At 58.8% G+C, this 48,054-nt stretch carries 43 protein-coding genes; 38 read left to right on the top strand and 5 right to left on the bottom strand.

Going from position 1 to position 48,054, the window contains the following annotated elements:
* Nucleotides 1-355 precede the first annotated feature (355 nt).
* From gyrB to dnaA, 4 genes are read right to left on the bottom strand one after another with little or no spacing between them, the layout of a single operon-like run.
* Nucleotides 356-2,773 (bottom strand): DNA topoisomerase (ATP-hydrolyzing) subunit B, encoded by a 2,418-nt coding sequence (gene gyrB / locus ACRESH_RS18655; protein WP_431743357.1) that lies wholly within the window; start codon nucleotides 2,771-2,773, stop codon nucleotides 356-358.
* 4 nt (nucleotides 2,774-2,777) lie between these two features.
* Entirely contained in the window at nucleotides 2,778-3,881 is a 1,104-nt protein-coding gene (gene recF, locus ACRESH_RS18650) for a DNA replication/repair protein RecF (RefSeq protein WP_157190617.1), read from the bottom strand.
* A gap of 19 nt (nucleotides 3,882-3,900) precedes the next feature.
* Nucleotides 3,901-5,004, bottom strand: coding sequence for a DNA polymerase III subunit beta (gene dnaN, locus ACRESH_RS18645; protein WP_431743356.1), 1,104 nt, complete (start codon nucleotides 5,002-5,004; stop codon nucleotides 3,901-3,903).
* 39 nt (nucleotides 5,005-5,043) lie between these two features.
* Complete coding sequence (dnaA, locus tag ACRESH_RS18640) at nucleotides 5,044-6,558, bottom strand: chromosomal replication initiator protein DnaA (protein WP_431743355.1); 1,515 nt, start codon at nucleotides 6,556-6,558, stop codon at nucleotides 5,044-5,046.
* 580 nt (nucleotides 6,559-7,138) lie between these two features.
* Between dnaA and rpmH the strand changes: the two genes are divergently transcribed.
* The 24 genes from rpmH (at nucleotide 7,139) to hcnC (ending at nucleotide 30,498) form a co-directional block, all read left to right on the top strand.
* Nucleotides 7,139-7,273: a 50S ribosomal protein L34 gene (gene rpmH, locus ACRESH_RS18635; protein WP_002551315.1), complete on the top strand. Its 135-nt coding sequence runs from the start codon at nucleotides 7,139-7,141 to the stop codon at nucleotides 7,271-7,273.
* A gap of 13 nt (nucleotides 7,274-7,286) precedes the next feature.
* Nucleotides 7,287-7,691 (top strand): ribonuclease P protein component, encoded by a 405-nt coding sequence (gene rnpA / locus ACRESH_RS18630; protein ID WP_045186563.1) that lies wholly within the window; start codon nucleotides 7,287-7,289, stop codon nucleotides 7,689-7,691.
* Nucleotides 7,684-7,929, top strand: a complete 246-nt coding sequence (yidD, locus tag ACRESH_RS18625; RefSeq protein ID WP_082071379.1) for a membrane protein insertion efficiency factor YidD — start codon at nucleotides 7,684-7,686, stop codon at nucleotides 7,927-7,929. Before rnpA ends, yidD begins: the two co-directional genes overlap by 8 nt.
* 2 nt (nucleotides 7,930-7,931) lie before the next feature.
* Nucleotides 7,932-9,614: a membrane protein insertase YidC gene (yidC, locus tag ACRESH_RS18620; RefSeq protein WP_431743354.1), complete on the top strand. Its 1,683-nt coding sequence runs from the start codon at nucleotides 7,932-7,934 to the stop codon at nucleotides 9,612-9,614.
* An 84-nt stretch (nucleotides 9,615-9,698) separates the two neighbouring features.
* Entirely contained in the window at nucleotides 9,699-11,069 is a 1,371-nt protein-coding gene (gene mnmE, locus ACRESH_RS18615) for a tRNA uridine-5-carboxymethylaminomethyl(34) synthesis GTPase MnmE (RefSeq protein WP_431743353.1), read from the top strand.
* A 516-nt stretch (nucleotides 11,070-11,585) separates the two neighbouring features.
* Nucleotides 11,586-13,478 carry a tRNA uridine-5-carboxymethylaminomethyl(34) synthesis enzyme MnmG gene (mnmG, locus tag ACRESH_RS18610; RefSeq protein WP_431743352.1) on the top strand — a complete coding sequence of 631 codons (1,893 nt, stop codon included), beginning with the start codon at nucleotides 11,586-11,588 and terminating at the stop codon, nucleotides 13,476-13,478.
* Nucleotides 13,475-14,119 carry a 16S rRNA (guanine(527)-N(7))-methyltransferase RsmG gene (gene rsmG, locus ACRESH_RS18605; protein ID WP_431743351.1) on the top strand — a complete coding sequence of 215 codons (645 nt, stop codon included), beginning with the start codon at nucleotides 13,475-13,477 and terminating at the stop codon, nucleotides 14,117-14,119. Before mnmG ends, rsmG begins: the two co-directional genes overlap by 4 nt.
* Nucleotides 14,120-14,137: 18 nt before the next feature.
* Entirely contained in the window at nucleotides 14,138-14,929 is a 792-nt protein-coding gene (locus ACRESH_RS18600; RefSeq protein ID WP_045186348.1) for a ParA family protein, read from the top strand.
* Nucleotides 14,930-14,938: 9 nt separating this feature from the next.
* Entirely contained in the window at nucleotides 14,939-15,811 is an 873-nt protein-coding gene (locus tag ACRESH_RS18595) for a ParB/RepB/Spo0J family partition protein (RefSeq protein WP_431743350.1), read from the top strand.
* Nucleotides 15,812-15,960: 149 nt separating this feature from the next.
* A complete protein-coding gene (locus ACRESH_RS18590) occupies nucleotides 15,961-16,368 on the top strand; it encodes a F0F1 ATP synthase subunit I (RefSeq protein ID WP_431743349.1) in 408 nt (135 codons plus the stop codon).
* A 16-nt stretch (nucleotides 16,369-16,384) separates the two neighbouring features.
* On the top strand, nucleotides 16,385-17,254 hold the full coding sequence (gene atpB, locus ACRESH_RS18585) for a F0F1 ATP synthase subunit A (RefSeq protein ID WP_431743348.1): 870 nt from the start codon (nucleotides 16,385-16,387) through the stop codon (nucleotides 17,252-17,254).
* A gap of 143 nt (nucleotides 17,255-17,397) precedes the next feature.
* Complete coding sequence (atpE, locus tag ACRESH_RS18580) at nucleotides 17,398-17,655, top strand: F0F1 ATP synthase subunit C (RefSeq protein ID WP_003097235.1); 258 nt, start codon at nucleotides 17,398-17,400, stop codon at nucleotides 17,653-17,655.
* 57 nt (nucleotides 17,656-17,712) lie between these two features.
* Nucleotides 17,713-18,183, top strand: a complete 471-nt coding sequence (locus ACRESH_RS18575; RefSeq protein WP_010222733.1) for a F0F1 ATP synthase subunit B — start codon at nucleotides 17,713-17,715, stop codon at nucleotides 18,181-18,183.
* A 12-nt stretch (nucleotides 18,184-18,195) separates the two neighbouring features.
* Complete coding sequence (locus ACRESH_RS18570) at nucleotides 18,196-18,732, top strand: F0F1 ATP synthase subunit delta (RefSeq protein WP_431743347.1); 537 nt, start codon at nucleotides 18,196-18,198, stop codon at nucleotides 18,730-18,732.
* 21 nt (nucleotides 18,733-18,753) lie between these two features.
* Nucleotides 18,754-20,298, top strand: a complete 1,545-nt coding sequence (atpA, locus tag ACRESH_RS18565) for a F0F1 ATP synthase subunit alpha (RefSeq protein WP_431743346.1) — start codon at nucleotides 18,754-18,756, stop codon at nucleotides 20,296-20,298.
* A gap of 50 nt (nucleotides 20,299-20,348) precedes the next feature.
* The gene (gene atpG, locus ACRESH_RS18560) at nucleotides 20,349-21,209 is read left to right on the top strand and encodes a F0F1 ATP synthase subunit gamma (RefSeq protein WP_166570493.1); all 861 of its coding nucleotides are present in this window, start codon (nucleotides 20,349-20,351) and stop codon (nucleotides 21,207-21,209) included.
* 27 nt (nucleotides 21,210-21,236) lie between these two features.
* Nucleotides 21,237-22,613: a F0F1 ATP synthase subunit beta gene (atpD, locus tag ACRESH_RS18555; RefSeq protein ID WP_431743345.1), complete on the top strand. Its 1,377-nt coding sequence runs from the start codon at nucleotides 21,237-21,239 to the stop codon at nucleotides 22,611-22,613.
* 44 nt (nucleotides 22,614-22,657) lie between these two features.
* A complete protein-coding gene (locus ACRESH_RS18550; RefSeq protein ID WP_431743344.1) occupies nucleotides 22,658-23,077 on the top strand; it encodes a F0F1 ATP synthase subunit epsilon in 420 nt (139 codons plus the stop codon).
* A 123-nt stretch (nucleotides 23,078-23,200) separates the two neighbouring features.
* Nucleotides 23,201-24,568: a bifunctional UDP-N-acetylglucosamine diphosphorylase/glucosamine-1-phosphate N-acetyltransferase GlmU gene (gene glmU, locus ACRESH_RS18545; protein ID WP_431743343.1), complete on the top strand. Its 1,368-nt coding sequence runs from the start codon at nucleotides 23,201-23,203 to the stop codon at nucleotides 24,566-24,568.
* Between the two features lie 187 nt (nucleotides 24,569-24,755).
* Entirely contained in the window at nucleotides 24,756-25,535 is a 780-nt protein-coding gene (locus ACRESH_RS18540) for a DeoR/GlpR family DNA-binding transcription regulator (RefSeq protein WP_431743342.1), read from the top strand.
* On the top strand, nucleotides 25,535-27,370 hold the full coding sequence (glmS, locus tag ACRESH_RS18535) for a glutamine--fructose-6-phosphate transaminase (isomerizing) (protein WP_431743341.1): 1,836 nt from the start codon (nucleotides 25,535-25,537) through the stop codon (nucleotides 27,368-27,370). The genes ACRESH_RS18540 and glmS overlap by 1 nt, the downstream gene beginning before the upstream one ends.
* A 162-nt stretch (nucleotides 27,371-27,532) precedes the next feature.
* Nucleotides 27,533-27,847 (top strand): cyanide-forming glycine dehydrogenase subunit HcnA, encoded by a 315-nt coding sequence (gene hcnA, locus ACRESH_RS18530; RefSeq protein WP_431743340.1) that lies wholly within the window; start codon nucleotides 27,533-27,535, stop codon nucleotides 27,845-27,847.
* The gene (hcnB, locus tag ACRESH_RS18525; protein ID WP_431743339.1) at nucleotides 27,844-29,238 is read left to right on the top strand and encodes a cyanide-forming glycine dehydrogenase subunit HcnB; all 1,395 of its coding nucleotides are present in this window, start codon (nucleotides 27,844-27,846) and stop codon (nucleotides 29,236-29,238) included. The genes hcnA and hcnB overlap by 4 nt, the downstream gene beginning before the upstream one ends.
* Nucleotides 29,239-29,241: 3 nt before the next feature.
* Complete coding sequence (gene hcnC, locus ACRESH_RS18520; protein ID WP_431743338.1) at nucleotides 29,242-30,498, top strand: cyanide-forming glycine dehydrogenase subunit HcnC; 1,257 nt, start codon at nucleotides 29,242-29,244, stop codon at nucleotides 30,496-30,498.
* Nucleotides 30,499-30,515: 17 nt separating this feature from the next.
* On the opposite strand, the gene ACRESH_RS18515 is transcribed toward hcnC, so the two are convergent.
* Nucleotides 30,516-31,391, bottom strand: coding sequence for a LysR family transcriptional regulator (locus ACRESH_RS18515; RefSeq protein ID WP_431743337.1), 876 nt, complete (start codon nucleotides 31,389-31,391; stop codon nucleotides 30,516-30,518).
* 129 nt (nucleotides 31,392-31,520) lie between these two features.
* On the opposite strand from ACRESH_RS18515, the gene ACRESH_RS18510 reads away from it, so the two are divergent.
* The 14 genes from ACRESH_RS18510 (at nucleotide 31,521) to catA (ending at nucleotide 47,994) form a co-directional block, all read left to right on the top strand.
* The gene (locus tag ACRESH_RS18510; RefSeq protein ID WP_431743336.1) at nucleotides 31,521-32,477 is read left to right on the top strand and encodes an AraC family transcriptional regulator; all 957 of its coding nucleotides are present in this window, start codon (nucleotides 31,521-31,523) and stop codon (nucleotides 32,475-32,477) included.
* 148 nt (nucleotides 32,478-32,625) lie between these two features.
* Entirely contained in the window at nucleotides 32,626-33,957 is a 1,332-nt protein-coding gene (locus ACRESH_RS18505) for an aromatic acid/H+ symport family MFS transporter (protein WP_431743335.1), read from the top strand.
* 77 nt (nucleotides 33,958-34,034) lie between these two features.
* Nucleotides 34,035-35,288, top strand: coding sequence for an OprD family porin (locus ACRESH_RS18500; protein ID WP_431743334.1), 1,254 nt, complete (start codon nucleotides 34,035-34,037; stop codon nucleotides 35,286-35,288).
* A gap of 138 nt (nucleotides 35,289-35,426) precedes the next feature.
* A complete protein-coding gene (locus ACRESH_RS18495; RefSeq protein WP_431743333.1) occupies nucleotides 35,427-37,352 on the top strand; it encodes an IucA/IucC family protein in 1,926 nt (641 codons plus the stop codon).
* On the top strand, nucleotides 37,342-38,553 hold the full coding sequence (locus tag ACRESH_RS18490; protein WP_431743332.1) for an MFS transporter: 1,212 nt from the start codon (nucleotides 37,342-37,344) through the stop codon (nucleotides 38,551-38,553). Before ACRESH_RS18495 ends, ACRESH_RS18490 begins: the two co-directional genes overlap by 11 nt.
* 14 nt (nucleotides 38,554-38,567) lie before the next feature.
* Nucleotides 38,568-40,676: a TonB-dependent receptor gene (locus ACRESH_RS18485; protein WP_431743331.1), complete on the top strand. Its 2,109-nt coding sequence runs from the start codon at nucleotides 38,568-38,570 to the stop codon at nucleotides 40,674-40,676.
* Between the two features lie 135 nt (nucleotides 40,677-40,811).
* Nucleotides 40,812-41,768 (top strand): AraC family transcriptional regulator, encoded by a 957-nt coding sequence (locus ACRESH_RS18480; protein ID WP_431743330.1) that lies wholly within the window; start codon nucleotides 40,812-40,814, stop codon nucleotides 41,766-41,768.
* A gap of 106 nt (nucleotides 41,769-41,874) precedes the next feature.
* Nucleotides 41,875-43,233, top strand: a complete 1,359-nt coding sequence (gene benA, locus ACRESH_RS18475; RefSeq protein WP_431743329.1) for a benzoate 1,2-dioxygenase large subunit — start codon at nucleotides 41,875-41,877, stop codon at nucleotides 43,231-43,233.
* A complete protein-coding gene (benB, locus tag ACRESH_RS18470) occupies nucleotides 43,230-43,718 on the top strand; it encodes a benzoate 1,2-dioxygenase small subunit (RefSeq protein ID WP_038616069.1) in 489 nt (162 codons plus the stop codon). Before benA ends, benB begins: the two co-directional genes overlap by 4 nt.
* 25 nt (nucleotides 43,719-43,743) lie before the next feature.
* Entirely contained in the window at nucleotides 43,744-44,754 is a 1,011-nt protein-coding gene (benC, locus tag ACRESH_RS18465; RefSeq protein ID WP_431743328.1) for a benzoate 1,2-dioxygenase electron transfer component BenC, read from the top strand.
* A 65-nt stretch (nucleotides 44,755-44,819) separates the two neighbouring features.
* On the top strand, nucleotides 44,820-45,581 hold the full coding sequence (locus ACRESH_RS18460; RefSeq protein ID WP_431743327.1) for a 1,6-dihydroxycyclohexa-2,4-diene-1-carboxylate dehydrogenase: 762 nt from the start codon (nucleotides 44,820-44,822) through the stop codon (nucleotides 45,579-45,581).
* Between the two features lie 18 nt (nucleotides 45,582-45,599).
* On the top strand, nucleotides 45,600-46,721 hold the full coding sequence (locus ACRESH_RS18455) for a muconate cycloisomerase family protein (RefSeq protein WP_431743326.1): 1,122 nt from the start codon (nucleotides 45,600-45,602) through the stop codon (nucleotides 46,719-46,721).
* An 11-nt stretch (nucleotides 46,722-46,732) separates the two neighbouring features.
* Nucleotides 46,733-47,023 (top strand): muconolactone Delta-isomerase, encoded by a 291-nt coding sequence (gene catC / locus ACRESH_RS18450; RefSeq protein WP_431743325.1) that lies wholly within the window; start codon nucleotides 46,733-46,735, stop codon nucleotides 47,021-47,023.
* 38 nt (nucleotides 47,024-47,061) lie between these two features.
* Entirely contained in the window at nucleotides 47,062-47,994 is a 933-nt protein-coding gene (gene catA, locus ACRESH_RS18445) for a catechol 1,2-dioxygenase (protein WP_431743324.1), read from the top strand.
* The last annotated feature ends 60 nt before the right edge of the window (nucleotides 47,995-48,054 follow it).

Raw genomic sequence — 48,054 nt, 5'->3', positions numbered from 1 at the left:
AACGCTCAGCCCTGCCGGTACGTCTGGAGCGCGAAAGGTGAAGACATTTTGCGCAAGATCCAGCGTGCCCGAGAGGTCATGGCGGGTACGCCCGTAGAGAATGTTTTATCTGAGACAGAACACTAGCTTACGCTTCCCTTAACGAAGCAATCCCCCCTCCGGCTGCATCGTCAGACTCTCGCATCAGTGAACAGTCCAACAGCGCATTCTTGTATGGAAGAGTCGGGCAGCTTGAAAATCTGGACAAAAAAAGCCCGCTTGAGCGGGCTTGGTGGTGACCGGCGAGGCTTACATCCTGGCTCGACCAGTCATCTATTTGTGAAAAATTGCAGATTTTCTGTGAACCTACACCTGATCAGAAGTCCAGGTTAGACACCGCCAGGGCATTGCTTTCGATGAACTCACGACGAGGCTCAACCGCATCGCCCATCAGGGTGTTGAAGATCTGATCGGCAGCGATCGCGTCTTCGATAGTCACCTTGAGCATACGGCGCACGGTTGGGTCCATGGTGGTTTCCCACAGCTGGTCTGGGTTCATCTCACCCAGACCTTTATAGCGCTGGATGGTGTGACGCTTGGTGCTTTCGGTCATCAGCCAGTCGAGCGCTTCCTTGAACTCGGTGATCGCCTTCTTGCGCTCGCCACGTTGCACATAGGCACCTTCGCCGAGCAGGGTGCTCAACTGTGCGCCCAGGACGGTGACGGTGCGGTAGTCGTTACTGCCGAAGAAGTCACGGTTGAAGGTGACGTAGCTGGCCAGGCCATGGGAGGTGATTTCCACTTCCGGTAGCCAGACATTACGCTCTTTGTCTTCACGTAGGCTAGCCTTGTACAACAGGCCGGACTTCTCGCTGCTACGCAGACGCTCATCGAACTTGCCCAACCATTCCTGCATGGCAGCATGGTCACCCAGCTGCTCCAGGGATACGGCCGGCAGATAAACGAAGTGCTCGGTCAGTTCCTGAGGGTACAGGCGCGACAGACGCTTGAGAGTCTTCATCACCGTACGGAATTCGTTGACCAGGCGCTCCAGCTCAATGCCGGAAACCGCTGGTGCCGATTCGTCCAGGTGCAGGCTGGCATCTTCCAGAGCCGATTGGGTCATGTACTCTTCCATGGCCTCGTCGTCTTTGATGTACTGCTCCTGCTTGCCTTTCTTGACCTTGTACAGCGGTGGCTGAGCGATGTAGATGTAGCCACGCTCGACCAGCTCCGGCAGCTGACGGAAGAAGAAGGTCAGCAGCAGCGTACGGATGTGCGAACCGTCGACGTCAGCATCGGTCATGATGATGATGTTGTGATAACGCAGTTTGTCGATGTTGTACTCTTCGCGACCGATACCACAGCCCAGTGCGGTAATCAGGGTACCCACTTCCTGAGACGAGATCATCTTGTCGAAACGTGCTTTCTCGACGTTGAGGATCTTACCCTTGAGCGGCAGGATGGCCTGGGTCTTGCGGTTACGGCCTTGCTTGGCCGAACCACCTGCGGAGTCACCCTCCACCAGGTACAGTTCGGAGAGGGCAGGGTCCTTCTCCTGGCAGTCAGCCAGTTTGCCTGGCAGGCCGGCGATATCCAGCGCACCTTTGCGGCGGGTCATTTCCCGCGCCTTGCGCGCTGCTTCACGGGCCCGCGCAGCATCGATCATCTTGCCGACAACTGCTTTAGCTTCGTTCGGGTTCTCCAGCAGGAAGTCGGAGAAGTACTTGCCCATCTCCTGTTCCACGGCAGTTTTCACTTCCGAAGAAACCAGCTTGTCTTTGGTCTGGGAGCTGAACTTAGGATCCGGCACCTTCACCGAGATGATCGCGGTCAGACCTTCACGGGCATCGTCACCAGTGGTCGAGACCTTGTTCTTCTTGGCCAGACCTTCCTGCTCGATGTAGTTGTTCAGGTTACGGGTCAACGCCGAGCGGAAGCCGACCAGGTGGGTACCACCGTCGCGCTGCGGAATATTGTTGGTGAAGCACAACAGGTTCTCGTTGAAGCTGTCGTTCCACTGCAGGGCGATTTCCACACCCACACCGTCTTCACGTTGAACATTGAAGTGGAACACCTGGTTCACCGGGGTCTTGTTGGTGTTCAGGTATTCAACAAAGGCACGCAGACCGCCTTCGTATTTGAAGTGCTCTTCCTTACCCGAACGCTCATCCTTCAGCAGAATGCCCACGCCTGAGTTGAGGAACGACAGTTCACGAATCCGCTTGGCGAGGATGTCCCAGCTGAAGTGGATGTTCTTGAAGGTTTCGGCCGACGGCTTGAAGTGGATATGGGTACCGGTGGTTTCACTCTCGCCAACGATTTTCATCGGTGCCTGCGGTACACCGTGAACATAGGTCTGTTCCCAGATCTTGCCACTGCGGCGAACGGTCAGGATCAGTTGCTCGGAGAGGGCGTTAACCACAGACACACCTACACCGTGCAGACCGCCGGATACTTTGTAGGAGTTGTCGTCGAACTTACCGCCAGCGTGCAGGACGGTCATGATGACCTCGGCGGCGGATACACCTTCCTCTTTGTGCACGTCGACTGGAATGCCGCGACCGTTGTCGCGAACACTGATGGATTCGTCCGGGTGAATAATTACGGTGATGTCATCACAGTGGCCGGCGAGTGCTTCGTCGATCGAGTTATCGACCACCTCGAACACCATGTGGTGCAGGCCACTACCATCATCGGTGTCGCCAATGTACATACCGGGACGCTTGCGCACGGCATCTAGCCCTTTCAGCACCTTGATGCTGGAGGAGTCGTACGTTTGATTTTCGCTCATGCCTTCACTCCCGATGGTCGTGGGTCTGGGTGATACGGCCCTGTTCCACGTGGAACAAAGCAACTGGCGTTTCCGTCTGCCAGCCTTCCCTCAATAATTCGTGATCTACACAGGTGATAAACACCTGGCAGCGTAAGTCTTCCAACAAGCGACAAAGTGCGCGGCGGTGCTGCTCGTCCAATTCTGACGGCAAGTCATCCACTAGATAAATACATTGGCCGCGTCGAGCCTGGCTGACCAAATGTCCCTGGGCGATGCGCAATGCACAGACCACAAGTTTCTGCTGGCCCCGAGACAAAATATCGGCGGCGTTATGAGCGCCGAGTCTCAGGCGCAAATCAGCGCGTTGTGGTCCAGCCTGGGTATGGCCCATGTGCTGATCACGTTGCAAGGAAGAAGCAAGTACTTCACTGAGTTCTCGGTCCTTATCCCAGCCACGGTAATAACTCAGGGTCAGCCCTTCGAGTTCGACCAAATCGCTCAGGGTTCGCTCAAAGACGGGCTTCAAGGCCTTGATGTAATTTCGGCGGTATTCATCTATTTCAGCACTGGCCAGGCACAGCTCCCGGTCCCAGGCCGCTTGCGAAACAGCGTCAAGTGTACCATGCCGCAACCATGAGTTCCGCTGCCGCAAAGCCTTCTGCAGGCGTTGCCATGTGGCCATGAAGCGTGGTTCCACGTGGAACACCCCCCAATCAAGGAACTGCCGGCGAATTTTCGGCGCGCCTTCAAGCAAGCGAAAGCTGTCCGGATTGATCAATTGCAGCGGCAGAATCTCTGCCAGCTGCGCTGCGCTGCGGGCGTTCTGCCCGTCGATGCGGATAGTGAACTCGCCTTGCCGATCCCGCGAAATACCCAGGTTGCTCGAACCACCTTCGCTCAATTCAACCTGGCCAAAAACCGTACAGGCCAATTGCTCATACTGGATGACAGGCGTCAGACGAGTGCTGCGAAAGGAACGGGCCAGGCCGAGCAGATGAACAGCTTCCAACACGCTGGTTTTGCCGCTACCGTTGGCGCCGTACAGGATATTGATGCGGGGGGAGGGAGAGAAGGTCACCGGGTGCAGGTTACGCACCGCGGTGACAGAAACGCGACTGAGGGACATCTAGAGTCTGCTGAACAAATTACAGGCGCATCGGCATGACAACGTAAGCGGAGTCGTCATTGTCAGCTTCCTGCAGCAGGGCACTGCTGTTGGAGTCCGACAGGATCAGGCGAACTTGCTCAGTGGTCATGACGCCCAGTACGTCCAGCAAATAGCTGACGTTGAAACCGATTTCCAGCGAACTACCGTTGTAGTCGACGCTGATTTCTTCTTCCGCCTCTTCCTGCTCAGGGTTGTTCGCCTGGATCTTCAACTGACCGCTAGCCAACTGCAGACGAATACCACGGTACTTCTCGTTGGAAAGAATTGCGGTACGGCTAAACGCCTCACGCAGCGCCTGACGATCACCGATTACCAGCTTGTCGCCGCCTTTAGGCAGAACACGCTCGTAGTCAGGGAACTTGCCGTCGACCAGCTTGGAGGTGAAGGTGAACTCACCGGTAGTGGCACGAATGTGGTGTTGGCCCAGCACGATGCTGACCATGCCATCAGGCTCAGTGAGCAGGCGCGCCAGCTCAAGGATACCTTTCCGTGGCACGATAACCTGGTGACGGTCGGCCTGGCCGATGTCGGCACGCATGGAGCACATGGCCAGACGGTGACCATCGGTGGCTACCGCGCGCAGGGTGTCGGCGGACACTTCAAGCAGCATGCCATTGAGGTAATAACGCACGTCCTGCTGAGCCATGGCGAAGCTGGTGCGTTCGATCAAGCGACGCAGACGGCTTTGCTCAAGGCTGCAGGTCAGCGAACCCGGGCCTTCCTCGACAGTCGGGAAGTCATTGGCTGGCAAGGTCGACAGGGTGAAACGGCTACGCCCGGCCTTGACCACGATCTTCTGCTCGTCGAGCTTGATGTCGATCAGCGCGTCGTTTGGCAAGCTCTTGCAGATATCCATCAGCTTGCGCGCAGGTACGGTGATCTCGCCTGGCTCGGCAGGCTCTTCCAGTTGAACACGGCCAACCAGTTCCACTTCCAGATCAGTACCGGTAAGTGAAAGTTGCTGACCCTGAACAACCAGCAGTACGTTGGACAGTACCGGCAAGGTCTGGCGGCGCTCGACGACGCCTGCGACCAGTTGCAGGGGTTTCAACAGGGCTTCGCGTTGAATGGTGAAATGCATGGTCTAGTCCCTTGCCTTAATAAGCTGCGCTGACGTCAATCACGTCGTCAGAGTCCGCAGCAGGTTCTTGTAGTCCTCGCGAATATCCGCGTCGGATTCCTTGAGTTCGTTGATCTTGCGGCACGCATGCAACACGGTTGTGTGATCGCGGCCGCCGAAGACGTCACCGATTTCCGGCAGGCTGTGGTTGGTCAGCTCCTTGGACAGGGCCATGGCCACCTGACGCGGCCGGGCAACCGAACGGGAGCGACGTTTGGACAGCAGATCGGAGATCTTGATCTTGTAGTACTCAGCCACGGTGCGCTGGATGTTATCCACACTCACCAATTTGTCCTGCAGTGCCAGAAGATCCTTGAGCGATTCACGAATCAGCTCGATGGTGATGTCGCGTCCCATGAAGTGCGAGTGGGCGATGACTCGCTTCAGCGCACCTTCAAGTTCACGGACGTTGGAGCGAATGCGCTGGGCGATAAAGAAGGCAGCATCATGGGGCAAGTCTACTTTAGCCTGGTCGGCCTTCTTCATCAGGATCGCGACGCGGGTTTCCAGTTCCGGCGGTTCGACCGCTACGGTCAGGCCCCAGCCGAAACGCGACTTCAGACGCTCTTCCAGTCCTTCGATCTCTTTCGGGTAACGGTCACTGGTCAGGATTACCTGCTGACCGCCTTCGAGCAAGGCGTTGAAGGTGTGGAAAAACTCTTCCTGGGATCGCTCTTTGCGGGCGAAGAACTGGATGTCATCGATGAGCAGTGCATCCACCGAGCGGTAGAAGCGCTTGAATTCGTTGATGGCATTGAGCTGCAGTGCCTTGACCATGTCCGCCACGAAACGCTCGGAATGCAGGTAGACCACCTTGGCATTCGGGTTCTTCTTGAGCAGGTGGTTACCCACAGCGTGCATCAAGTGCGTTTTACCAAGACCTACACCGCCATAGAGGAACAGCGGGTTGTAGCCATGCTTGGGATTGTCGGCGACCTGCCAGGCAGCCGCGCGGGCCAACTGGTTGGACTTACCCTCGACGAAGTTCTCGAAGGTAAAGGTGCGGTTCAGGTAGCTGGTGTGCTTGAGCGCACCTTCAACCTGCACGGTGCGTTGTTCAGTACGGCCACTTGGTGCCTGGGCAGCACTGGACTCGCCCATGGCGTCGAAGCTGTCACGCGAGGGCGCTTGCTCGACTACGGCCACAGCCGGTGCGGCAACAGGTGCGCTAACGGGTTCGTTGACCACGGCGGTTTGTGCTGCTTGCGCCTGGGACGCGGCTACAGCGGCGGCCAGCGGTGCATTGGGCGCGGCACGGGGAGCCGAACTGCGTCTGCTGCCTATTAATAAGGAAAGGGCAGGTGCAATACCGTTGCCATGCTCACCCAGCAGCTCGAGCAGACGGCTCAGGTATTTCTCATTAACCCAATCGAGAACGAAACGGTTGGGCGCGTAGACGCGCAACTCGTCGCCTTCGGCTTCGACCTGTAGCGGACGGATCCAGGTGTTGAATTGCTGGGCAGGCAGTTCATCGCGCAGAAGCTCCACGCACTGCTGCCAAAGTTCCACTGACACGGATATCCCCTGAGTTGAAAGCCGGTGAGGCAAAAACAAGCCCCCATTGTACCGAGCACCAGCGCAGTTATCCACATGCAGCTGGGTTGAGGATGGCGATAAATCAGCAGCTTAGTGGCCAATATGACCTTTCAGTGCTGTGAATAAGCTCTGTGGATAACCGTACCTGAGGTCTTTGCACAACTGGGGGTTGAAATCGGTGGATAACCGCCCTGTGGATAACAGACGATTTGATCCACAGCTTTTCCGAGGCTTCGACACAGTCAGAGCACCTCTTCTCGACAAGGTTTCAATACTCTGTACATGACGTAGATCAAGGCCTGTAGCGTTCTATCCACAGATATAGACCGCATAAGCTTTATAGGATTTACAGAAAAGCTTTAAATAATTCCTCTCTCTTTTTTTATGTTTAAGCGTGTGATGGTTCTCCTCCCTGAACCCCTGACCTGAAACGGGTGATTTCCCGTCCATAAGGAAAAGCTGGTTGGAAATTGACCTATGGCTGCGCTTTCTCTAGAATCGCCGGTCTCTTAAAACGGGGGCCATTCCGGCCCGTAGTCGACGAACCAGGTAACACGCCATGAAACGTACTTTCCAACCAAGCACCATCAAGCGCGCTCGCACTCACGGTTTCCGTGCCCGTATGGCCACCAAGAACGGTCGTGCCGTTCTGTCGCGTCGCCGTGCCAAAGGCCGTAAGCGCCTGGCAGTTTGATTTTTCGGCACAGGTGGTGAGTCAGGACTTCAGTCGGGAAAAGCGTCTGCTTATCCCCCGACACTTCAAAGCGGTCTTCGACTCCCCAACCGGCAAGGTTCCAGGGAAAAACCTGCTGCTCCTTGCCCGCGAGAACGGCCTGGATCACCCTCGCCTGGGGCTTGTGATCGGGAAAAAGAGCGTCAAGCTCTCCGTTCAACGCAATCGCCTGAAACGCCTGATGCGCGATTCGTTTCGCCTGAACCAGCACTTGCTTGCAGGTTGGGATATCGTGATCGTCGCGCGCAAAGGGTTGGGCGAGATTGAAAACCCAGAATTGCACCAACATTTTGGCAAGCTCTGGAAGCGCCTCGCACGCAGTCGGCCCGCTCCAGTGGTTAACACCGACTCTGTGGGGGTAGACAGTCAAGATGCGTAAACTGGCACTCGTTCCGATCCAGTTTTACCGTTATGCCATTAGTCCACTGATGGCCAGTCACTGTCGTTTCTACCCCAGTTGCTCCTGTTACGCGTTAGAAGCCATCGAAAACCATGGCCTTTTACGCGGCGGGTGGCTAACCGTTCGTCGCCTGGGGCGTTGTCATCCGTGGAATGCCGGCGGTTTTGACCCGGTTCCGCCAGCTCCCTCTTCCCGTTCTTCTTCGATAGCCGAGTAATCATGGATATTAAACGCACGATCCTGATCGTCGCCCTGGCAATCGTGTCCTACGTCATGGTCCTTAACTGGAACCAGGACTACGGCCAGGCTGCCCTGCCGACTCAGAATACTGCTGCCAGCAACGTTGCTCCGGCGTTGCCGGACACCGCGCAGGCCGGCAACACTGGCGCCAGCGCCGATGTGCCGAGCGCCAACGCTGAATCCAACCCTGCCGAACTGGCTCCGGTTGCCGTCAGCAAAGACCTGATTAGGGTCAAAACTGATGTCCTCGACCTGGCTATCGATCCAAACGGTGGTGACATCGCCCAGCTGATGCTACCCAAGTATCCGCGCCGTCAGGATCATCCGGACATTCCGTTCCAGTTGTTCGACAACGGTAGCGAGCGCACTTATCTGGCGCAAAGCGGTCTTACCGGCACCAATGGTCCGGATGCCCGTCCGAGCGGTCGTCCGCTGTATGCCGCTGATCAGAAAAGTTATCAACTGGCCGATGGCCAGGAGCAACTGGTCGTCGAGCTGAAGTTCAGCGATAACGGGGTCAACTACATCAAGCGCTTCAGCTTCAAGCGCGGTGAGTACGACCTGACCGTTACCTACCTGATCGACAACCAGAGCGCACAGCCCTGGACTGGTAACCTGTTTGCGCAACTGAAGCGCGACGCAAGCTCGGATCCGTCCTCGAGCACTGCGACCGGTACCGCGACCTATCTGGGTGCTGCCCTGTGGACAAGTTCGGAACCCTACAAAAAAGTGTCGATGAAAGACATCGACAAGGGAAATCTGAAAGAAAATGTTACCGGGGGCTGGGTAGCCTGGCTGCAGCACTACTTCGTTACCGCCTGGATTCCAAACGCGTCTGACAACAACATTGTCCAGACCCGCAAGGACAGCCAAGGCAACTACATCATCGGTTTCACTGGCCCGGCGCTGAATGTAGCCGCTGGCGCCAAAGGCGAAACCAGCACCATGTTGTACGCCGGTCCGAAGATCCAGGAGAAACTCAAAGAGTTGTCCCCAGGTCTGGAACTGACTGTCGACTACGGCATTCTGTGGTTCATCGCTCAGCCGATCTTCTGGCTGTTGCAACATATCCACAGCCTGCTCGGCAATTGGGGCTGGTCGATCATCGTCCTGACCATGCTGATCAAGCTGCTGTTCGTTCCGTTGTCCGCCGCCAGCTACAAATCGATGGCGCGCATGCGTGCTGTGGCACCAAAATTGGCAGCCCTGAAAGAACAGCATGGCGATGACCGGCAGAAAATGTCGCAAGCCATGATGGAGCTGTACAAGAAAGAGAAGATCAACCCACTGGGCGGCTGTCTGCCGATTCTGGTGCAAATGCCGGTCTTCCTCTCGCTGTACTGGGTACTTCTGGAAAGCGTCGAGATGCGTCAGGCGCCGTGGATGTTCTGGATCACCGACCTGTCGATCAAGGATCCGTTCTTCATCCTGCCGATCATCATGGGTGCGACCATGTTCATCCAGCAGCAGTTGAACCCGACTCCGCCGGATCCGATGCAGGCCAAGGTGATGAAGCTGATGCCAATCATCTTCACCTTCTTCTTCCTGTGGTTCCCTGCAGGTCTGGTGCTGTACTGGGTTGTGAACAACTGCCTGTCGATCGCACAGCAGTGGTACATCACCCGCAGCATCGAAAATGCTACCAAGAAAGCCGCTGCTTGACGGGTTAGCCAGCTAACCTGTGGATAAACGCCCCCTCGTGGGGCGTTTTGCTATCTGTCGTTTTTTGTCGTGAGGCCTTCGAGCATGAACACTGTGCGTGAAACCATTGCCGCCATCGCTACTGCCCAGGGACGTGGGGGCGTGGGGATCGTACGGCTTTCCGGGCCCCTGGCGCAGCAAGCCGGGCTGGCTATCTGTGGGAAGTCACTGACGCCGCGGCATGCCCATTACGGACCGTTTCGTGCTGACGATGGCCTGGTCATCGATGAAGGCATCGCCCTGTTTTTTCCTGGGCCGAACTCTTTCACCGGTGAAGACGTGCTGGAGCTCCAGGGCCATGGTGGCCCGGTAGTTTTGGATATGCTCCTGCAGCGCTGTGTACAACTGGGTTGCCGACTGGCCCGCCCAGGTGAATTCAGCGAACGCGCATTCCTCAATGACAAACTCGACCTGGCCCAGGCCGAAGCGATCGCTGACCTGATCGAAGCCAGTTCTGCACAAGCGGCGCGCAACGCGTTGCGCTCGCTGCAGGGTGAATTTTCCCGTCGTGTGGATAACCTCACCGAGAAATTGATCAGCCTGCGGATCTATGTCGAAGCGGCTATCGACTTTCCTGAGGAGGAAATCGACTTCCTCGCCGATGGCCATGTACTGGGCATGCTCGATGACGTGCGCGCGAATTTATCCACAGTGCAGCGTGAGGCCGGGCAGGGCGCTTTGTTGCGCGATGGCATGACCGTAGTGATCGCCGGTCGGCCGAATGCCGGTAAATCGAGCCTGCTCAACGTTCTGGCCGGGCGCGAGGCGGCGATTGTCACCGACATCGCCGGCACCACTCGGGACATTCTGCGCGAACATATCCACATCGATGGTATGCCGCTGCACGTTGTGGACACTGCCGGACTGCGCGATACCGATGACCATGTGGAAAAGATCGGCGTCGAGCGTGCACTCAAGGCCATCAACGAAGCCGATCGGGTGCTGTTGGTCGTCGATTCTACGGCGCCGGAGGCCAGTGATCCCTTTGCCTTGTGGCCGGAATTCCTCGATCTGCGTCCGGATCTTGCCAAAGTCACGCTGATTCGTAACAAGGCCGACCTCAGTGGCGAGGCCATCACCATGGAGGAGAGTGAAGATGGCCATGTCACCATCACTCTCAGCGCCAAGGATTCCGACATGGGACTCGAGCTGCTGCGTGAGCACCTGAAGGCCTGCATGGGTTATGAACAGACGGCTGAAAGCAGCTTTAGCGCCCGTAGGCGCCATCTGGAGGCGCTGCGCCAGGCCAGCGCACACCTGGAGCACGGTCGCGCCCAGCTGACCCTTGCAGGTGCCGGTGAACTGTTGGCTGAGGATCTGCGCCAGGCTCAGCAAGCTCTGGGCGAAATCACCGGTGCTTTCAGCTCCGACGATCTGTTGGGTCGAATCTTCTCCAGCTTCTGCATCGGCAAGTAAGCATCCTTTTCCACAGCCGGGTCTGCAACAGGCCTGGCTGCTGTCTCCCTTCCTTCTATTTTCCCTTCCTGTCAGGACCGCCAATGCGCGGGTCCTGCCTTCTCGCCTGCGCGCCTATCCACAATTCTGTGAAATAAGCCCTGTGGAAAACCCACCTTCAGCTCCGTTGATAACTGGCCTTCAAGGTTGGAGATAACTGCGTCTGTGGGTAAGTAGCCATTTAATCCACAGGCTTAAAGCGCTTATCCAGAACGCTCATGGCCGGTAGACCACAGGGTTTTGAACCTCTGTACATAAGATAAATAAAGGCCTGTAGAACCTTATCCACAGAAAAGGTGGTGCATAAGAATAAACATAAAAACAAAGCTTTAATAAATTTCTCTCTCTTTATTTCTATTGCTCGCCATTCATCCACAGCCTGGTTAAATTTTGTGCAAAAGGTTCCTTTAGAGGGGGGGAAGTCCCTATACTTGTGCGTTATCCCTATCTATTCCCGAAACAGGCACGAGGTGCGTGGTGGATTTCCCTTCCCGTTTTGAAGTGATCGTCATCGGCGGCGGCCATGCCGGTACCGAGGCTGCGCTTGCGTCTGCACGCATGGGCGTAAAAACCCTGCTGCTGACCCATAACGTGGAAACCCTCGGTCATATGAGTTGCAACCCGGCTATCGGTGGCATCGGCAAGAGCCACCTGGTCAAGGAAATCGATGCGCTCGGCGGCGTCATGGCGCTGGCCACTGACAAGAGCGGTATCCAGTTCCGCGTTTTGAACAACCGCAAAGGCCCGGCCGTGCGCGCTACTCGCGCCCAGGCCGACCGCGCCATCTACAAGGCGGTAGTGCGTGAGATTCTTGAGAACCAGCCCAACCTGTGGATATTCCAGCAGTCCTGCGATGACCTGATCGTCGAGCAAGACCAGGTACGCGGCGTGGTGACACAAATGGGTCTGCGTTTCTTCGCCGACTCCGTGGTGCTGACTACCGGTACCTTCCTCGGTGGACTTATCCACATTGGTCTGCAGAATTACTCCGGCGGTCGCGCCGGTGATCCGCCGGCAATCGCCCTGGCCCATCGCATGCGTGAATTGCCGCTGCGTGTCGGCCGGCTGAAAACCGGCACTCCGCCACGTATCGACGGACGCTCTGTGGATTTCTCGGTAATGACCGAGCAACCGGGCGACACGCCGATCCCGGTCATGTCGTTCATGGGCGACAAGGCCATGCATCCGCGTCAGGTCAGCTGCTGGATTACCCACACCAACGCCCGTACTCACGAGATCATCGCCTCGAACCTCGATCGTTCGCCGATGTACTCAGGTGTCATCGAAGGCATTGGCCCACGCTACTGCCCGTCGATCGAAGACAAGATCCATCGCTTTGCCGACAAGGAAAGCCACCAGGTGTTCATCGAGCCGGAAGGCCTGAACACCCATGAGCTGTACCCGAACGGGATATCCACATCCTTGCCGTTCGATGTGCAATTGCAGATCGTCCGTTCGATCCGCGGCATGGAGAACGCCCACATCGTGCGCCCAGGCTACGCCATCGAGTACGACTACTTCGATCCGCGTGACCTCAAGTACAGCCTGGAAACCAAAGTCATCGGCGGTCTGTTCTTCGCCGGACAGATCAACGGCACCACCGGCTACGAAGAAGCCGGTGCCCAAGGCCTGCTCGCCGGTACCAACGCCGCACTGCGTGCCCAGGGCCGCGAAAGCTGGTGCCCGCGTCGGGACGAAGCGTACATCGGCGTGCTGGTCGACGACCTGATTACCCTGGGTACCCAGGAGCCGTACCGCATGTTCACCTCGCGCGCCGAATACCGGTTGATCCTGCGTGAAGACAACGCCGATCTGCGCCTGACCGAAAAAGGCCGCGAGCTGGGTCTGGTCGATGACCAACGCTGGGCCGCTTTCTGCGCCAAGCGCGAAGCTATCGCCGTGGAAGAGCAGCGTCTGAAATCCACCTGGGTTCGTCCGGACACCGCGCAAGGTCAGGCCATTGCCGAGAAATTTGGCACGCCGTTGAGTCATGAATACAACCTGCTCAACCTGCTGACCCGCCCGGAAATCGACTACGCTGGCCTGATGGAAGTGACCGGCGGCAGTGAGATTGATCCGCAAGTGGCTGAACAGGTTGAGATCAAGACCAAATACGCCGGTTACATCGACCGGCAACAGGAAGAAATCGCCCGGCTGCGTGCCAGCGAAGATACCCGCCTGCCCGACGATATCGATTACAGCGGTATTTCCGGTCTGTCCAAGGAAATTCAGGGCAAGCTCGGCCAGACCCGCCCTGAAACCCTGGGCCAGGCGTCGCGTATTCCCGGCGTGACCCCGGCGGCGATTTCCCTGTTGCTGATTCATCTGAAAAAACGCGGCGCAGGCCGCGAGTTGGAGCAAAGCGCTTGAGTTCTCAGGTCACCCCTCAACACGCCGAAGAGTTGTCCACAGGTGCCCGCCAGCTCGGTGTCGAGCTGAGCGAGGCGCAGCATGCGCAATTGCTGGCCTACCTGGCCTTGCTGATCAAGTGGAACAAGGCCTACAACCTGACCGCCGTGCGTAATCCGGACGAAATGGTTTCCCGCCACCTGCTCGACAGTCTGAGCGTCATGCCGTTTATCCACAGCGAGCGCTGGCTTGATGTCGGCAGCGGTGGCGGCATGCCCGGTATTCCCCTGGCTATCCTGCACCCGGAGAAGCAAGTTACGGTGCTCGACAGCAATGGCAAGAAAACCCGCTTCCTGACCCAGGTGAAGCTCGAACTGAAACTGGAGAACCTCACAGTTATCCACAAGCGGGTCGAGGAGTTCCAACCGCAACAGCCTTTCAGCGGAATTGTTTCCCGTGCTTTCAGCAGCATGGAGAACTTCACCAACTGGACGCGCCACCTTGGCGACGAGCAGACGCAGTGGTTGGCAATGAAAGGGCTGCATCCTGCCGATGAGCTGGTAGCATTGCCGGCAGATTTCAGAGTAGATAGCGAGCAGGCCTTGACCGTTCCGGGTTGCCAAGGCCAGCGTCATCTGCTGATACTGCGCCGCACGGCATGATTGGGAACACAAGCAAGAATGGCTAAGGTATTCGCTATCGCGAACCAGAAAGGTGGTGTGGGCAAGACCACCACCTGTATCAACCTCGCAGCATCGCTGGTCGCAACCAAGCGCCGGGTGCTGTTGATCGATCTCGATCCACAGGGCAACGCCACCATGGGTAGCGGAGTGGATAAACACGTCCTGGAACATTCGGTCTACGACCTGTTGATCGGTGAATGCGATCTGGCCCAGGCCATGCACTTCTCCGAGCACGGTGGTTATCAACTGCTGCCGGCCAACCGCGACCTGACCGCCGCGGAAGTGGTCCTGCTGGAAATGCAGATGAAGGAGAGCCGCCTGCGCACCGCGCTGGCGCCGATCCGCGAGAACTACGACTACATCCTGATCGACTGCCCGCCATCGCTGTCGATGCTGACCCTCAACGCCCTGGTTGCCGCCGATGGCGTGATCATTCCGATGCAATGTGAATACTTTGCCTTGGAAGGGCTGAGTGACCTTGTGGATAACATCAAGCGCATTGGCGAACGCCTGAACCCGCAGCTGAAGGTCGAAGGCCTGCTGCGGACCATGTACGACCCGCGCTTGAGCCTGATCAACGATGTCTCCGCGCAGCTCAAGGAGCACTTCGGCGACCAGCTGTACGACACGGTGATCCCGCGCAACATTCGCTTGGCCGAGGCGCCGAGTTTCGGCATGCCGGCCCTGGCTTACGACAAGCAATCGCGCGGCGCACTGGCTTACCTGGCGCTGGCTGGGGAACTCGTACGCCGTCAGCGCCGTCCATCACGCACTGCACAAACAACTTAAGGAATCCGTATGGCCGTTAAGAAACGGGGTCTCGGACGTGGGTTGGATGCACTGCTCAGTGGTCCTACCGTCAGCGCGCTCGAAGAGCAGGCTGTGAAGGTCGACCAGAAAGAACTGCAACATCTGCCGCTCGACCTGATCGAGCGCGGCAAGTACCAGCCGCGTCGGGACATGGACCCGCAAGCGCTGGAAGAACTGGCTCAGTCGATCAAGAACCAGGGCGTGATGCAGCCGATCGTGGTGCGCCCGATCGCTGACAACCGCTACGAGATCATCGCCGGCGAGCGCCGCTGGCGCGCCAGTCAGCAGGCCGGGATGGACACCATTCCGGCCATGGTCCGCGATGTACCCGATGAAGCGGCCATCGCCATGGCGCTGATCGAGAACATCCAGCGCGAAGACCTCAATCCGGTGGAAGAGGCCATCGCCTTGCAGCGCCTGCAGCTGGAGTTCCAGCTGACTCAGCAGCAGGTTGCCGATGCTGTGGGCAAGTCGCGGGTAACCGTGGCCAACCTGCTGCGCCTGATCTCGCTGCCGGAAGTGATCAAGACCATGCTGTCCCACGGCGATCTGGAAATGGGCCACGCCAGGGCACTGCTTGGCTTGCCGGAAGAACAGCAGGTCGACGGGGCGCGTCATGTTGTCGCACGTGGTCTGACCGTGCGCCAGACTGAAGCCCTGGTGCGCCAGTGGCTCAATGGCAAGCCGGAGCCGGTCGAAGCGGCCAAACCGGATCCGGACATCACCCGCCTTGAACAGCGTCTGGCAGAGCGTTTGGGCTCGGCAGTACAGATACGTCACGGCAACAAGGGCAAAGGCCAGTTAGTTATCCGCTACAACTCGTTAGATGAGTTGCAAGGTGTGCTAGCTCACATCCGCTGAAACAATTCCTTTTGTAGCGTGTAGTCGGAAATCACTACCCGGCAGTTGAATAGGGGTTAAACCGCCCCTATACTCTGCGCGCATTTTGTCGGCACAAATTATGCCAAGTCATAGCTGACTGGTTGGTCGACTTTCGAGGAGCAGTTGTGATGGAAACCCGCACGCCAAACCGCTTGCCTTTCCATCGCTGGGCGGTTTTTCCGGTACTGTTGGCTCAATGTGTCGTGTTTCTGCTGGCAACTTTGGCAGTGTGGCAGTGGCACGGGGCAGTCAGTGGATATTCAGCACTCTGTGGAGGACTGATTGCCTGGCTGCCAAATGTGTATTTCGCCTGGAAGGCTTTTCGTTACACGGGAGCCAGGGCAGCGCAGGCTATCGTCAAGTCGTTTTACGCTGGCGAAGCAGGCAAATTGATTTTGACGGCAGTGCTGTTTGCACTGACGTTTGCAGGAGTGAAGCCATTGGCGCCGTTAGCAGTCTTCGGTGTCTTTCTGCTGACCCAGTTGGTCAGCTGGTTCGCGCCCCTGCTGATGAATATAAGACTTTCGAGACCTTAGGGCGTTTGAGGCAACCATGGCAGCAGAAACCGCTTCGGGCTATATCCAGCACCACTTGCAGAACCTGACCTTCGGTCAACTACCAGACGGCGGTTGGGGCTTTGCCCATTCCGCAGCAGAAGCCAAGGCAATGGGCTTCTGGGCTTTCCACCTGGATACCCTGGGGTGGTCGGTCGCACTGGGTCTGCTGTTCGTATTCCTGTTCCGCATGGCAGCCAAGAAGGCGACTTCCGGCCAGCCTGGCGGCCTGCAGAACTTCGTTGAAGTGATGGTTGAGTTCGTCGACGGCAGCGTCAAGGACAGCTTCCACGGTCGCAGCCCGGTGATCGCCCCACTGGCGCTGACCATTTTCGTCTGGGTCTTCCTGATGAACGCCATCGACCTGATCCCGGTCGACTGGATTCCGCAGCTGGCCATCCTGATCTCCGGTGATCCGCACATTCCGTTCCGTGCTGTGTCGACTACTGACGTCAACGCAACGCTGGCCATGGCCTTCTCGGTTTTCGCGCTGATCATTTTCTACAGCATCAAGGTCAAGGGTATCGGCGGTTTCCTCGGTGAACTGACGCTGCATCCGTTTGGCAGCAAGAACATTTTCCTGCAGATCCTGCTGATCCCGGTGAACTTCGTGCTGGAGTTCGTCACCTTGATCGCCAAGCCAATTTCGCTGGCGCTGCGTCTGTTCGGCAACATGTATGCCGGCGAGCTGGTGTTCATCCTGATCGCGGTGATGTTCGGCAGTGGCCTGCTCTGGCTCAGTGGCTTGGGTGTGGTGCTGCAATGGGCGTGGGCTGTGTTCCACATCCTGATCATCACCCTGCAAGCGTTCATCTTCATGGTGCTTACCATCGTCTACCTGTCGATGGCTCACGAAGATAACCATTAAGACCGCCTGGCGTGTCTGATGACCCTTCTGCAGGTTTCGGGGAGGGTCGAAAACGTCCGCAAGGGCAGCTGTACCAAACGATTTTGTTTTACCGCTTCAAACTAAAAAACCTAACCAATACGACGTAAAAGTCGGGAGGAAAGATGGAAACTGTAGTTGGTCTTACCGCTATCGCTGTTGCTCTGCTGATCGGCCTGGGTGCCCTGGGTACCGCCATTGGTTTCGGCCTGCTGGGCGGCAAGTTCCTGGAAGGCGCTGCTCGCCAGCCAGAGATGGTTCCAATGCTGCAAGTTAAAATGTTCATCGTTGCCGGTCTGCTCGACGCCGTAACCATGATCGGTGTTGGTATCGCTCTGTTCTTCACCTTCGCTAATCCCTTCGTTGGTCAAATCGCCGGCTAATCACTCGAATTCTCGAGTGGTTTGGTGTGATGGACAAAGAACGAGCGAGGTGTTGGCGTGAACATTAATGCAACCCTGATTGGTCAGTCCGTTGCGTTCTTCATTTTTGTGCTGTTCTGCATGAAGTTCGTGTGGCCTCCGGTCATCGCGGCATTGCAAGAACGTCAGAAGAAGATCGCGGATGGACTGGACGCTGCCAACCGAGCAGCTCGCGACCTGGAGTTGGCCCAAGATAAAGCGGGTCAGCAACTGCGCGAAGCGAAAGCTCAGGCAGCCGAAATCATTGAGCAAGCCAAGAAACGCGGTGCTCAGATCGTCGAGGAAGCCCGTGATCAGGCCCGCGTCGAAGCTGACCGTGTGAAGGCTCAGGCTCAAGCCGAGATCGAACAGGAAATTAACGGTGTCAAAGACGCCCTGCGTGCCCAAGTGGGTCTGCTGGCTGTCGGCGGTGCTGAAAAGATCCTTGGCGCCACAATCGATCAAAACGCGCATGCGGAGCTGGTTAATAAACTGGCCGCTGAAATTTAAGCGAGGGCGATCATGGCAGAACTGACCACGTTGGCCCGACCTTACGCTAAGGCGGCCTTTGAGCACGCCCAGGCCCATCAGCAACTGGCCAATTGGTCAGCCATGCTCGGCCTGGCTGCTGCAGTGTCGGAAGACGACACCATGCAGCGCCTGCTCAAGGCCCCGCGACTGACGAGCGCAGAAAAGGCCGCCGCGTTTATTGACGCGTGCGGTGACAAGTTCGATGCACAGGCACAGAATTTCATTCATGTTGCCGCGGAAAACGACCGTCTCCTGCTATTGCCGGAGATTTCGGCTTTGTTCGAGCTGTACAAGGCCGAACAAGAGAAATCCGTGGACGTGGAAGTCACTAGTGCTTTTGCGTTGAACCAAGAACAGCAAGACAAACTCGCCAAGGTTCTCAGTGCACGGCTCAGCCGGGAAGTGCGCCTGCATGCGACGGAGGACGCCACCCTTATCGGTGGTGTCGTGATCCGCGCCGGCGACCTGGTAATCGATGGCTCGGTTCGCGGCAAAATCGCGAAACTGGCCGAAGCATTGAAATCTTGAGTTTGAAGGGGCAGCAGAGCAATGCAGCAACTCAATCCTTCCGAAATTAGTGACATCATCAAGGGTCGCATCGAGAAACTCGACGTGACCTCCCAAGCCCGCAACGAGGGTACCGTCGTCAGCGTTTCTGACGGTATCGTGCGGATTCACGGTCTGGCCGACGTAATGTACGGCGAAATGATCGAGTTTCCAGGTGGCGTGTTCGGTATGGCCCTCAACCTGGAGCAAGACTCCGTTGGTGCGGTAATCCTGGGCGCCTACGACACCCTCGCTGAAGGCATGAGCGCCAAGTGCACTGGCCGCATCCTCGAAGTTCCTGTTGGTAAGGAACTGCTGGGTCGCGTTGTCGATGCACTGGGTAACCCAATCGACGGCAAAGGCCCTCTGGGCAACACCGAGACCGACGCGGTCGAGAAAGTTGCTCCGGGCGTGATCTGGCGTAAGTCGGTAGACCAGCCTGTACAGACTGGCTACAAATCCGTCGACGCCATGATCCCGGTCGGCCGTGGCCAGCGTGAGCTGATCATCGGCGACCGTCAGATCGGTAAGACCGCCATGGCGATCGACGCCATCATCAACCAGAAAGACTCCGGTATTTTCTGTGTTTATGTTGCCGTCGGCCAGAAGCGTTCCACCGTTGCCAACATCGTTCGCAAGCTGGAAGAAAACGGCGCCCTGGCCAACACCATCGTGGTGGTTGCCAGTGCTTCGGAATCCGCCGCACTGCAATTCCTGGCGCCATACGCCGGTTGCACCATGGGCGAGTTCTTCCGTGACCGCGGTGAAGACGCGCTGATCGTATACGATGACCTGTCCAAGCAGGCCGTTGCCTACCGTCAGATCTCCCTGCTGCTGCGCCGTCCACCAGGACGTGAAGCGTACCCAGGTGACGTGTTCTATCTCCACTCCCGTCTGCTGGAGCGTGCATCGCGCGTTTCCGAAGAGTACGTCGAGAAGTTCACCAACGGTGCTGTAACTGGCAAGACCGGTTCCCTGACCGCACTGCCGATCATCGAAACCCAGGCTGGCGACGTTTCCGCGTTCGTTCCGACCAACGTGATTTCCATCACCGACGGTCAGATCTTCCTGGAATCGGCCATGTTCAACTCGGGCATCCGCCCTGCAGTGAACGCCGGTGTTTCGGTATCCCGTGTGGGTGGTGCCGCTCAGACCAAGATCATCAAGAAGCTCTCCGGTGGTATCCGTACCGCTCTGGCTCAGTACCGTGAACTGGCGGCATTCGCCCAGTTCGCTTCTGACCTGGACGAAGCCACCCGTAAGCAACTCGAGCACGGTCAACGTGTTACCGAGCTGATGAAGCAGAAGCAATACGCTCCAATGTCCATCGCAGACATGGCGCTGTCGCTGTATGCCGCTGAGCGTGGGTTCCTGACCGACGTTGAAATCGCCAAGATCGGTAGCTTCGAACAAGCGCTGATCGCTTACTTCAACCGTGATCACGCCGAACTGATGGCGAAGATCAACGTGAAGGGTGACTTCAACGACGAAATCGACGCTGGCATCAAAGCCGGTATCGAGAAGTTCAAGGCCACCCAAACCTGGTAAGCCGCAGCGGGGGCTTTGCGGCCCCCGCTTGCTAACCTGATAGGTGTTACATGGCAGGCGCAAAAGAGATTCGCAGTAAGATTGCGAGCATCAAAAGCACGCAAAAAATTACCAGCGCCATGGAAAAAGTGGCGGTCAGTAAAATGCGCAAGGCACAAATGCGCATGGCTGCTAGCCGTCCTTACGCGGAGCGTATCCGCCAGGTTATCGGTCATCTGGCCAACGCCAACCCGGAATACCGCCACCCCTTCATGATCGAACGCGAAGTAAAGCGCGTCGGTTATGTCGTCGTGAGCAGTGACCGTGGTCTGTGCGGTGGCTTGAACACCAACCTGTTCAAGGCCCTGGTCAAGGACATGGCGGTCAACCGCGAGCAAGGTATCGAGATCGATCTTTGCGTGGTTGGCAGCAAGGGTGCGGCGTTTTTCCGCAGCTTCGGCGGTAACGTCGTCGCAGCGATCAGCCACCTGGGCGAAGAGCCGTCGATCAACGATCTGATCGGCAGCGTCAAGGTCATGCTGGACGCTTACCTGGATGGTCGTATTGATCGTCTGTCCGTGGTATCGAACAAGTTCATCAATACCATGACGCAAGCCCCAACGGTCGAGCAGTTGATTCCGTTGGTTGCAACCCCGGATCAAGAACTCAAGCACCACTGGGACTACCTCTACGAACCTGACGCCAAAGAGCTGCTGGACGGCCTGATGGTGCGTTACGTGGAGTCGCAGGTCTACCAGGCGGTGGTCGAGAACAACGCAGCTGAACAAGCTGCCCGGATGATCGCGATGAAGAACGCCACCGACAACGCCGGCGACCTGATCAGCGAATTGCAGCTGATCTACAACAAGGCGCGTCAGGCTGCGATCACCCAAGAGATCTCGGAAATCGTCGGCGGCGCTGCCGCGGTTTAACGGTTCAAATATTCAGAGGATCCAGCTATGAGTAGCGGACGTATCGTTCAAATCATCGGCGCCGTCATCGACGTGGAATTCCCACGTGACAGCGTTCCGAGTGTGTATAACGCACTGAAAGTACAAGGCGCGGAAACTACCCTGGAAGTTCAGCAGCAGCTGGGCGACGGCGTAGTCCGTACCATCGCGATGGGCTCGACCGAAGGCTTGAAGCGCGGTCTGGGCGTTGTCGACAGCGGCGCAGCCATCTCCGTACCGGTCGGTAAAGCGACCCTGGGCCGGATCATGGACGTCCTTGGTAACCCAATCGACGAAGCTGGCCCGATCGGTGAAGAAGAGCGTTGGGGCATCCACCGCGAAGCGCCATCGTTCGCTGACCAGGCAGGCGGCAACGACCTGCTGGAAACCGGTATCAAGGTTATCGACCTGGTTTGCCCGTTCGCCAAGGGTGGTAAAGTTGGTCTGTTCGGTGGTGCCGGTGTAGGCAAAACCGTAAACATGATGGAACTGATCCGTAACATCGCCATCGAGCACAGCGGTTATTCCGTGTTCGCTGGTGTGGGTGAGCGTACTCGTGAGGGTAACGACTTCTACCACGAGATGAAGGATTCCAACGTACTGGACAAGGTTGCTCTGGTATACGGCCAAATGAACGAGCCACCAGGAAACCGTCTGCGCGTAGCGCTGACCGGCCTGACCATGGCTGAGAAGTTCCGTGACGAAGGTAACGACGTTCTGCTGTTCGTCGACAACATCTATCGTTACACCCTGGCCGGTACCGAAGTATCCGCACTGCTGGGCCGTATGCCTTCGGCAGTAGGTTACCAGCCGACCCTGGCTGAAGAGATGGGCGTTCTGCAAGAGCGTATCACTTCGACCAAGGAAGGTTCGATCACCTCGATCCAGGCCGTATACGTACCTGCGGACGACCTGACCGACCCGTCGCCAGCGACCACCTTCGCCCACTTGGACGCCACTGTCGTACTGTCCCGTGACATCGCCTCCCTGGGTATCTACCCGGCGGTCGATCCACTGGACTCGACTTCGCGCCAGCTGGACCCGAACGTCATCGGCAACGAGCACTACGACACCGCTCGCGGCGTTCAGTACGTGTTGCAGCGCTACAAAGAGCTGAAGGACATCATTGCGATCCTGGGTATGGACGAACTGTCCGAGACCGACAAGCAACTGGTATCCCGTGCTCGTAAGATCCAGCGCTTCCTGTCCCAGCCGTTCTTCGTGGCAGAAGTCTTCACTGGTTCTCCAGGCAAATACGTTTCCCTGAAAGACACCATTGCTGGCTTCAGCGGCATCCTCAAAGGTGACTACGACCACCTGCCAGAACAAGCGTTCTACATGGTCGGCAGCATCGAAGAAGCGGTCGAGAAAGCCAAGAAACTGTAATCCCGGCGCCCCGCAAGGGGCGCTAATCAGGTTGAGGCAAGCAGATGGCTATGACAGTCCATTGCGATATCGTCAGCGCGGAAGGAGAGATTTTCTCCGGTCTGGTCGAGATGGTGGTTGCGCACGGTAACCTGGGTGATCTTGGTATCGCTCCAGGCCACGCGCCGCTGATCACTAATCTGAAGCCAGGTCCGATCACGCTGACCAAGCAGGGTGGTGCCCAAGAGGTGTTCTACATCTCTGGTGGTTTCCTCGAGGTCCAGCCGAACATGGTCAAGGTGCTTGCCGATACCGTGCAACGTGCTGCCGACCTGGACGAAGCTCAGGCTCAGGAAGCCCTCAAGGCTGCTGAGCACGCTCTGCACGATAAAGGCGCGGAGTTTGACTACGGCGCCGCCGCCGCACGTCTGGCCGAAGCCGCAGCCCAGCTGCGTACCGTCCAGCAGTTGCGCAAAGGCAGATAATTCGGCGTTCGCCGATGACCTCTGTTGCGATTGAGTTAAAGGGTAGCCTCGGCTACCCTTTTTCTTTTTCTGCGTTTTATATTCTGGTCACCTCACTGACCTTCCAGGATTGGTAGCCCGTCAATGTCTCTCGATATCGTTATTCTCGCCGCAGGCCAAGGTACCCGGATGCGCTCTGCGCTGCCCAAGGTACTGCATCCGGTTGCCGGCGACTCCATGCTTGGCCATGTTATCCACAGCGCCCGCCAGCTACAGCCGCAAGGCATTCATGTGGTGATCGGGCACGGTGCTGAGCGGGTGCGTGAACGTCTGGCGGCAGACGACCTGAATTTTGTCCTGCAAGACCAGCAGCTGGGCACTGGCCATGCGGTAGCGCAAGCCTTGCCGGCACTGACTGCCGATACGGTGCTGATCCTCTATGGTGATGTACCGCTGATCGAGGTCGATACCCTCAAGCGCCTGCTGGCCAAGGCCTCGCCTGAGCAACTGGGCCTGTTGACGGTCAACCTTGATGACCCAACCGGCTACGGTCGCATTGTCCGTGGTGCCCAGGGTCAGGTGACGGCGATTGTTGAGCATAAGGATGCCAGCGAAGCGCAAAAAGCCATCAAGGAAGGCAATACCGGCATTCTGGCGGTACCGGCTGCACGCCTGGCCGACTGGTTGGGGCGCTTGTCGAACAACAACGCCCAGGGTGAGTACTACCTGACCGACGTTATTGCCATGGCCGTTGCCGATGGCCTGGTGGTCGCCACCGAGCAGCCACTGGACCCGATGGAAGTGCAGGGTGCCAATGATCGTCGTCAGTTGGCTGAACTGGAGCGTCATTACCAGCTGCGTGAAGCGCGTCGTCTGATGGCCCAGGGCGTGACCCTGCGTGACCCAGCGCGTTTTGATGTGCGTGGCGAAGTGACCGTCGGTCGCGACGTACTCATTGATATCAACGTCATTCTTGAAGGCCGTGTGGTCATTGAAGACGACGTGGTGATCGGCCCGAACTGCGTGATCAAGAACAGCACCTTGCGCAAAGGTGTCGTGGTTAAAGCTAACAGCCATCTCGAAGGCGCGATCATGGGGGAAGGCAGCGATGCCGGCCCATTTGCCCGTCTGCGTCCAGGCAGCGTGCTGGAAGCCCGTGCCCATGTGGGTAACTTTGTCGAGTTGAAGAATGCCCATCTGGGTGAAGGCGCCAAAGCGGGTCACCTGACCTACCTGGGCGATGCCGAAGTCGGTGCGCGTACCAACATTGGTGCCGGTACCATCACCTGCAACTATGATGGCGCCAACAAGTTCAAGACCGTCCTCGGTGAGGACGTGTTCATCGGTTCGAACAACTCTCTGGTTGCGCCTGTGGATATCCTTGCCGGCGCCACCACCGCTGCCGGTTCGACCATCACCCAGAACGTCGAAGCGGCGCAATTGGCGGTCGGCCGCGCGCGCCAGCGCAACATCGATGGCTGGAAGCGGCCGGAGAAGCTCAAAAAGAGCTGAAGTTATACACAGCAATGAATGAGGGCCGACTGGATTGTGTATAAGTCGGCCCTTTTTTATTTGTGGATAAACAGATTAGGTGGATTAAGTTATTCACAGGTGAATTTTTCATCTCTCTGCTTGACGCTTTTCGGCCTTTAGGTTTTGATTGGCATTACTAACTTTCGAATCGAAACTTAAAGACGCCATGTCGAAACGTAACACCCCCCAGCGCCGCCACAACATCCTTGCCTTGCTCAACGAGCAGGGGGAAGTGAGCGTTGATGCGCTAGCCAAACGTTTCGAAACCTCGGAAGTGACCATTCGTAAGGACCTCGCTGCCCTGGAAGCCAACGGCTTGCTGCTGCGTCGCTACGGTGGTGCGGTGACCATGCCCCAGGAACTGATCGCAGATCAGGGCCAGCCGGTCTCGTTCTACAAGCAAGCGATTGCTCGGGCTGCAGTCGGGCGCATCCGCGAACATGCACGCATCATCATCGACAGTGGCAGTACTACAGCGGCGATGATTCCCGAGCTGGGCCACCAGCCGGGCCTGGTGGTGATGACCAACTCGCTGAATGTCGCTCGTGCCTTGAGTGAGCTGGAACACGAGCCCGTGCTGTTGATGACCGGCGGAACCTGGGATCCGCATTCCGAATCCTTCCAGGGGCAAGTCGCCGAGCAGGTACTACGCTCTTACGATTTCGACCAGTTGTTCATTGGCGCCGATGGCATCGACCTGGCGCGGGGCACCACGACCTTCAATGAGTTGCTTGGCCTGAGCCGGGTCATGGCCGAAGTGGCCCGGGAAGTGATCGTGATGGTCGAGTCGGACAAGGTCGGGCGCAAGATTCCCAACCTCGAGCTGCCTTGGGGCAGCGTCAACACCCTGATTACCGATGAGCGCTTGCCCGCTGAGGCGCGCGAACAAATTGAAGCCCGCGGCGTCCATGTGATTTGTGCCGCACTCTCCAAGGAGCATAACTAATGTGTGGAATCGTTGGTGCCGTCGCCGAACGTAATATCACTTCCATCCTCATCGAAGGCCTCAAGCGCCTGGAATACCGCGGTTATGACAGCGCAGGTCTGGCGGTTTACAGCCAGCAAGGGATCCTGGAGCGTCGTCGTAGCATCGGTAAGGTCAGTGAGCTGGATGCCGCTGTCGCCGCCGATCCGCTGGTGGGCCAGTTGGGTATTGCCCACACTCGTTGGGCGACCCACGGTGCACCAAGCGAACGTAATGCGCACCCGCATTTCTCCGGTAATGATCTGGCGGTGGTGCATAACGGCATCATCGAGAACCACGAAGAGCTGCGTGAGAAGCTCAAAGGTCTGGGTTACGTGTTCAGCTCCGAGACTGACACTGAAGTCATCGTTCATCTGCTGCACCACACCCTGAAAACCGTTCCCGACTTGGCTGACGCTTTGAAGGCTGCGGTCAAGCAACTGCATGGTGCCTATGGCCTGGCGGTGATCAGTGCGCATCAGCCTGATCGTCTGTTGGCCGCCCGCAGCGGCAGCCCGCTGGTAATTGGCCTGGGCCATGGCGAGAACTTCCTGGCTTCGGACCAATTGGCTCTGCGTCAGGTTACCGACCGCTTCATGTACCTGGAGGAAGGCGATATCGCCGAGATCCGCCGCAACCAGGTCACCATCTGGGATCTGGCCGGTAATCAGGTCCAGCGCGAAACCGTGCAGTACCACGAAGGCGCCGAAGCCGCCGACAAGGGCACCTATCGCCACTTCATGCTCAAGGAAATCCACGAGCAACCAACCGTGGTGCAGCGCACCCTGGAAGGGCGTCTGGGCAAGGACCACGTCATGCTCCAGGCCTTCGGTCCGCAAGCCGCCGAGCTGTTCGCCAAGGTCCGCAACGTGCAGATCGTCGCCTGCGGTACCAGCTATCACGCTGGTATGGTTGCGCGTTACTGGCTTGAAGAGCTGGCGGGTATTCCATGCCAGGTGGAAGTGGCCAGCGAGTTCCGCTATCGCAAGGTAGTGGTGCAGCCGGACACCCTGTTCGTATCGATTTCTCAGTCTGGCGAAACTGCCGACACCCTGGCTGCATTGCGCAACGCCAAGGAACTGGGTTTCCTCGGCAGCCTGGCGATCTGCAACGTTGGCATCAGCTCGCTGGTACGCGAGTCGGACCTGACCCTGCTGACCCAGGCCGGTCCGGAAATCGGTGTGGCCTCGACCAAGGCGTTTACTACCCAGCTGGTGTCGCTGATGCTGCTGACCCTGTCCCTGGGCCAGGTACGTGGCACGTTGGCGGCTGGTGTCGAAGCCGAGCTGGTCGAAGAATTGCGCCGCCTGCCGACGCGCCTGGGTGAAGCCCTGGCCATGGACGCCATCGTCGAGAAAACCGCCGAGCTGTTCGCTGACAAGCACCACACCTTGTTCCTTGGCCGTGGCGCGCAATTCCCGGTGGCGATGGAAGGAGCGCTCAAGCTCAAGGAAATTTCCTATATCCATGCCGAAGCCTATCCGGCCGGTGAGCTCAAGCACGGCCCGCTGGCGCTGGTGGACAGCGACATGCCCGTGGTCACCGTGGCGCCGAACAACGAACTGCTGGAAAAGCTCAAGTCCAACCTGCAGGAAGTACGGGCCCGTGGCGGTGAACTGATTGTCTTTGCTGACGAACACGCCGGTATGAGCAATGGCGAAGGCATCCATGTGATCGCTGTGCCGCACATCATTGATGCCCTGGCGCCGATCCTCTACACCATTCCGTTGCAACTGCTGTCGTACTACGTGGCCGTGCTCAAAGGCACTGACGTCGACCAGCCGCGTAACCTGGCAAAATCTGTGACAGTGGAGTAACGATCGCTGCTGTTAACACAGAACCCCCGTTTATCGGGGGTTTTGTGTTTTTGCCAGTTCATCGCTCAAGTCAGTCGAAAGCTGGCCTGGATCAATAGTCGCCGTGTCCACTTCGCATAGTCTGCCAAGTCCCTATTTCCCTTTTCACGGATGAAAGGCGCTATGCAAGTACTGGATCGGAAACTCGATATCCAGCCCCTGTCGCGGGCTGACATGACTATCCAACTCAACGGCCAGCCCATCGAAGTCGCCGCCGGTGAAACAGTGCTCACCGTACTCAACGCCGTGGGCCTGCGCCAGGTGGCGCGCAACGATCACGCGCAACTGAGCGGTGCTTTTTGTGGTATGGGCGTGTGTCATTGTTGCCTGGTTTCAATCAACGGCCGGCCCAAACGCCGCGCCTGCCAAACCGTGGTCCAGCCCGGTATGCAGGTGGAAACCCTGAGCAACCGCTTTGCCGGGCAGGAGGCGCCATGAGTCTGCGTCCTGTGATTGTCGGTGGTGGTTCGGCAGGTATGGCGACCGCTATTGAGTTGGCGCGTCACGGTGTGCCCAGTGTGTTGTTTGATGAGGCATCGCGGCCGGGCGGGGTGGTGTATCGCGGACCGCTGCGTGCAGGCGTTGACCTGGGGTATCTGGGCGCGCGCTACAGCAAGGCCCTGAACACCCTGCACAAGGAATTTTCTGCCTGCGCCGAGCGTATCGACATGCGCCTGAACAGCCGGGTGGTGGGCGGTGACGAGCAACGCCTGATGGTGCTCGATGCTGAAGAGCGTCTGCACCAGATCGACTACTCGCACCTGGTGCTGTCGGCGGGTTGCCATGAGCGCAACGTGCCTTTTCCTGGCTGGACTCTGCCCGGCGTGCAGCTACTCGGTGGCTTGCAGTTGCAAATCAAGAGCGGTGTGGTCAAGCCGCTGGGTAGCACGGTGATTGCCGGTACCGGCCCGTTGCTGCCGCTGGTGGCCTGCCAGCTGCACGCTGCGGGGGCGAAAGTTGTCGGCGTCTATGAAGCCTGCGCGTTCGGTAAGATCGCCAAGGAAAGCCTGGCGCTACTCAACAAGCCGCAGCTGTTCCTCGATGGCCTGAGCATGCTCGGCTACATGAAGCTTAATGGCATTCCGATGTATTACGGCTGGGGTGTGGTCGAGGCCAAGGGCGAAGGCGAACTCGCTGAAGTCACCCTCGCGCCTTACGACAACAACTGGCAGCCCGACCACAGCCGTGCTCAGCGCGAGCCTGCGCAAACCCTGGCGGTGGGTTACGGTTTTATTCCGCGTACCCAGCTAAGCCAGCAATTGGGACTGGAGCACGGCTTCAGTGACGACGGCTACCTGTGCGCCAAGAGCAACGTCTGGCAACAGAGTAGCCAGCAGCACATTCATCTGGCCGGTGATATGGGCGGTATCCGTGGGGGTGAGGCTGCGATGCTGACCGGGCGCATCGCTGCGGTGTCGATCCTGCTACAGCGCGAAGTGCTCAATGCCGAGCAGGCCATTGAGCTGCGTGAGCGGTACCTGGGCCAGTTGGCAGCCATCAAACGCTTTCGTGCCGGGGTAGAGCGCTATACCCAGCGTGGCACTCGGCAGATCGAGTTGCCCCGGGCCGATACTGTTATCTGCCGCTGCGAGCATGTAACCCGTGGTGATATCGACCTGGCCCTGGAACAGGGTGTGCGAGACATGGCCGGGCTGAAGATGCGCACGCGGGTGAGCATGGGTGATTGTCAGGGGCGCATGTGTGTTGGCTACTGCAGCGACCGTTTGCGCGAAGCCACGGGCCGCGTTGACGTCGGCTGGTTGCGCCCGCGTTTTCCAATAGACCCGATACCGTTCTCTGCATTCCAGCAACCTGGCACGGAAGCCTGAAACATGAACAGAACCTACGACGTAGTAATTGCTGGCGGTGGCGTGATCGGCGCTTCCTGCGCTTACCAGTTGTCCAAACGCAAGAACCTGAAAATCGCTCTGATTGATGCCAAGCGTCCCGGTAATGCCACACGCGCTTCGGCCGGTGGCCTGTGGGCGATTGGCGAGTCGGTCGGGCTGGGCTGCGGGGTGATTTTCTTTCGCATGATGTCGGCCCAGCACAAGCGCCAGGCCCAAGGTGCTGCGGTGGCGGTGGATGCCAACACTCCGCATATCCTGCCGCAGTCGTTCTTCGACTTTGCCCTGCAGTCCAATGCCCTTTATCCACAGCTGCACCGCGAACTGATCGAGCGTCATGGTATGGACTTCAAGTTCGAGCGCACGGGCCTGAAGTATGTGATCTACGACGATGAAGACCAGCTATACGCCGAGCATATCGTCGCGCAGATCCCGCACTTGGCCGACCAGGTGCGCTGGCTCGACCGCGAGGCCCTGCGCCAGGCGGAACCGGCGGTCAGCCATCAGGCGCGTGGTGCCCTGGAGTTTCTTTGCGATCACCAGGTCAGCCCCTTCCGGCTGGCCGACGCCTATATGGAAGCTGCGCGACAGAACGGTGTAGACCTGTTTCACAACACCAATATCACCGCGGTGCTGCACCAGGGCTCACGGGTCAGCGGGGTGCAAACCGCTGAAGAGGGTACCTTTCATTGCCAGACCCTGATCAATGCTGCGGGTGCCTGGGCGGCCGACCTCAGCGAACAAGCCACTGGCCTGCGTATCCCGGTCAATCCGGTGAAGGGGCAGATCATTCTCACCGAGCGCATGCCAAAGTTGCTGCAGGGCTGCCTGACCACCAGTGATTGCTACATGGCGCAGAAGGATAACGGCGAGATCCTGATCGGCAGCACCACCGAAGACAAGGGTTTCGACGTCAGCAACACCTTCCCGGAAATCAACGACCTGGTGCAGGGCGCAATTCGCTGTGTTCCGGAGCTGGCGCAGATCAACCTCAAACGCACGTGGGCTGGCTTGCGCCCAGGGTCACCGGATGAGTTGCCGATCCTCGGGCCGGTGCCGGAAGTCTCCGGTTACCTGAATGCCTGTGGACACTTTCGCACCGGCATCCTGACTTCGGCGATCACCGGTGTGATGATCGACAAGGTTCTCAATGGGGAAACCTCGCCTGTGGATATCACTCCGTTCCTGGCCGAGCGCTTCCATGCCGGGCCTGTGGATAAACCTCAGGTCGCCTTGGCCTGAGCGATGTGTGACCGGCCCTAGTGGCCGGTCATGCGTTCAATCAGGCTCAGGCAGTGCCGGACCTGTGGCGAGTTATCCCCAAGCCGGCGACTGAGAATGATCGGTGAAACTGCCGCCGACTCGCTCAGCGGTGCATACACGATATCGTCGCGGTGCTGGCGCTGCACCGAGGCGGGTACCAACGTTATCCCCAGGCCGGCGGCCACCAGACCGAGGGCGGTTTGCAGTTCGTTGGTCCACTGAATCACCTGCACGCTCAGACCCTGGCCGGCAAACAACGCCATGATGTGGTCGGCGTAGCTCGGGCGCGGCGTGGCGGGGTAGAGCACGAAGGGTTCAAAAGCCAGGCGTACCAGGTCAATGGGCTGGCCGATCAGCGGATGGCCGCAGGGTAGGGCGACCACCAGCGGGTCTTCGCGCAGTACCTGCTGGTCGATAGCCGGGTCCTTGATGTGGATGCGGCCGAAGCCGATATCGATGCGTCCGGCTTTCAAGGCTTCGACCTGCTGCAGGGTAATCATTTCCTGCAGGCCAAGCTCCAGTTCCGGATTACGGCGCAATTGGCGAATCAGCTCAGGTAACAGATCGTAGAGAGTCGAGGGCGCGAAGCCGATGCGCAGCCATTGGCGCTCGCTGTTGGCGATACGCCGGGTACCTTCAGAAATTTGCTCAAGTTGCTCGAGCAGCATTGCACTCTGCTCGTAAAAGTAGCGCCCGGCTTCGGTCAGGCGCAGCGGACGGCTGCGCTCCAGCAGTTCGACCCCCAGGGTTTCCTCCAACTGACGGATTTGCCGGCTCAAAGGCGGCTGGGCAATGTGCAGTTGCTCGGCGGCGCGGGTGAAGTTCAGGGTCTGCGCGAGCACCCGGAAGTAACGCAGATGGCGGAGTTCCATGATACCTCCAGGGTATTATTGCCTACCCAACAGATATTGGACTGCCTGCCAGGGCTGACGCAAGCTGGTGCCCTGTGGATAACCAGACCCTGTGGATATCGTCCAGCAAGAACAAGAAGAGGGCAGCCCATGAGCAGCCACCTGTTGAGCGAGCGCAGCTGTGTGTTTCAGCGCGCCGACCCTTATGCCGTGTCCGAATACGTCAACCAGCATGTCGGTGGCCATAGCCTGCGCCTGCCCAGAACCGGCGACCTGAAGGCGAGCATCAACCACCGCAAGTTTGCCAGCCTTGACCTGTGTCGCCTGAGCTACGGTGGCAAGGCGCGGATCACCTCACCCGCCCTGGGTTCGCTGTATCACCTGCAGATTCTGCTCAAGGGCCACTGCCAGTCCAACGATCGCGGCAATGAACATTACTACGTACCTGGTGAGCTGTTGTTGATCAACCCGGACGATCCCGTGGACCTGACCTATTCGGCCGACTGCGAGAAATTCATCCTCAAGCTACCGGTCAGCCTGCTGGAGCAGGCCTGCCTGGAACAGCGCTGGCAGTTGCCCGAAGGTGGCATTCGCTTCAACAGCGCGCGCCATGCCACCGGCGAGCTGGAAGGTTTTATCGGCTTGCTCGGGCTGATCTGTGAAGAGGCGGAATCCGCTGACTCGTTGCTGCAGGTACAGGAGCATTACGGGCGCATCGTTGCCAGCAAGTTGCTCAGCTTGCTGGGCAACAACGTTCAGCGTGGTGAGCCGGTGCAGCAGACTCACTCGTTCGAGCAGTTGGCAGCCTATGTCGACGCCCACCTGGACCAGGACATCAGTGTCGCCCAACTGATGAATGTGGCGCGGGTCAGTGAGCGCTCTTTGTATTCGCTGTTCGAACGTCATGCCGGGTTGTCCCCCAAGGGGTATGTGCGCCAGCGCAAGTTAGAGCGGATTCATGCCGCGTTGCAGGACCCGGCAAGTCCCGTGCGCAACGTTACCGAGATCGCTCTGGACTACGGTTTTCTTCACCTGGGGCGCTTTGCCGAAAGCTATCGCCAGCGTTTCGGCGAACTGCCCTCGGCCACCTTCAAACGTCACCGCTGACCCCTGGTCAGTCCTTGCGCAAACTGGATAGCGATTCGCAGGAAACGGCTATTGGCCCTTTTGTACTGCTCCTAACCTGAAATCGCGAACACTGCTTGGCAGGTTCGCCACTCAGGTTTCGATAACAACAACAAAAGAGACACGCCACATGCGAGCTATCGATATCAACAGCCTGATCGATCAGGCGAAGTTCAATGCCTTTCACTGGCGTGTGCTGTTCTGGTGCGCGCTGATTATCATCTTCGACGGTTATGACCTGGTCATTTATGGCGTGGTGTTGCCGGCCTTGATGCAGGAGTGGGGCATGACCCCGTTGCAGGCCGGAGCCCTGGGCAGCTACGCCCTGTTCGGCATGATGTTCGGTGCCTTGGTGTTCGGCCCGTTGTCCGACCGCATCGGTCGCAAGAAGGCCATCATGATCTGCGTGATTCTCTTCAGCGGTTTTACGGTGCTCAACGGTTTCGCCCGCAACCCTACCGAATTCGGTATCTGCCGCTTTCTGGCGGGCCTTGGAATCGGCGGGGTGATGCCCAACGTCGTGGCATTGATGAACGAGTACGCCCCTAAACGTATGCGCAGCACCCTGGTAGCAATCATGTTCAGCGGTTACTCGGTGGGCGGTATGCTCTCGGCCGGCCTGGGTATCGTGTTGCTGCCGACCTTCGGTTGGCAGTCAGTGTTCTACGTAGCAGTCATCCCTTTGCTGCTGTTGCCATTGATTTTGCGCTTCCTGCCGGAGTCCCTGGGTTTTCTGGTGCGCCAGGGGCGTACCGAACAGGCCAGCCAATTGCTACAGCGGGTCGAACCCAGCTATCAACCCCAGCCGGACGACCGCTTGGAAGTAGTGACTGGCGTTCAGGCCGGTGGTTCGGTGCCGCAGTTGTTCCGTGAAGGCCGGGCGCTGAGCACCTTGATGCTTTGGGTGGCGTTCTTTTGCTGCCTGCTGATGGTCTATGCCCTCAACTCCTGGCTACCAAAACTGATGAACAATGCCGGTTACGGTCTGGGATCGAGCCTGGCTTTCCTCCTGGTGCTCAACTTCGGGGCGATTTTCGGCGCTGTCGGCGGTGGCTGGATCGGCGATCGTTTTAAACTCGAGCGCGTGCTGGTGGTGTTCTTTGCGGTGGCGGCGTTGTCGATCAGCCTGCTTGGTTTCAAGAGCTCGACACCGGTGCTGTACCTGCTGATCGCCATTGCCGGGGCAACCACTATTGGTACCCAGATCCTGGCCTATGCCTGTGTCGCCCAGTTCTACCCGATGGGTATTCGCTCCACAGGGCTTGGTTGGGCATCGGGTATTGGTCGTAGTGGGGCAATCGTCGGCCCGATCCTTGGTGGCCTGCTGCTAGGGATCCAGTTGCCGCTGGCGCTGAATTTCATGGCCTTTGCAGTGCCGGGAGCGGTCGCGGCGGTGGCGATGATGGTGTTTGCCAGCCGCGGCACAGCCAGGGGCAGGGCGGAGCTGCAATCAGCGGCCTAGTCAGCAACCGTGTTGGCCCAATCGCAGGCACCGCAGATATTCAGTCAAAAACAACAATAAAAAAGAGCACTCCAACCATGAACAACCTCCGTCCAACCGGGTTGCTACCTTTGCTCGCCCTGAGTTTCACCACTCAGGCCGCCGAACCTGACTTTTTCAAGGATGCCACGGCCACCCTGCAAGCGCGCAACTACTACTTCAGCCGTGATTTTTCCGGCATCGTCGGCGCCAACCCGCAGTCCAGGGCCGAGGAGTGGGGCCAGGGCTTCATTTTCAACTTCAAGTCGGGTTACACCCCGGGAACAGTTGGCGTTGGCGTCGATGCCATCGGCCTGCTCGGCCTCAAGCTCGACAGCAGCCCGGACCGTACCGGCACCGGCCTGTTGCCGGTACAGGATGACGGCCACGCGGCCGATGAATACAGCCGGGCAGGTGCGACCTTGAAGCTGCGCTACTCGAAGACCGAACTGAAGGTCGGTGAATTGCAAACCAACTTGCCCATCCTCCAGTACAACGATTCGCGCCTGTTGCCGCCAACCTATCAGGGCGCCAGCATCACCTCGTCCGAGATCAACGGCCTGACCCTACAGGCAGGCCACTTGAGTTCCACCAGCCTGCGCAACGAAGCAGGCGATGAAAAACTGATCGCCATGCTCGGGCACCTGCCTCAGCGTCAGGCCGACAGCGATGCCTTCAACTTTGCCGGTGGCGACTACAGCTTCAATGCCAACCGCAGCTCTGTGAGCCTCTGGTACGGGCGTCTGGAGGATATCTATCAGCAGGGCTTTGTCGGCTTCAAGCACAGCCAGCCGGTGGGCGATTGGGTGCTAGGTGCCAACCTTGGCTATTTCAGCGCCAAGGAGCAGGGGCAAAGCCGCATCGGAGATGTCGACAACCAGGCGTTCTATTCGCTGCTGTCAGCCAAGCGTGGCGGGCATACGTTCAGCGCTGGTTACCAGGGGATCTATGGCGAGAATGCGTTTCCTCGAGTGTTTCCGAACATTTCGCCGCTGGGTAACGAGGTGCCGACCTATGAGTTTTCTTATGCTGATGAGCGCTCCTGGCAGGTGCGTTATGACTACGACTTCGTGGCCATGGGTGTTCCGGGGCTGACGGCGACCGTGCGTTATCTCAAGGGCAACAATGTCGACACCGGGCTCGGCTTCGAGGGCAAGGAGCATGAGCGCGACCTGGATCTTGGGTATGCGGTGCAGAGCGGGCTGTTCAAGGGGCTGGGGGTTCGCTTGCGTAATGCCATGGCGCGGTCTAACTACCGCTCGGATATTGATGAGAATCGGGTGATCCTGAGTTACACCTGGACGTTGTTGTAGTGAAGAGCACTACATGCGGCGTGATGCATTCAAGGACCCTTTAAAAAAACTATTAGTAATAGTTATCATTGGCATTATTTTCTTTGGAGCGTATTCTCTTCGCGTTTTGTAACTGATTTTGTCCATGTGGAGTCGGATTTGAAACACGTCTACCCGGAAAAACAGCAGCAATTGCTCGCACGCTGGAGCGAAGCGCTTGGCACCCCAGCCTTCAGATCCTATCGGATAACCCTCGATCATTTGAGCGATGCATTAGCGCCCGCTTCGCAGCGTAGCTTTCAACGTCTGCTCCAGGCCCTGTTTCGCGAAGGCCTGATCACCCCCGATGATTGCAGCTACGACGAACACAACCGCTGCTGGTTACCGCTGGACAATGGCCGCCAACTTTGTTTTGAACATTTGTCAGCTGGACGGATGAACAGTTGGGACGTGCGTGGCAGCATTACCCTGCATAGCCCTACCGGTTTGACTCACAAAATCCTGCTGCCCTCCGAACTGCTTGCCCATCTCAGCACCCGCCTCAACCCTCCGGCCTCTAGCGAAGTACTGCAGCGTCTGGCTGAGGAACTCGATGACAGTTTCAGCAATGACACCCTTTGCCTGGCTTTCCATCACGGCTGGACCCTGCAACTGAAAGAGCAGGTGGGTACGGAGCACGGCGATAATCTACTGGCCTGGCTCAAAGCCAGCTCTTCGCAGCAGAATCCGACTTCACTGCTTGAACAGTGGGGCACTCTGGGTCACCCCTGGCATCCGAATTACAAGACCAAACTAGGTTTGAGCGCCGCCCAGGTCATTGCGTTCTCGCCGGAATTCGAAGCGAGTTTTCCGATCGTGCTGTGTGCGCTGCACCGTCAGTACGCTCACATCGAATCATTGGCCGGGACCGGGGATTACTGGGACTGGTGGCAAGCCAACTTTCCACAAGCCGCAGCGCAGTTGCATGCCGAATTACAACGCAGAGGGCTGGATACAAAGGATTATGTCCCGCTTCCCGCGCATCCTTGGCAGGCCCATGAAGAGTTGCCGCGATCGTTCGCCAACGAGATTGGCGATAACCTGTTGATCGTGACCGACCTCGTCGCCTTTACCGGCCATCCCACCATGTCGTTCCGCACGGTAGTACCGGATGCCAGTCGCACCGCGCCGATGGTGAAGCTGCCGGTGGCACTGCGCCTGACCAGTGTGCAGCGTACCGTTTCGCCGCGCTCGGCACGGATGGGGCCACGCATCAGCCAACTGCTGTTGCAAATTCTCGATCAAGAGCCGCAAATCCGGCGCTTGCTGAACATCGTGCCGGAGCGCATCGGCGTGCATTACGCCCCGCAACCGGTGAATGACGAACGTTCACGACATGCCGCGGTACTCTACCGGGACAACCCGCTGAGTTTGTTGCAGGCGGGTGAAATGGCTGTGCCGGTTGGCAGCCTGTTTGCCGTGGACGAACACCACCAGCCGTTGCTTCGTCAGTGGGTGCAATTGGCCCAGGGCCGTGATGACAGCGAGGCCATGCAGGCATTTTTCCGCGACTATCTGGCGATCGCCGTCCCGAGCCTGCTCGGCATTTACCTGATTTACGGTGTGGCCTTCGAAGCTCACCAGCAAAACAGCTTTATGGTAATGGGGGCCGATGGGCAGTTGAGTCACCTGCTGCTGCGTGACTTCGGCGACATTCGCATTGATCGCAAAGCCCTGCATGCCCACGGCCTCGATATCCAACTGCACGACCCGAAGATGACACTGTACGACGAGCCCGGTTTTGTCCGAGACAAACTCCTGCACACCACCTTCATGTGCCACTTGGGCGAACTGGCCTTGCTCTGTGCGCGTCATTGGAATGTGCCGGAAAACCTTCTGTGGGATGAGCTGGCAGCGCAGGTCAGGCAGTGCTTCGACACACTGCGTGAACGGGTTGAACCGCAGCGTTGGGAAACCGAGCGTCAAGCGTTGCTCGAACTCGACTGGCCGGCCAAGTCATTCATGCGCATGCGTCTGCTGGACAGCCACGCGGACATCGTCGGACGCCTCAGCAATCCATTGAGTACGTTCGCCAATGGCCGCTAACGGCCGCGCGTTGCGCTTGTTGATAGTGATCCAGTTTATCTCCATGGGCGCCATGGAGATGAGCGGTCCATTCTGGCCCTTGCAGATTCAACATCTGCTCGGCCCCGAACAGGCGCACTACACAGCCTTGCTGTCGGCGATGGTATACGCCGGGCCGATGCTTGCAGCCATGCTCCTGACGCCATTGTGGGGACGGTTGGGCGATCGTACCGGGCACAAGCCGATGATCATCCGTGCACTACTGGCGCTGGCCTTGTGCCAAGGGCTGGCAGCTATCGCGCTCGACCCTTGGTTACTGGTCGCGATTCGCGTGATGCAAGGCGCATTGGCTGGGTTCCTGGCCGCTGCTCAAGCTTACGCCCTGGCCTGCTGCGACAGCTCGAGTCGCGGGCAAACGCTCGCGCGCCTGCAATCGGCAACCGCTGTCGGCTCGTTGGTGGGGCCAGTGCTGGGCGGCTGGCTGATGGATATCTCGGGCTTTGCCCTGCTCTGCTACGGCGCCACGCTGATTTGCCTGTTGTGTGCACTGGGCAGTTTCTTTCTGCCCGCCGATACGGCGCGGGCGTCGCACAAGAAAACGCCCGCCAGCGTGGCTTTGCCCAAAGGCTGGCTGGGCGCAATCATGCTGGTGATCGTGCTGATCCAGGCCGCGAAGATGATGCCCCAGCCTTTCTATGCGCTGTATGTCGCCGACGTGCTGCAGGCCCCCGGATGGCTGATTGGCGCCACCTACGCCGCCAGCGCGGCGACTCTGGCGATCTCTGCACCGCTGTGGGGGCGCCTGTTCGATCGCTGGGAATCGGTCTACACCTTGCGCGTCATCGAAGGCGTGGCGTGGCTGTGTGCGTTGACGTTGGCCGTGACCGCCCTGGCCAACGAATGGATGGGCTTTCTCGCCACCCGACTGCTGTGGGGCATCTGGCAAGGGGCCTTGTTGCCCGTGGCCTATGCCTTGATCGCCAACACCGTTTCCTCCAGCCAACAAGGTTTTGCCCTGGGCCTGGGCAACAGCGCGGCGAAAGCCGGGGCGCTGCTGGGAACCGTGCTCGGCGGGATCGGCATGGGCTTGGTCGGGCTCGCCCATAGCTTTTGGCTGGTTGCCCTGACCTATGCCCTGGCCGCCTTGGGCATCCGCTGGGCAAGGGCGTCGGCGTCGATGCCTCAGCCCTCTGTTTTATCTACCAACACTCATCACAACTAAAAAAAGACCGTACCATGACTCGAACCAAACTCTCCGTGCTTATTCCGTTGCTCAGTTCCTTCAGCGCCCAAACCTGGGCCGAAGAAGTCGAACAGCCGGGGGTCCTGAACATGCAAGCCACTGTTGTCTCGGCCACCCGCAGCGAAGCGAGCATCGCTTCGATTCCAGGTTCGGTGCAGGTCATCGACGAACAGCAGATCCGCGAACAAAGCGGTACCGGTCGCCGGGTCGCCGATATCCTCGGACAACTGGTGCCGGGCATGGCCCCCTCCAGCGGCGGGATGAGCAACTTCGGCCAGACCTTGCGCGGGCGCAACATGTTGGTGTTGATCGACGGCGTGTCGCAAAACGCCACCCGTGACAACTTCCGTCAACTCAACAGCATCTCGCCCGCCAGCATCGAGCGCATCGAAGTGGTGTCCGGCGCGAGCAGCATCTACGGTGCCGGGGCTTCGGGCGGCATCATCAACATCATCACCAAACGCAACCAGGGCCAGGACCTCGCCTTCAGCAGCAAACTGGGCCTGGGCAGCGGCAACAACCTCAATCCCAAAGGCTTCGCCTACGAGGCGTTTCAAAGTGTGACAGGGCGGCAGGACGCACTGGACTGGTATGTCTCGGCAGACCTGATCCAACGCAATGACCAGTTCGACGGCAACGGCAAGCGCATTCCCCAGGACACCTCCCAGGGCAGCAATATGGACACCGAAACCTATGACCTGCAAGGTCGGTTCGGTTACGAGCTCGATGCCGACAAAAAAATCAGCCTGTCGCTGCAGGACTACAAGGATCAGCAGGACACTGGCTACACCAAGGACCCGAGAAACCGCACCGAAGCCGTCGCGGTCAAGGGCTTGAAGCTTGACGACCAACCCTATACCCATAATCAGGCGGTCAACCTCAACTACACCGACAAGGATTTGTACGGGCAGGGTCTGCTGCTCGAAAGCTACTGGCGCCGTGCCGATGCGCTGTTCTTTCCCGATCTGGCGCGGGGCAGGGCCGGTGTCTCGGACAACAACAGCGTGCAAGATGTGTACGGCCTGCGTGCTGCCATCGACAGCCCGTTGCCGTCCATCGGCGATGCCACCGGCAATCTGGTTTGGGGTGCCGACTATGACCACGAGCGCTCGCGCCAGCGCGGCGACCAGTACCGGGTCAACGGCCTGAACTACACCAAGACGGGCACCACCTTTGAACTGGGGCCGGACATCGAAACCACCACCAAGGCATTGTTCGGGCAGATGTCCTGGGACATCGCCGACTGGACCCTGCGTGGCGGCATACGCCGTGAGTGGATCGAAAGTGAAGTCGCCGACAGCATCGCCTACGGTGAAATTGTTCAGACCGGCCGGCGCTCGACGTTGCCCGGCGACACGCTCAAGTATGACGCTACCCTGTACAACCTGGGCGCGGTCTATCACCTGAGCGAAAACCAGGATGTGTTTGCCAACTTCAGCCAGGGCTTTTCGCTGCCGGACATCCAGCGTTTCATGCGCGACGTCAGCAGCACCTTCGATATCCAGAGCCTCAACGCCCAGGCGATCAAAGTCGACAGCTACGAGCTGGGCTGGCGTGGGACGTGGGATCAATGGCAGGCCGATGTCACCGTTTATGAAAACACTTCGGACGTCACCCAGTTCTACGACGCCAATGACCGCGTATTACGCCTGATTAACCAGAAGGAGCGCGTGCGCGGCATCGAGAACAGCCTGACCTATCGCGCGACCGATCACTGGTCGGTGGGCGGCACTTACGCGTGGGCCAAGGGTGAAACCCAACAGAACGGCAAATGGATCGACCTGCCGGCCACCCGCATTTCACCGGCCAAAACCACGTTGTTCGTCAGCTTTACCGAGGACGACTACAGCCTGCGTCTACAGGGCATGCACCTGTCCAGCTACGACGAGGCCGCCAAAGACAACAATGGCCGCGAAATCCAGGGCTATACCCTGGTAGACATGCTCGGTTCGGTGGAGCTGCCGCTTGGCCGACTTGAGGGCGGGGTTTACAACCTTACCAACCGTACCTACCAGAACCTCTTCACCCAGGCCAATGCCCGGGCGCCATTTGCCAACGCCGAAGGGCGCACGTTGAGCGTCAGTTACTCGGTCGACTGGTAACTCAAGAGGTACGTAACTTGTAATCTGTCATCGTTTTTCAACGATGACAGATTACGAGCGCTCGCTCGTCGGGAATTGGTCGAAGGCCTGCGCTATCGCTTAGACTGCCAGGATAACTACAACGAGTGTCCTGGTATGGAGCGTCCCCTGCTCAGTGAGCGCAGCCGGGTTTTCGATCGTGCCGATCCGTATGCCGTGTCGACCTACGTCAATCAGCATGTGGGGGTGCACCACATTCGCCTGCCGCGTTACGGGCATCCCGAGGCGTGCCTCGATCATCGCAAGTTCGCCAGCCTCGATCTGTGCCGGATCAGCTACGGTGGCGAAGTGCGGGTGATGTCGCCGGCCCTGGAAAACGTCTTTCACCTGCAGATCCTGCTGCGTGGCCATTGCCTGTGGCGGCGCGGTCGTGCCGAGCGAGTGCTGGGGCCGGGCGGGCTGCTGTTGATCAACCCGGACGAACCGGTCGACCTTGCCTATTCGGCCGACTGCGAAAAATTCATTCTCAAGCTGCCCAACCGCTTGCTGGAAAGTGTCTGCGATGAACAACGCTGGCAGCGTCCCGGCGAAGGCGTGCGGTTTCTCCACAGCCATTACCAACTGCTGGCGCTGGAAGGATTCGCCGGGTTGCTGACCATGGTCTGTCATGAAGCCGAAGCCAGTGAGCCTTTGTTGCGGGTCCAGGAGCATTACAGCCAGATCGTCGCCAGCAAGCTGCTGACCTTGATGCCGACCAACGTCAGCCGTGAGGCCCTCAATAGCCAGGCCGTGACCTTCGACCGGATTGCCGGCTACATCGAGGGCAACCTCAAGCTGGATATCTGCAGTGAACAACTGGCGCGTCAGGCCAGCATGAGCCTGCGTTCGTTGTACGCACTGTTCGAGCGCAACGCGGGTACCACGCCAAAAATCTACATACGCCAGAAGAAGCTCGAACGCATCCACGCCAGCCTTACCGATCCCAACTGCCCGGTGCGCAGCATCACCGAGTTGGCCATGGACTATGGCTTCGTGCACTTGGGCCGCTTCTCGGAAAACTACAAGTCGCTGTTCGGCGAACTGCCCTCCGACACCCTCAAGCGTCGTTCCTGACACTTTGCAGAAAACGGATAAAGGTCTGCACAAAGCGGATATTTGCCGTACCCCTCGCTCCTTAACCTGACATGGCCTGAACACAATAACAACGGAGGCCCCGGCCATGTCCCTGGGATTCGATTACCTTAATTCCCTGCTTGAAGAAGATCAGGAGAAGGGCGTCTTTCGCTGCAAGCGCGAGATGTTCACCGACCCCCGTCTGTTCGATCTTGAGATGAAACACATCTTCGAGGGCAACTGGCTGTACCTTGCCCACGAAAGCCAGATTCCTGAAAAGAACGACTTCCTCACCACCACCATGGGACGCCAGCCGATCTTCATCGCGCGCAACAAGGATGGGGTGCTCAATGCCTTCCTCAATGCCTGCAGCCACCGCGGTGCGATGCTCTGCCGGCACAAGAGCGGTAACCGCTCGTCCTACACCTGTCCGTTCCACGGCTGGACGTTCAACAACTCCGGCAAGCTGCTCAAGGTCAAGGATCCGGTCGATGCCGGCTATCCGGCGAGCTTCAACTGTGAAGGCTCCCATGACCTGACCAAGGTCGCCCGTTTCGAGTCCTATCGCGGTTTCCTGTTCGGCAGCCTGAACCCGGACGTCGTGCCGTTGGTGGAGCATCTGGGCGAGTCGGCAAAGATCATCGACATGATCGTCGATCAGTCACCGGAAGGTCTGGAAGTGCTGCGCGGTTCTTCGTCTTACATCTACGAAGGTAACTGGAAGCTGACCGCCGAGAATGGTGCCGACGGCTACCACGTCAGCGCCGTGCACTGGAACTACGCCGCCACCCAGAACCAGCGCAAGCAGCGTGAGGCAGGCAGTGAAGTGAAAACCATGAGCGCTGGCGGCTGGGCCAAGAGCGGTGGTGGTTTCTACTCCTTCGACAAAGGTCACCTGTTGCTCTGGACCCGTTGGGCCAACCCCGAGGACCGTCCACTGTTCGAGCGCCGCGATGAGCTGGCCGCCGGCTTCGGTCAGGCTCGCGCCAACTGGATGATCGAGAACTCGCGCAACCTGTGCCTGTACCCGAACGTCTACCTGATGGACCAGTTCAGCTCACAGATCCGTATCGCCCGGCCAATTGCCGTGGACAAGACCGAGATCACCATCTATTGCATCGCGCCCAAGGGTGAGAGCGACGAGGCCCGGTCCCAGCGTATCCGTCAGTACGAGGACTTCTTCAACGTCAGTGGCATGGCCACCCCGGACGACCTGGAAGAATTCCGCTCGTGCCAGATGGGTTATCAGGGCGGGCGTGGCTGGAACGATATGTCCCGTGGGGCAACCCACTGGGTCGACGGCGCCGATGCCGCTGCGCAGGAAATCGACCTGCATCCGCAAATGAGCGGTGTGCGTACTGAAGACGAAGGCCTGTTCGTGCTGCAACACAAGTACTGGCAGGAAACCATGCTCAAGGCCCTCGCCGCCGACCAGCAGCTGATCCCGGTGGAGGCCGTGCAATGAGCATTTCCTTCGAGCAAGTACGCGACTTTCTCTATGAAGAAGCGCGTTACCTGGACGACAGCCAGTGGGACAACTGGCTGGAGTGCTACGCCGCCGACGCCACCTTCTGGATGCCGGCCTGGGACGACAACGACCAGCTCACCGAAGACCCGCAACGGGAAATCTCGCTGATCTGGTACGGCAACCGTGGCGGTCTGGAGGACCGCGTGTTCCGGATCAAGACCGAACGCTCCAGTGCGACCATGCCCGACACCCGGACCTCGCACAACATCAGCAACATCGAACTGCTGGAACAGAACGATGGCGTCTGCAAGGTGCGCTTCAACTGGCACACCCTGAGCTTTCGCTACAAGACAGTGGACAGTCACTTCGGCACCAGCTTCTACACCCTTGATGTGCGCGGCGAACGGCCGCTGATCAAGGCCAAGAAAGTCGTGCTCAAGAATGACTACGTGCGTCAGGTCATCGACGTTTACCACATCTGAATCCAGCTTTTCTGCGAGGTGTGCCATGCACAAGATCGCCTTGAATTTCGAAGACGGGGTTACCCGTTTCATTGACGCCACGGCTGACGAAACCGTGGCCGATGCCGCTTACCGCCAGGGCATCAATATCCCGCTGGACTGCCGTGATGGCGCCTGCGGTACCTGCAAGTGTTTTGCCGAGGCCGGTCGTTACGACCTGGGCCAGGAATACATCGAAGACGCCTTGAGCGAGGAAGAAGCCGCCCAGGGTTATGTGCTGACCTGCCAGATGCGTGCTGAAAGTGATTGTGTGGTGCGGGTGCCGGCATCGTCCCAGGTGTGCAAGACCGAGCAGTCCAGCTATCAGGCCAGCATCAGCGCGGTGCGCCAGCTGTCCGATAGCACCATTGCCCTGTCGATCAAGGGCGATGCCTTGAGCCGCCTGGCCTTCCTGCCGGGGCAGTACGTCAACCTCGGCGTGCCCGGTAGCGAGCAGACCCGTGCTTACTCTTTCAGCTCGCTGCAGAAGGACGGCGAAGTCAGCTTCCTGATCCGCAATGTGCCGGGCGGCCTGATGAGCAGTTTCCTCACTGGCCTGGCCAAGGCCGGCGACAGCATGACCCTGGCCGGCCCACTGGGCAGTTTTTACCTGCGTGAAATCCGCCGGCCATTGCTGCTGCTGGCAGGTGGCACGGGGCTCGCACCCTTCACCGCGATGCTGGAGAAGATTGCCGAAGAAGGCAGTGAGCATCCGCTGCACCTGATCTACGGCGTGACCAACGACTTCGACCTGGTTGAGCTTGATCGCCTGCAAGCGCTGGCTGCGCGCATCCCCAACTTCAGCTACAGCGCCTGCGTGGCCAACCCCGAGAGCCAGCACCCGCTCAAGGGCTATGTCACCCAGCACATCGAGCCGCGTCACCTCAACGAAGGCGATGTCGATGTGTACCTGTGCGGCCCGCCGCCGATGGTCGAAGCGGTCAGCCAGTACATCCGCGAACAGGGCATCACCCCGGCGAACTTCTACTACGAAAAATTCGCCGCTGCCGCTGCCTGAACCCGTTTTATGGGGCCGGGCGCATCGTGCGGGTACGGTCGGTCCCTTTTTTATTCGAGGTTGTCATGAACAACAGATTCGACAACAAGGTCGCGCTGGTTACCGGCGCGGCGCAGGGCATCGGCCGCCGGCTGTGTGAGCGCTTGCTCGAAGAAGGCGCGATCCTGGTGGCGGTGGATCGCTCGGAACTGGTCCACGAGCTGCAAGGCGAAGGCGTGCTGACCCTGACGGCGGACCTGGAGCAATACGGCGAATGCAGCCGGGTGATGGCCGCAGCGGTGGGGCGGTTCGGCCGCCTCGATGTGCTGGTCAACAACGTCGGCGGCACCATCTGGGCCAAGCCTTTCGAGCACTACGAAGCGGCGCAGATAGAAGCCGAAGTGCGTCGTTCGTTGTTCCCCACCCTGTGGTGCTGCCATGCGGCATTGCCGTACATGCTTGAGCAGGGTCGCGGCGCCATCGTCAACGTTTCCTCGATTGCTACGCGCAGCGTCAACCGCGTGCCCTACGGCGCAGCCAAGGGTGGTGTGAACGCATTGACCGCCTGCCTGGCCTTTGAAACCGCTGGCCGCGGCGTGCGGGTCAATGCCACGGCGCCCGGTGGCACCGAAGCACCGCCACGCAGGGTGCCACGCAACAGCGCCGAGCAGAGTGGCGACGAGAAAGTCTGGTACCAGCAGATCGTCGACCAGACCCTCGATAGCAGCCTGATGAAGCGCTACGGCAACCTCGATGAGCAGGTTGGCGCGATCCTCTTTCTGGCCTCTGATGAGGCTTCCTACATCACCGGCACGGTATTGCCGGTTGGCGGCGGCGACCTCGGCTGAGCGCCTCTGGAGATCTCGATGAGTCATCCCCTGATTGAACGCATCTCGACGCTGATCGTCGATCTGCCCACCATTCGCCCGCACAAGCTGGCGATGCACACCATGCAGCAGCAGACTCTGGTGATCATCCGTCTGCACTGTTCGGATGGCATCGAAGGCCTCGGCGAGTCCACCACTATCGGTGGTCTGGCCTACGGCAACGAAAGCCCGGAAAGCATCAAACAGAACATCGACAGTTACTTTGCTCCGCTGTTGATCGGCCAGGACGCCAGTAACATCAATGCTGCCATGCAGCGCCTGGACAAGACCATCAAGGGCAACACCTTCGCCCGCTCCGGGATCGAAAGCGCGTTGCTCGATGCCCAAGGCAAGCGCCAGGGCCTGGCGGTCAGTGAACTGCTCGGCGGGCGCGTGGGCGACAGCCTGGAAGTGGCCTGGACCTTGGCCAGCGGCGACACTGCGCGCGACATTGCCGAGGCCGAACAGATGCTCGACCTGCGTCGTCACCGCATCTTCAAGCTGAAAATCGGCTCCAACGAAGTCGCCCACGACCTCAAGCATGTGATCGCGATCAAACGCGCCTTGGGCGAGCGCGCCAGTGTACGGGTCGACGTCAATCAGTACTGGGACGAGTCCCAGGCAATCCGCGCCTGCCAGGTGCTGGGCGACAACGGTATCGACCTGGTCGAGCAGCCGATCTCGCGCATCAACCGTGCCGGCCAGGTGCGTCTGAACCAGCGCAGCCCGGCGCCGATCATGGCCGATGAATCCATCGAAAGCGTCGAGGACGCCTTCAGTCTGGCTGCCGACGGCGCTGCCAGCATCTTCGCCCTGAAGATCGCCAAGAACGGTGGCCCGCGTGCCGTACTGCGCACCGCGCAGATTGCCGAAGCCGCAGGAATTGCCTTGTACGGCGGGACCATGCTCGAAGGTTCGATTGGCACCCTGGCCGCAGCCCATGCCTTTGTCACCCTGAACAAACTGACCTGGCACACCGAACTGTTCGGCCCGCTGCTGCTGACTGAAGAGATCGTTAATGAAGCGCCGGTGTATCGCGACTTCGCCCTGCACGTACCACGTACCCCGGGCCTGGGCCTGACCCTGGACGAAGAGCGCCTGGCGTTCTTCAGCCGCACGTAAGGAGAGATGCCATGTTGTTCCACGTGAAAATGACCGTGAACCTGCCCCTGGACATGGACCCGGCCAAAGCCGCGCAGCTCAAGGCAGACGAAAAGGAACTGGCCCAGCGCCTGCAGCGCGAAGGTAGCTGGCGTCACCTGTGGCGCATTGCCGGGCACTACGCCAACTACAGCGTGTTCGACCTGCCCAGTGTCGAGGCGCTGCATGACACCCTGATGCAGCTGCCGCTGTTCCCCTACATGGACATCGACATCGATGGCCTGTGCCGCCACCCGTCATCGATCCACAGCGACGACCGTTGAACGCGAAACGCCGATAACAACAATTCGAGGTACCTATCATGACCGTGAAGATTGCTCACATTGCCGATGTCCAGAAATTCTTCGAAGAAGTCAGTGGCCTGAACAACGACCTGGGTAGCCCGCGCATGAAGCGGGTGACCAACCGTATCGTCAACGATGTGGCGCGCATCATCGAAGACCTGCAAGTAACCCCAGATGAGTTCTGGAAGGCGGTGGATTACCTCAACCGCCTGGGTTCGCGCCAGGAAGCTGGCCTGCTGGTCGCCGGGCTGGGCGTCGAACACTACCTGGACCTGCAATTGGACGCCCAGGATGCCGAAGCCGGTATCAGCGGCGGTACCCCGCGTACCATTGAAGGGCCGCTGTATGTAGCCGGTGCACCAATGGCCGAAGGCGAAGTGCGGATGGACGATGGCCTGGATCCGGGCACGGTGATGTTCCTCCAGGGCCGTGTCCTGGACGAGCAAGGCCAGCCGGTGGCTGGCGCCGTGGTGGACCTGTGGCATGCCAATACCCAGGGCACCTATTCGTACTTCGACAGTACCCAGTCGGACTACAACCTGCGCCGCCGCATCGTCACCGATGCCGAAGGCCGCTATCGCGCACGCAGCATCGTGCCGTCGGGTTATGGCTGCCCTGAAGACGGTCCGACCCAGGAGCTGCTCAACCAGCTGGGTCGTCACGGCAATCGTCCGGCGCATATCCACTTCTTCATTTCCGCGCCGGGTTATCGTCATCTGACTACCCAGATCAACCTGGCGGGTGATCAATACCTGTGGGACGACTTCGCCTATGCCACCCGCGATGGGCTGATCGGCGAGCTGCGCTTTGTCGAGGATGCGGCGGCAGTTGATGCCCGTGGGGTGCAAGGGCGCTTTGCCGAAATGGACTTCGACTTTCAGTTGCTCAGTGCACCCAAGCCTGCGAGCGAAAAGCGCAGCAAGCGGCCGCGGGCGTTGCAGGACGCTTGAGGACTGGGTTGAATTGATCGCGGGGCAAGCCCGCTCCCACAATGTCATTACCTGTGGGAG

It is taken from the genome of Pseudomonas sp., from assembly GCF_050739775.1.
Taxonomy (GTDB): Bacteria; Pseudomonadota; Gammaproteobacteria; order Pseudomonadales; family Pseudomonadaceae; genus Aquipseudomonas.
Note: the sequence above shows the minus strand (reverse complement) of the source record. Positions and strands in the feature narration are given on the sequence as shown.

Coding starts and splice junctions, on each gene's coding strand:
- glmS (WP_431743341.1), top strand. CDS start 25,535: ATGTGTGGAATCGTTGGTGCCGTCGCCGAACGTAATATCACTTCCATC.
- atpE (WP_003097235.1), top strand. CDS start 17,398: ATGGAAACTGTAGTTGGTCTTACCGCTATCGCTGTTGCTCTGCTGATC.
- atpA (WP_431743346.1), top strand. CDS start 18,754: ATGCAGCAACTCAATCCTTCCGAAATTAGTGACATCATCAAGGGTCGC.
- yidC (WP_431743354.1), top strand. CDS start 7,932: ATGGATATTAAACGCACGATCCTGATCGTCGCCCTGGCAATCGTGTCC.
- recF (WP_157190617.1), bottom strand. CDS start 3,881: ATGTCCCTCAGTCGCGTTTCTGTCACCGCGGTGCGTAACCTGCACCCG.
- ACRESH_RS18485 (WP_431743331.1), top strand. CDS start 38,568: ATGACTCGAACCAAACTCTCCGTGCTTATTCCGTTGCTCAGTTCCTTC.
- ACRESH_RS18490 (WP_431743332.1), top strand. CDS start 37,342: ATGGCCGCTAACGGCCGCGCGTTGCGCTTGTTGATAGTGATCCAGTTT.
- atpB (WP_431743348.1), top strand. CDS start 16,385: ATGGCAGCAGAAACCGCTTCGGGCTATATCCAGCACCACTTGCAGAAC.
- hcnC (WP_431743338.1), top strand. CDS start 29,242: ATGAACAGAACCTACGACGTAGTAATTGCTGGCGGTGGCGTGATCGGC.
- ACRESH_RS18460 (WP_431743327.1), top strand. CDS start 44,820: ATGAACAACAGATTCGACAACAAGGTCGCGCTGGTTACCGGCGCGGCG.
- atpG (WP_166570493.1), top strand. CDS start 20,349: ATGGCAGGCGCAAAAGAGATTCGCAGTAAGATTGCGAGCATCAAAAGC.
- yidD (WP_082071379.1), top strand. CDS start 7,684: ATGCGTAAACTGGCACTCGTTCCGATCCAGTTTTACCGTTATGCCATT.
- mnmE (WP_431743353.1), top strand. CDS start 9,699: ATGAACACTGTGCGTGAAACCATTGCCGCCATCGCTACTGCCCAGGGA.
- rpmH (WP_002551315.1), top strand. CDS start 7,139: ATGAAACGTACTTTCCAACCAAGCACCATCAAGCGCGCTCGCACTCAC.
- ACRESH_RS18590 (WP_431743349.1), top strand. CDS start 15,961: ATGGAAACCCGCACGCCAAACCGCTTGCCTTTCCATCGCTGGGCGGTT.
- benB (WP_038616069.1), top strand. CDS start 43,230: ATGAGCATTTCCTTCGAGCAAGTACGCGACTTTCTCTATGAAGAAGCG.
- atpD (WP_431743345.1), top strand. CDS start 21,237: ATGAGTAGCGGACGTATCGTTCAAATCATCGGCGCCGTCATCGACGTG.
- benA (WP_431743329.1), top strand. CDS start 41,875: ATGTCCCTGGGATTCGATTACCTTAATTCCCTGCTTGAAGAAGATCAG.
- benC (WP_431743328.1), top strand. CDS start 43,744: ATGCACAAGATCGCCTTGAATTTCGAAGACGGGGTTACCCGTTTCATT.
- ACRESH_RS18505 (WP_431743335.1), top strand. CDS start 32,626: ATGCGAGCTATCGATATCAACAGCCTGATCGATCAGGCGAAGTTCAAT.
- ACRESH_RS18540 (WP_431743342.1), top strand. CDS start 24,756: ATGTCGAAACGTAACACCCCCCAGCGCCGCCACAACATCCTTGCCTTG.
- hcnA (WP_431743340.1), top strand. CDS start 27,533: ATGCAAGTACTGGATCGGAAACTCGATATCCAGCCCCTGTCGCGGGCT.
- ACRESH_RS18455 (WP_431743326.1), top strand. CDS start 45,600: ATGAGTCATCCCCTGATTGAACGCATCTCGACGCTGATCGTCGATCTG.
- dnaN (WP_431743356.1), bottom strand. CDS start 5,004: ATGCATTTCACCATTCAACGCGAAGCCCTGTTGAAACCCCTGCAACTG.
- ACRESH_RS18500 (WP_431743334.1), top strand. CDS start 34,035: ATGAACAACCTCCGTCCAACCGGGTTGCTACCTTTGCTCGCCCTGAGT.
- catA (WP_431743324.1), top strand. CDS start 47,062: ATGACCGTGAAGATTGCTCACATTGCCGATGTCCAGAAATTCTTCGAA.
- ACRESH_RS18510 (WP_431743336.1), top strand. CDS start 31,521: ATGAGCAGCCACCTGTTGAGCGAGCGCAGCTGTGTGTTTCAGCGCGCC.
- hcnB (WP_431743339.1), top strand. CDS start 27,844: ATGAGTCTGCGTCCTGTGATTGTCGGTGGTGGTTCGGCAGGTATGGCG.
- ACRESH_RS18570 (WP_431743347.1), top strand. CDS start 18,196: ATGGCAGAACTGACCACGTTGGCCCGACCTTACGCTAAGGCGGCCTTT.
- ACRESH_RS18515 (WP_431743337.1), bottom strand. CDS start 31,391: ATGGAACTCCGCCATCTGCGTTACTTCCGGGTGCTCGCGCAGACCCTG.
- gyrB (WP_431743357.1), bottom strand. CDS start 2,773: ATGAGCGAAAATCAAACGTACGACTCCTCCAGCATCAAGGTGCTGAAA.
- ACRESH_RS18595 (WP_431743350.1), top strand. CDS start 14,939: ATGGCCGTTAAGAAACGGGGTCTCGGACGTGGGTTGGATGCACTGCTC.
- ACRESH_RS18480 (WP_431743330.1), top strand. CDS start 40,812: ATGGAGCGTCCCCTGCTCAGTGAGCGCAGCCGGGTTTTCGATCGTGCC.
- ACRESH_RS18550 (WP_431743344.1), top strand. CDS start 22,658: ATGGCTATGACAGTCCATTGCGATATCGTCAGCGCGGAAGGAGAGATT.
- glmU (WP_431743343.1), top strand. CDS start 23,201: ATGTCTCTCGATATCGTTATTCTCGCCGCAGGCCAAGGTACCCGGATG.
- ACRESH_RS18600 (WP_045186348.1), top strand. CDS start 14,138: ATGGCTAAGGTATTCGCTATCGCGAACCAGAAAGGTGGTGTGGGCAAG.
- catC (WP_431743325.1), top strand. CDS start 46,733: ATGTTGTTCCACGTGAAAATGACCGTGAACCTGCCCCTGGACATGGAC.